The organism is Cetobacterium sp. ZOR0034 (assembly GCF_000799075.1).
Taxonomy (GTDB): domain Bacteria; phylum Fusobacteriota; class Fusobacteriia; order Fusobacteriales; family Fusobacteriaceae; genus Cetobacterium_A.
This window is the reverse complement of the sequence record NZ_JTLI01000002.1, coordinates 1-57671: the sequence shown is the minus strand read 5'-3', so window position 1 is coordinate 57671 and position 57671 is coordinate 1. Positions and strand designations below refer to the sequence as shown.

48 protein-coding genes (1 of these 48 running past the window's edge) are annotated in these 57671 nt (G+C 31.2%); 46 read left to right on the top strand and 2 right to left on the bottom strand.

Going from position 1 to position 57671, the window contains the following annotated elements; translation table 11 throughout:
* The 43 genes from L992_RS00830 to L992_RS00620 all read left to right on the top strand — a co-directional run.
* Positions 1 to 322: the 3' portion of a tRNA1(Val) (adenine(37)-N6)-methyltransferase gene (locus L992_RS00830; protein ID WP_047381201.1), read on the top strand. The gene continues 353 nt to the left of window position 1, outside the view; the window shows 322 of its 675 coding nt (coding positions 354-675); the start codon falls outside the window, past its left edge; the stop codon is at positions 320 to 322.
* A 42-nt stretch (positions 323 to 364) separates the two neighbouring features.
* The gene (uvrB, locus tag L992_RS00825) at positions 365 to 2347 is read left to right on the top strand and encodes an excinuclease ABC subunit UvrB (RefSeq protein ID WP_197053367.1); all 1983 of its coding nucleotides are present in this window, start codon (positions 365 to 367) and stop codon (positions 2345 to 2347) included.
* 9 nt (positions 2348 to 2356) lie between these two features.
* Complete coding sequence (gene xseA, locus L992_RS00820) at positions 2357 to 3556, top strand: exodeoxyribonuclease VII large subunit (protein WP_047381205.1); 1200 nt, start codon at positions 2357 to 2359, stop codon at positions 3554 to 3556.
* On the top strand, positions 3557 to 4177 hold the full coding sequence (locus L992_RS00815) for a lipopolysaccharide assembly protein LapB (protein ID WP_047393940.1): 621 nt from the start codon (positions 3557 to 3559) through the stop codon (positions 4175 to 4177).
* Positions 4178 to 4192: 15 nt separating this feature from the next.
* Positions 4193 to 5257 carry a DNA-processing protein DprA gene (dprA, locus tag L992_RS00810; protein WP_047393937.1) on the top strand — a complete coding sequence of 355 codons (1065 nt, stop codon included), beginning with the start codon at positions 4193 to 4195 and terminating at the stop codon, positions 5255 to 5257.
* Between the two features lie 63 nt (positions 5258 to 5320).
* Entirely contained in the window at positions 5321 to 7615 is a 2295-nt protein-coding gene (gene topA / locus L992_RS00805) for a type I DNA topoisomerase (protein WP_197053366.1), read from the top strand.
* Between the two features lie 52 nt (positions 7616 to 7667).
* Entirely contained in the window at positions 7668 to 8978 is a 1311-nt protein-coding gene (trmFO, locus tag L992_RS00800; protein WP_047381211.1) for a methylenetetrahydrofolate--tRNA-(uracil(54)-C(5))-methyltransferase (FADH(2)-oxidizing) TrmFO, read from the top strand.
* Positions 8979 to 8990: 12 nt separating this feature from the next.
* A complete protein-coding gene (locus tag L992_RS00795) occupies positions 8991 to 9893 on the top strand; it encodes a tyrosine-type recombinase/integrase (protein ID WP_052191646.1) in 903 nt (300 codons plus the stop codon).
* A gap of 40 nt (positions 9894 to 9933) precedes the next feature.
* Entirely contained in the window at positions 9934 to 11046 is a 1113-nt protein-coding gene (gene yqeH / locus L992_RS00790) for a ribosome biogenesis GTPase YqeH (protein ID WP_047393934.1), read from the top strand.
* 21 nt (positions 11047 to 11067) lie between these two features.
* The gene (locus L992_RS00785) at positions 11068 to 11544 is read left to right on the top strand and encodes a hypothetical protein (protein WP_052191647.1); all 477 of its coding nucleotides are present in this window, start codon (positions 11068 to 11070) and stop codon (positions 11542 to 11544) included.
* A gap of 21 nt (positions 11545 to 11565) precedes the next feature.
* Positions 11566 to 12957: an NAD(P)/FAD-dependent oxidoreductase gene (locus L992_RS00780; RefSeq protein ID WP_047381215.1), complete on the top strand. Its 1392-nt coding sequence runs from the start codon at positions 11566 to 11568 to the stop codon at positions 12955 to 12957.
* Between the two features lie 14 nt (positions 12958 to 12971).
* Complete coding sequence (ftsY, locus tag L992_RS00775) at positions 12972 to 14132, top strand: signal recognition particle-docking protein FtsY (protein ID WP_047393932.1); 1161 nt, start codon at positions 12972 to 12974, stop codon at positions 14130 to 14132.
* 134 nt (positions 14133 to 14266) lie between these two features.
* A complete protein-coding gene (pta, locus tag L992_RS00770; RefSeq protein WP_047381220.1) occupies positions 14267 to 15265 on the top strand; it encodes a phosphate acetyltransferase in 999 nt (332 codons plus the stop codon).
* 93 nt (positions 15266 to 15358) lie between these two features.
* Positions 15359 to 16564 carry an acetate/propionate family kinase gene (locus L992_RS00765; RefSeq protein WP_047381221.1) on the top strand — a complete coding sequence of 402 codons (1206 nt, stop codon included), beginning with the start codon at positions 15359 to 15361 and terminating at the stop codon, positions 16562 to 16564.
* A gap of 174 nt (positions 16565 to 16738) precedes the next feature.
* Positions 16739 to 20320: a pyruvate:ferredoxin (flavodoxin) oxidoreductase gene (gene nifJ / locus L992_RS00760; RefSeq protein ID WP_047381222.1), complete on the top strand. Its 3582-nt coding sequence runs from the start codon at positions 16739 to 16741 to the stop codon at positions 20318 to 20320.
* A gap of 124 nt (positions 20321 to 20444) precedes the next feature.
* Positions 20445 to 21233 (top strand): glycosyltransferase family 2 protein, encoded by a 789-nt coding sequence (locus L992_RS00755; RefSeq protein WP_047381223.1) that lies wholly within the window; start codon positions 20445 to 20447, stop codon positions 21231 to 21233.
* Positions 21190 to 22215 (top strand): glycosyltransferase family 9 protein, encoded by a 1026-nt coding sequence (locus L992_RS00750; RefSeq protein WP_047381226.1) that lies wholly within the window; start codon positions 21190 to 21192, stop codon positions 22213 to 22215. The genes L992_RS00755 and L992_RS00750 overlap by 44 nt, the downstream gene beginning before the upstream one ends.
* Positions 22216 to 22217: 2 nt before the next feature.
* A complete protein-coding gene (locus L992_RS00745; protein WP_047393929.1) occupies positions 22218 to 23228 on the top strand; it encodes a glycosyltransferase family 9 protein in 1011 nt (336 codons plus the stop codon).
* A 3-nt stretch (positions 23229 to 23231) separates the two neighbouring features.
* The gene (locus L992_RS00740; RefSeq protein WP_081982628.1) at positions 23232 to 23903 is read left to right on the top strand and encodes a lipopolysaccharide core heptose(II) kinase RfaY; all 672 of its coding nucleotides are present in this window, start codon (positions 23232 to 23234) and stop codon (positions 23901 to 23903) included.
* Between the two features lies 1 nt (position 23904).
* Positions 23905 to 24903: a glycosyltransferase family 9 protein gene (locus tag L992_RS00735; RefSeq protein WP_047393926.1), complete on the top strand. Its 999-nt coding sequence runs from the start codon at positions 23905 to 23907 to the stop codon at positions 24901 to 24903.
* Positions 24904 to 24908: 5 nt separating this feature from the next.
* Positions 24909 to 25982, top strand: coding sequence for a recombinase RecA (gene recA / locus L992_RS00730; RefSeq protein WP_047381230.1), 1074 nt, complete (start codon positions 24909 to 24911; stop codon positions 25980 to 25982).
* On the top strand, positions 25972 to 26514 hold the full coding sequence (locus L992_RS00725; protein WP_052191648.1) for a regulatory protein RecX: 543 nt from the start codon (positions 25972 to 25974) through the stop codon (positions 26512 to 26514). The genes recA and L992_RS00725 overlap by 11 nt, the downstream gene beginning before the upstream one ends.
* Positions 26508 to 27248, top strand: coding sequence for a 1-acyl-sn-glycerol-3-phosphate acyltransferase (locus L992_RS00720; protein ID WP_047393924.1), 741 nt, complete (start codon positions 26508 to 26510; stop codon positions 27246 to 27248). The genes L992_RS00725 and L992_RS00720 overlap by 7 nt, the downstream gene beginning before the upstream one ends.
* A gap of 171 nt (positions 27249 to 27419) precedes the next feature.
* Complete coding sequence (gene pflB / locus L992_RS00715; protein WP_047381232.1) at positions 27420 to 29660, top strand: formate C-acetyltransferase; 2241 nt, start codon at positions 27420 to 27422, stop codon at positions 29658 to 29660.
* 32 nt (positions 29661 to 29692) lie between these two features.
* Entirely contained in the window at positions 29693 to 30418 is a 726-nt protein-coding gene (gene pflA, locus L992_RS00710) for a pyruvate formate-lyase-activating protein (RefSeq protein WP_047381234.1), read from the top strand.
* 101 nt (positions 30419 to 30519) lie between these two features.
* Entirely contained in the window at positions 30520 to 31530 is a 1011-nt protein-coding gene (tsaD, locus tag L992_RS00705) for a tRNA (adenosine(37)-N6)-threonylcarbamoyltransferase complex transferase subunit TsaD (protein WP_047393923.1), read from the top strand.
* Positions 31531 to 31687: 157 nt separating this feature from the next.
* Positions 31688 to 32623: a tRNA dihydrouridine synthase DusB gene (gene dusB / locus L992_RS00700; RefSeq protein WP_047381237.1), complete on the top strand. Its 936-nt coding sequence runs from the start codon at positions 31688 to 31690 to the stop codon at positions 32621 to 32623.
* A 17-nt stretch (positions 32624 to 32640) separates the two neighbouring features.
* A complete protein-coding gene (mutS, locus tag L992_RS00695) occupies positions 32641 to 35265 on the top strand; it encodes a DNA mismatch repair protein MutS (protein WP_047393920.1) in 2625 nt (874 codons plus the stop codon).
* Between the two features lie 8 nt (positions 35266 to 35273).
* A complete protein-coding gene (gene lptC, locus L992_RS00690; RefSeq protein ID WP_047393917.1) occupies positions 35274 to 38030 on the top strand; it encodes an LPS export ABC transporter periplasmic protein LptC in 2757 nt (918 codons plus the stop codon).
* A 9-nt stretch (positions 38031 to 38039) separates the two neighbouring features.
* Positions 38040 to 38765 carry an LPS export ABC transporter ATP-binding protein gene (gene lptB, locus L992_RS00685; protein ID WP_047381244.1) on the top strand — a complete coding sequence of 242 codons (726 nt, stop codon included), beginning with the start codon at positions 38040 to 38042 and terminating at the stop codon, positions 38763 to 38765.
* Between the two features lie 38 nt (positions 38766 to 38803).
* Complete coding sequence (gene alaS, locus L992_RS00680; RefSeq protein ID WP_047393915.1) at positions 38804 to 41410, top strand: alanine--tRNA ligase; 2607 nt, start codon at positions 38804 to 38806, stop codon at positions 41408 to 41410.
* Positions 41411 to 41425: 15 nt separating this feature from the next.
* Complete coding sequence (ruvX, locus tag L992_RS00675; protein WP_047381246.1) at positions 41426 to 41845, top strand: Holliday junction resolvase RuvX; 420 nt, start codon at positions 41426 to 41428, stop codon at positions 41843 to 41845.
* A gap of 16 nt (positions 41846 to 41861) precedes the next feature.
* Complete coding sequence (gene secD / locus L992_RS00670) at positions 41862 to 43082, top strand: protein translocase subunit SecD (RefSeq protein ID WP_047381248.1); 1221 nt, start codon at positions 41862 to 41864, stop codon at positions 43080 to 43082.
* Positions 43083 to 43086: 4 nt separating this feature from the next.
* The gene (secF, locus tag L992_RS00665) at positions 43087 to 44025 is read left to right on the top strand and encodes a protein translocase subunit SecF (protein ID WP_047381249.1); all 939 of its coding nucleotides are present in this window, start codon (positions 43087 to 43089) and stop codon (positions 44023 to 44025) included.
* Positions 44026 to 44083: 58 nt separating this feature from the next.
* Positions 44084 to 45193 (top strand): alanine racemase, encoded by a 1110-nt coding sequence (gene alr / locus L992_RS00660; RefSeq protein ID WP_047381252.1) that lies wholly within the window; start codon positions 44084 to 44086, stop codon positions 45191 to 45193.
* Between the two features lie 12 nt (positions 45194 to 45205).
* On the top strand, positions 45206 to 46390 hold the full coding sequence (locus L992_RS00655; protein WP_047381256.1) for a class I SAM-dependent rRNA methyltransferase: 1185 nt from the start codon (positions 45206 to 45208) through the stop codon (positions 46388 to 46390).
* 17 nt (positions 46391 to 46407) lie between these two features.
* Positions 46408 to 46941: a CvpA family protein gene (locus tag L992_RS00650; protein ID WP_047381258.1), complete on the top strand. Its 534-nt coding sequence runs from the start codon at positions 46408 to 46410 to the stop codon at positions 46939 to 46941.
* Positions 46942 to 46950: 9 nt separating this feature from the next.
* The gene (locus L992_RS00645) at positions 46951 to 48030 is read left to right on the top strand and encodes an LptF/LptG family permease (RefSeq protein WP_047381261.1); all 1080 of its coding nucleotides are present in this window, start codon (positions 46951 to 46953) and stop codon (positions 48028 to 48030) included.
* Entirely contained in the window at positions 48027 to 49106 is a 1080-nt protein-coding gene (locus tag L992_RS00640) for an LptF/LptG family permease (protein ID WP_047393911.1), read from the top strand. Before L992_RS00645 ends, L992_RS00640 begins: the two co-directional genes overlap by 4 nt.
* An 8-nt stretch (positions 49107 to 49114) precedes the next feature.
* Positions 49115 to 50338 (top strand): pitrilysin family protein, encoded by a 1224-nt coding sequence (locus L992_RS00635; RefSeq protein WP_047381266.1) that lies wholly within the window; start codon positions 49115 to 49117, stop codon positions 50336 to 50338.
* Positions 50339 to 50347: 9 nt separating this feature from the next.
* A complete protein-coding gene (gene dut / locus L992_RS00630) occupies positions 50348 to 50788 on the top strand; it encodes a dUTP diphosphatase (RefSeq protein ID WP_047381268.1) in 441 nt (146 codons plus the stop codon).
* A gap of 9 nt (positions 50789 to 50797) precedes the next feature.
* On the top strand, positions 50798 to 51901 hold the full coding sequence (rodA, locus tag L992_RS00625; protein ID WP_047381270.1) for a rod shape-determining protein RodA: 1104 nt from the start codon (positions 50798 to 50800) through the stop codon (positions 51899 to 51901).
* A 2-nt stretch (positions 51902 to 51903) separates the two neighbouring features.
* Positions 51904 to 52767: an RluA family pseudouridine synthase gene (locus L992_RS00620; protein WP_047381272.1), complete on the top strand. Its 864-nt coding sequence runs from the start codon at positions 51904 to 51906 to the stop codon at positions 52765 to 52767.
* Positions 52768 to 52778: 11 nt separating this feature from the next.
* On the opposite strand, the gene ftsZ is transcribed toward L992_RS00620, so the two are convergent.
* Together ftsZ and L992_RS00610 are read right to left on the bottom strand one after the other, a co-directional pair.
* Positions 52779 to 53738 (bottom strand): cell division protein FtsZ, encoded by a 960-nt coding sequence (gene ftsZ, locus L992_RS00615; protein ID WP_047381295.1) that lies wholly within the window; start codon positions 53736 to 53738, stop codon positions 52779 to 52781.
* Between the two features lie 87 nt (positions 53739 to 53825).
* The gene (locus tag L992_RS00610) at positions 53826 to 54440 is read right to left on the bottom strand and encodes a histidine phosphatase family protein (protein WP_047381274.1); all 615 of its coding nucleotides are present in this window, start codon (positions 54438 to 54440) and stop codon (positions 53826 to 53828) included.
* 90 nt (positions 54441 to 54530) lie between these two features.
* Between L992_RS00610 and kdsB the strand changes: the two genes are divergently transcribed.
* The 3 genes from kdsB (at position 54531) to L992_RS00595 (ending at position 57574) form a co-directional block, all read left to right on the top strand.
* The gene (kdsB, locus tag L992_RS00605; protein ID WP_047381275.1) at positions 54531 to 55268 is read left to right on the top strand and encodes a 3-deoxy-manno-octulosonate cytidylyltransferase; all 738 of its coding nucleotides are present in this window, start codon (positions 54531 to 54533) and stop codon (positions 55266 to 55268) included.
* A 5-nt stretch (positions 55269 to 55273) separates the two neighbouring features.
* On the top strand, positions 55274 to 56842 hold the full coding sequence (locus L992_RS00600) for a SpoIID/LytB domain-containing protein (protein WP_197053365.1): 1569 nt from the start codon (positions 55274 to 55276) through the stop codon (positions 56840 to 56842).
* 96 nt (positions 56843 to 56938) lie between these two features.
* Positions 56939 to 57574 carry a TetR/AcrR family transcriptional regulator gene (locus L992_RS00595; RefSeq protein ID WP_047381278.1) on the top strand — a complete coding sequence of 212 codons (636 nt, stop codon included), beginning with the start codon at positions 56939 to 56941 and terminating at the stop codon, positions 57572 to 57574.
* Positions 57575 to 57671: the final 97 nt, after the last annotated feature.

Sequence of the window (57671 nt, the reverse complement as noted above, 5' to 3'; positions counted from 1 at the left end):
ATATATGGTTTTAGATGGCAAAGAGATTAACGAAAAAGATATAAAAAGTATAGCTAGACACGAGATAAAACTAAATTTAAAAGAGTTTGTTGAAAATGCAAAAAGGCTATTGAAGCCAAGAGGCGAACTATTTATGGTTCACAAAAGTTACAGATTTTTAGAGATATCAGAGGAACTTGGAAAATGTGGATTTTCTGTAAAAAGAGTAAAATTTGTTCACTATTCAAAAGACAAGGATTCAAGTATAGTTTTAATTGAAGCTAGTAAAGGGAGAAAAAATATATTAAAAATTGAAACTCCTATTTTTTTAAACGATAATTAAAGAGATTTTATGGGAGAGGATAATAAACCTCTCCCTATTTTAATGGAGGCGATTATGTTTAAGATAAGTTCTAAATATACTCCTACAGGAGATCAGCCAGAAGCTATCAAAAAATTAGTTAAAGGATTGAAAGATGGAATTAAAGATCAGACTCTTTTAGGGGTAACAGGATCTGGAAAAACATTTACTGTAGCAAATATAATAAAGGAAAGTGGAAGACCAGCCTTGATTTTAGCACCAAATAAAACCTTAGCAGCTCAATTGTTTTCAGAATATAGAAGTTTTTTTCCAGATAATGCAGTTGAGTATTTTGTATCATACTATGATTATTATCAACCAGAAGCTTATATAGCAACAACTGATACCTATATAGAAAAAGATTCATCTATAAATGATGAGATTGATAAATTTAGAAATGCTGCAACGGCGGCACTAATAAATAGAAAAGATGTAATAATTGTAGCTTCAGTTTCCGCGATATACGGATTAGGATCCCCAGATACATATAAGAAATTAACGATTGCAATTGATAAAAAAACAGGATATAGTAGAAAAAAATTGATATCTAAATTAATAGAGCTAAGATATGAAAGAAACGATTTAGCTTTTGAAAGAGGTAAATTTAGAGTAAAAGGGGATGTAATTGATATATATCCATCTTATATGGAGAATGGATATAGAATAGAGTTTTGGGGAGATGATATAGAAGATATTTCAGAAATAAATACTTTAACAGGTCAGAAGGTCAAAAAGAATTTAGAGAGAATAGCTATATCGCCAGCAACTCATTATGTCACAGAAGAGAGTGAGCAAGAAGCGATAGTAGAAAGAATAAAAAGTGATTTGAAAAATGAAGTTAAAGAATTTGAGAGTAAAGGAAAACTTTTAGAAGCCCAAAGATTGAAGCAAAGAACAGAGTATGATTTAGAGATGATAAGAGAAGTTGGATATTGTAAAGGGATTGAAAACTATTCACGATACTTAACAAATAAAAATCCAGGGGACAAACCAGATACTTTGATGGATTATTTTCCAAAGGATTTTGTGGTATATATAGATGAGTCTCATATTGGAGTTCCTCAAATAAGAGGGATGTACAATGGAGATAGAGCTAGAAAAACATCATTAGTTGAAAATGGATTTAGAGTAAAATCAGCTTTAGATAATAGACCTCTTACATTTGAAGAATTCAGAGAGAATTGTAAGCAAACTATATTTATATCAGCAACCCCAGGAGATTTTGAGATTGAGCATTCCAAAGGATATATAGCTGAACAGTTAGTTAGGCCTACCGGTATTTTAGATCCTGTAATTGAAGTTAAAGAGACTAAAAATCAAGTGGATGATTTATTAGAAGAGATAAGAAAAAATGTATTGAAAAAAGAGAGAGTTCTTGTAACAACGCTTACAAAAAAAATGGCAGAAGAACTTTCTGAATATTATATGACTTTGGGTGTCAAAGTGAAATATATGCATTCAGATATAGACACTCTTGAAAGGATAGAGATAATCAAAGGATTAAGAAAAGGAGAGTTCGATGTTCTTGTTGGAATAAATCTTTTGAGAGAGGGGCTAGATATACCAGAAGTTTCATTAGTTGCTATCTTAGAAGCAGATAAAGAGGGATTCTTAAGAAGCAAAAGATCTTTAGTTCAGACAATAGGAAGAGCGGCAAGGAATGTTGATGGAAGAGTAATTTTGTATGGAGATGTAATAACAGATTCTATGAAATACGCTATCGATGAAACAAATAGAAGACGAAAGAAGCAACGAGAGTACAATCTATTGAATGGAATAGAACCTAAAACAATATATAGAGAAGTATCTGAATCTCTATTTACGTGGGATAATGGAGACAAAGATGAGCAAAGCTCTAAACATTTCAGCAGTAAAGAGGATATTGAAAAAGAGATAAATATCCTGCTGAAAGAGATAAAAATATTATCAGAAGAGTTAGATTTCGAGAAAGCGATACAAAAAAGAGATGAGATGAATAAGTTAAAACTAATGCTTTTAGAGATATAGGAGATATTTATGGATGAGATAGTTTATAGTGTAACAGAGTTCAATAAAATGGTAAAAGGGTATATAGATGAAAATCCAAATTTTCAAGAATTTTTTTTGAAAGGAGAGTTATCAGGAGTAACTTACTATAAGAGTGGACATCTGTATTTTACATTAAAGGATAAAAGTAGCCAAATAAAGTGTGCTGCATTTAACTATAAATACAAAAGAATTCCTGAGGATTTGAAAGAGGGGGATTCTATAAAAATATTTGGTGATGTAGGATTTTATGAGGCTAGAGGAGATTTTCAAGTATTAGTTAGACATGTTCAAAAAGAAGATAAGCTTGGAGAGATGTTTGCAAAATTGGAAAAACTAAAAAATGATTTAGAAAAAGAGGGGTTATTTTCACCCTTATTTAAAAAAAGACTTCCTAAATATCCAAATGCAATTGGAATTGTAACAGCATATACAGGAGCAGCTTTTCATGATATAGTAAATACAACTAGAAAAAGATTTGAAAATATAGATATCTATATTTATTCGGCTAAGGTACAAGGAATTGGGGCTAAAGAGGAGATTGTAAAAGGGATCGAAACATTAAATAGAATTCCTGAAGTTGATTTGATAATAGCTGGACGTGGTGGTGGAAGTGTTGAGGATTTGTGGGCCTTTAATGAAGAAGAGGTAGCAAGAGCTTTTTATAGAAGTGAAAAACCGATAATATCAGCTGTAGGTCATGAGATTGATAATTTACTTTCAGATTTGGTTGCAGATGTAAGAGCAGCAACACCAACTCAAGCTGTAGAGATAGCCATACCTGTAAAATCGGAAATAGAAAAACAGATACTAGATAGAGAAAAGAGAGTGAGAAGCTCTATTGATAGAACTTTAAGGTTGAAAAAAGATGAGTTAGAAAAACTAAAAAACAACTATGTTTTAAAAAATTTTATTAGAACAATAGAGGAGAAAAATCAAAATTTAGTATATTTAGAAGAAAGATTAGAAAAATCGTTAAATAACATTTTTAAAGAAAAGAGACACGAGTTAGAACTAAGAACAGAAAAAATAATTGGATTAAATCCATTAGCAGTTTTAAGTAGAGGGTATTCTATAACAAAATCTAAAAATAAATCTTTGAAAAATTTATCAGAGATAAAAGTTGGAGATGAGATAGAAACAATATTAAATTTTGGAAAAATAATAAGTGAAGTAAAGGAGATAAAATAAATGAAAAAGATATTTTGTTTAATATTTATTCTTTTGAGTTTAGGAAGTTTTGCTGAAGAAAGACCGGCTCAAATTCAAAACTTAGAAGCTCAAATAGCGAGAGAGGATGATAGGGATAAAGCTGCAGTTCTTATAAAAGAATATGAAAGATATTTTAAAAGTTATTTATCATCGATAAGTAGCAACGAGAATAGTATTTTTTATTTAGGAGATCAGTATTTTAGAAATAGGAAATATGAGAGAGCTGCTCAGATTTTTAGCAGTAATATAGATAGTTCGAGAAATCTATTTGGAGCAGCAACAAGTTATAGATTTATAGGGGATTATAATAAAGCAATCGATTTTTATAGTGTGGCAATAACAATTGAACCGAGTATGAAAGAGGCTTATTTAGGGAGAGGGTTAGCGTATAGAAATTTAGGGCGATATAATAAAGCTATAGAGGATATTCAGATATATATGAACTATTCTCCAACAGTAGAAGGCTTCTTGGCGTTAGGTGATATTTATTTAGCGGAAAAAAAGATAGATAGAGCAAGAGAGATACTTCAAGAGGGAAGAAGAGTTTACCCTCAATCAAAAGAGATCAGCAATATGTTGACATCTACTTATTCTAGATAATTAGAGAGGTGAAAGATGGAGTGGTATCGATTAAAGTTAATAGGATTGAAAAGTAGTAAGATTAGAGTTTTGATGAATCGTTATAAAAGATATAAAGATATTTTTACTAATCTAAATGAACTGGAAAATATATTAAGTTTAACCTCGGAAGATACCGAACTTATTGCCAACTCACATAATTGTGAAAAATACCTGGAGGTTATGGATTATTTAGAAAGAAACAGGATAGGGTTGATAGACTTAAACGACTACAGATATCCAGAAAGCTTGAAGAATATTTCAAAACCTCCACTTTTTCTTTTTTATAAAGGAAATATAGAGCTTTTAAGTAAAAAAAGAATAATCTCTGTTATTGGGACAAGAAGAGCTACAAAATATGGAGAGCTAGGATGTCAAAAGATAATAAAGGGATTAGTAGATGGTGAAGTTGTTATTGTTAGTGGATTGGCTTTAGGAATAGACTCTTTTGCTCATAGTGAAACTTTAAAATTGAATGGTAAAACAGTAGCAGTTTTAGGGTGTGGGATAAATATAGATTATCCTCGGAGTAACATAAAACTAAGGAAAGAGATAGAGAAAAAAGGTTTAGTTATATCAGAATTTCCGTTAGGAGCAGAACCTAGTCCTGAAAAATTTCCTATTAGAAATAGAATTATAGCAGGTCTTAGTGTGGGAACAGTTGTTATTGAAAGTTCTATGAAAGGCGGAAGTTTAATAACAGCAAATTTAGCATTGGATGAAGGAAGGGATGTATTTGCAATTCCAGGAGATATAACATATCCTCTTTCTCAAGGGTGTAACGAGCTTATAAAAAACTCTCAAGCTAAATTAGTAACCCATGGAGATGATATATTAAAAGAATATGAATGGAGTAAAAAAACAGAAACTGGTGAAGAGTTAAATCGTTTAACTGGAATAAAATTAAAAATTTATAGTGTATTAAAAACGAAAATGCACTTAGAGGAAATTAAAAGAGAAGTTGAGTGTCAAACTAGTGAATTACTGAGCAATTTAATGGAGTTAGAAATAGAGGGGTATGTTCAAAGTCTTCCAGCAGGTCATTATCGAAGGCGTTTGTAAATGGGAAACTTGGTGCCCTTAGTTGATTTTTTTAGTATTTTCTAATATAATTAAGAGCGAATAATGTATATAGAGAAAAAATTAGGGGTGAAAGTAGTGGCGAAAAAAAATTTAGTAATAGTGGAATCTCCTGCAAAAGCGAAAACAATTGAAAAAATATTGGGGAATAATTTTCATGTAACAGCTTCATTTGGACATGTAAGAGATTTACCTAAGAGTAAAATTGGAGTAGATGTGGGGGACGGATTTAAACCAAGCTATTCAACAATAAGAGGAAAAGGCGATGTAATAAAAACCTTAAAAGATTTAGCTAAGAAGTCGAATAAAGTATATCTAGCATCCGATCCGGATAGAGAAGGAGAGGCTATAGCTTGGCATATAGCTCAAACATTGAAATTAGATGAGAACGAAGCTAATAGAATAGAGTTTAATGAGATTACAAACACTGCCATAAGAGAAGCTATAAAAAATCCTAGAAAAGTTGATATTAATAGAGTTAATGCTCAACAAGCAAGAAGAATTTTAGATAGATTAGTTGGATATGAGATAAGTCCTTTATTATGGAAATCAATATCTTCGAATACAAGTGCTGGAAGAGTTCAATCGGTTGCATTAAAGTTAGTTTGTGATTTAGAGGATAAAATAAAAAAGTTTATACCTGAGAAGTTTTGGGATATAAAAGGGGAGTTCAAAAATAAAATGAATCTTTCTCTTTATAAAATAGCAGGAAAAAGATTTGAAAGAGTTACAGATGAAGATGTGGTGAAAGATATACAATTAACTCTAAATTCTGAGTATGCTGTTATAAACTCAAAAGTTAGTAAAAAATCAAAAAATCCACCTTTACCATTAAAAACAAGTACATTACAGCAATTATCATCTTCGTATTTAGGGTTTTCTGCATCAAAAACAATGTCAGTAGCTCAAGGTTTATATGAAGGAATAAGTATTGAAGGAAACCAAAAAGGTTTGATAACATATATGAGAACGGATTCAACAAGAGTTTCAGAAGAGGCTAAAGGTATGGCCAAAAGCTATATATTAGAGATGTTTGGTAAAGAATACCTGGGAAAAGAAACTACAAAAAAGAAAAAAGATGAGAAGATTCAAGACGCCCATGAAGCGGTAAGACCAACGGATATATATTTAGAGCCTGATAAAATAAAGAAGGATTTAACTCCAGATCAATATAAATTATACAAACTTATTTGGGAAAGATTTATGATTTCGCAGTTAGCTCCTATGGAATATGAGCAATTTGAAATAATTTTAGAAAATGGAGATTATCAATTTAGAGGAACTCTAAATAAAATAACATTTGATGGTTATTATAAAGTTTTTAAAGATGAAGAGGAATTGCCGCTAGGAGAGTTCCCAGCGATAAATGAGGGCGATTTCTTACAGTTAAAGAAATTAAATATAAAAGAGGATTGGACAAAACCGCCAGCAAGATTGACAGAATCGTCATTAGTTAAGAAACTAGAAGCTGAAGGAATAGGAAGACCATCTACATATGCTTCGATAATTGAAACTTTAAAGAAAAGAGAGTATGTTGTATTAGAAGGAAAAAGTTTCGTACCTACAGAGCTGGGATATGAAATAAAATCAATTTTAGAGAAAAACTTCAAAGATATAATGGATGTTAAATTTACAGCTTCTTTAGAGGATGGATTAGATTTAGTTGAAGAGGGTGAAAGAGATTGGATAGGTATTTTAGAAAATTTCTACTCAAAACTTGCGAAAGATTTAGAACTTTATAAAGTTAAAGTTGAAGAAGAAACAAACAGAATTATAACATCAGATGTACCTTGTCCTTGTGGAAAAGGAAATATGATAATGAAAAATGGAAGATTTGGAAGATACCTGTGTTGTGTCGATGAAGAGTGTAAAGAGAAATACTCTCTAAAAGGGATAGATATTCCTTTAGATGACATAAAAAAAGGTGATATAAAGGTAAAGGAACTTTTAGAAGAACAACTGAGAGTCAAACAAGGAAAGTTGACAGATGTTTATTCTGAAAATGGAAGTAGATTACTTTTAAAGCTTGGAAGATTTGGAAGTTATTTAGAAAGCGAAAACTTTAAAGATGACAATGAAAGAGTTTCTTTGCCAGCTGAAGTAAAAAAACTTTTAATGAATTCATCAATAGAAGAGATTGATGGTGTTGTTCAATTGAATTGGATAATGGAGAGAATTCAGAAAGAAGAAAATGAGATTTTAAAAAATGCTGGAAATTGTGAAAAGTGTGGAAAACCATTTAAAATCGGAAGAGGAAGATGGGGAAAATTCTTAGCATGTACAGGATATCCAGAGTGTAAAAATATAAAAAAATTAGAAAAAGAAAAAAAAGATAAATAAAAGGACTCGCCTTTTTAGGCGAGACTTTTGTATGTATAAAAAAGGAGAATAGATGAGAAACAAGGAAGTTATAGTAATAGGAGCTGGACTAGCCGGTTCAGAAGCAGCATATCAATTAGCGAAAAATGGAGTAAAAGTAAAATTATATGAGATGAGACCAAAGGTTTCAACAGAAGCTCATAAGAGTGATAAATTTGCAGAGTTAGTATGTAGTAATTCATTAGGTGGAGATCATTTAGGAAATGCCTCGGGACTAATGAAAGAAGAGTTAAGAAGAATGGGTTCTTTATTGATAGAGATTGCAGATGAAACTAAAGTACCTGCGGGACAAGCTTTAGCAGTAGATAGAGAAGGGTTTTCAGAAATAGTAACAAAAAAGTTACAATCTATGGAAAATATAGAGATTGTATATGATGAATTAAAAGAGATACCAAAAGATAAAATTGTAGTTGTAGCAAGTGGACCATTAACTTCTGAGGATCTTTCTAAAAATATAGCAGAGATGTTAGAACAGGAATATCTATATTTCTACGATGCAGCAGCACCAATAGTGACATTAGAATCGATTGATAAAGATAAGGTTTACTTCCAATCAAGATATGATAAGGGAGAGGGAGAGTATATAAACTGTCCGATGGATAAAGAGCAATATCAAGCCTTCTATGATGAATTAATAGCTGCAGAAAGAGCTCCTATGAAAAAGTTTGAAGAGGAAAAACTGTTTGAAGCATGTATGCCAGTTGAGAGAATAGCTCAAAGAGGGTTTAAGACACTATTATTTGGACCATTAAAACCAAAAGGTTTAACAAATCCTAAAACAGGTAGAGAGGATTTTGCTGTAATTCAATTAAGACAAGATGACAAAGATGGTAAGCTTTATAACTTAGTTGGATTCCAAACTAATTTAAAATGGGGAGAACAAAAAAGAGTATTTTCTATGATCCCTGGATTAGAAAATGCAGAGTTTATAAGATATGGTGTAATGCATAGAAATACATTTATAAATTCAACAAAACTATTAACACCTGCACTAAATTTAAAATCGAATGAAGATATATATTTTGCTGGACAAATAACAGGTGGAGAGGGATATGTTTGTGCTATTGCAACAGGAATGATGGCAGCTACAAATATTTTAAGAAAAATGGATGGAAAACAACCTTTAATTTTAGATGATAGAAGCTCAATTGGTGCAATAATAAAATATATAACAGAAGAGAAGAAAAATTTCCAGCCGATGGGACCAAATTTTGGAGTAATAAGATCTTTAGAGGAAAGAATAAAGGATAAAAAAGAAAAATATAATAAAATTTCTAAAATAGCTTTAGATTATTTAGATGAAAAGTTAAGCCAAGATAAGTAAAAGGAGTTTGGGATGGGTACTCTTAATTTATTAAGTGATATAAAAGAATTTTTATATCACTGTGAATTTGCAAAAGGGAAAAGTTTAAATACAATTAAATCGCTTAAAATAGATTTATATAGATTCAATGAGTACATTATAAAATGTAATGACCTTGAGAAAATTTCAGATATAGATGGATTTAATTTTAGAGAGTTTTTGATAGAGCTTCAAAATGAAGATATAGGAAAAAGATCTTTGAATAGAAAAATTTCATCTTTAAAATCATTTTTTAAATATTTAAAAGATGTTGAGAAAATAAAAAGTAATCCAGCTCAGTTGATAGTGGCTCCTAGTTACGATAGAGGAGTGCCTGAAGCTTTGAGCTTAAAAGAGATAAAAGATTTAAGAAAAGCAATCGAGTTAAAAAATTATCATAGTTTAAGAGATAGACTGATAGTTGAACTTTTATATTCAAGTGGTATAACTTCTCAGGAGTTATTAGGTTTAGGAGAAGAAGTTTTTGAAACTGAAAAAAGAGAGGTTATTGTAAGCAGCTTTAAAAAATATAGAACAGTTTTTTTTAGCGAGAGAACAAGAGAGTTTTTAAAAAGATACATTCAGGCAAAAAAAGAAAAGCTAGGAGAGCGTTATAAAAAAGAGATTCTTTTTGTTAATGGGTCAGGTGGAAGACTGACAGACCGTTCTCTTAGAAGATTGATAGATAGATACGCTTTGAGAGCAGGAATAACAAAAGAGATTAGTCCCCATAGCTTTAGACACACATTTGCTGTTCATATGCTAGAGAATGGTATGACTTTAAATCAACTACAAAAATTGTTAGGGCATACAAATTTAGATTCAACAAAAATTTATATAGAAGCATTAGAGAGAAAGAAAAGAAAAGAGTTAGCTAAAGAGTTAAGTGCAGAATAGAGCATAGAAATATTAATATTATATAATTGAAGGAGTGTTTATGACGAAAAAATGTATAGGATGTGGAATTGAACTTCAAGGTGAAAATCCTAGTTCTAATGGATATTTACCTAAATCTGTTTTAGAAGGAGATAACAAAGAGTTACTTTGCCAAAGATGTTTTAAAATAAAAAATTATGGACAATATATACCTATAAAAATGACGAAAGAAGACTATAGAGCTGAAGTTAAAAAGAGTTTAGCAGAAGCGGATGTAGCTATTCCTGTGTTTGATATAATAGACTTCGAAGGTTCATTTGATGACGAGATACTTGATGTATTGAGAGAGATGGATTCAATAGTAGTTATAAATAAGTTGGACTTAATACCGGATGATAAGCATCCATCAGAAGTTGCTGATTGGGTAAAAGGAAGATTAGCAGAAGAGGGAGTTGCACCTTTAGATATCGCAATTGTGAGTTCAAAGAATGGATATGGAATAAATGGAATATTCAAAAAAATAAAGCATTTTTATCCAAATGGAGCTAAAGCATTAGTTTTAGGAGTAACAAATGTTGGAAAATCAAGTATAATCAATAAACTTATTGGAGCCAAAAGAGTAACTGTTTCTAAGTTCCCAGGAACAACTTTAAAAAGTGTAAAGACAGAGATACCTTTCTCTAAAATTACATTAATAGATACTCCAGGATTAATTCCAGAGGGAAGATTCTCAGATTTTGTTTGTCAAGAGTGTAATCAAAATATAATCCCAGCAAATGAGATTTCTAGAAAGACTTATAAAGTTCAAAAAAATAGAGTAATCTTAATTGGTGGAATGATTCAAATGAAGATATTAAATGAAGATGATTTAAAACCGATATTCTCAGTATATGCTTCAAAAGGAGTTACATTCCATGAAACTAATATTGATAAGGCTGAAGAGTTAATGAATGGAGCAGATTTCATAGCACCACCATGTGATGACTGTAGAGATGAGTTTAATTCTTTAGAAAAAGAATCGGAAATCTATACTGTAGAAACAGGAGAGGAACTAGTATTCAAAGGATTAGGATGGTTATCTGTAAAAAGAGGACCTCTTTATGTAGAAATCACATCACCAAAAGGTGGAGAGATAATAATAAGAGATGCATTTATAAAACCAAGAAGATCATAAAATAAGAGGGTTGCAAGGTATATGGAAAGAGATGGGAGAATAACTACTTTAAACTGGATTGTAAATATAGCAGTAACAATTCTATTTATCTATTTGGCTATGAGAGGAATTGATGACTTAACAGGAACATATAAAATAGATGAAACTATAAGAAATACAAAAGAACTTAGAATAGCATTAGAGAGATATTATCAGCTAACAGGTGATTATCCAGAATTAACAAAACCTGGAGTAAATTTAAATCTACATCTCTTAGACTATACAAATAGCAAGGGACAGAAGATCTCTTTTGCAGAGATTTATGGAAGAAAAACACTGGCAAAAACTTATGGAAGTAATTCTATTATTGCATCAAATGAAGTTTATGATATACAAGACTTTGAAAAGGGAAGTAAAAATGGAGGATGGAATTACAATTATTCTCAGAAAACTGGAGAGATACATCCAAACTTGCCAGAAGATATATATATAGAAAAAATAAACTGGAATAGACAGTAGTAACAAAAATGGAGGAAAGAAATGTACGATATTATATTTTTAGGTGGCGGACAAGCCGGAGTTTTTGGAGCATATGAGGCGATAAAAAAGAATAAGGATTTAAAAGTTTTAGTTTTAGATAAAGGAAGAATGTTAACTCAAAGAGTTTGTCCAAAGGAGAAGTTAGGAACATGTGTTAAGTGCCCAACTTGTGCAATAATATATGGTGTTTCAGGAGCAGGAGCTTTCTCGGATTCTAAATTCAATATGGATTATAGAGTTGGAGGAGATGTTCATGTTCTAACTGGAAAAACGATTGTAAATGAAACTATTCAGTATGTAGCTGATATATATAAGGATTTTGGATTTGATGAAAAACCATCAGGATTAGAATATAACCAAACTATGTTAGATATAAAAAAGAGATGTATTGAAAATAATGTACAATTAGTTGATACTCCAACAATGCATTTAGGAACAGATGGTTCGAGAGAGTTATATACGAAATTAGTAAATGAGCTTTTAGAAAGAGGAGTAGAGTTCATAACTGAAAGATCAGCAGAGGCTTTAATTATTGAAAATGGAACTATTAAGGGAGTAACTGTAAAAAATAAAAAAGGTGAAGATGAGAACTATTACGCAGATAACGTTGTAATAGGATTAGGAAGAAGTGGAGCTAAAAAGCTTATGGAGATGTGTGAAACATCTGGTGTAACTTATGAGACTGGAGCTGTTGATTTAGGAGTTAGAGTTGAGATTCCTGATTTGGTAATGAAAGATATCAATGAAAACTTCTATGAAGCTAAAATGATATACCACACTACAAAATATAGAGATAAGATGAGAACGTTCTGCTCGAATCCAAGTGGATTTATTGCAGCTGAGAAACATAGTGATGACGTAGTTTTAGCTAACGGTCATGCATATAAAGATAAAAAATCACAAAATACAAATTTAGCGTTATTATGTACAAAGACGTTCACACAACCGTTTAAGCAACCATTTGAGTATGCAACAGCAATAGCGAAAATGTCATCGATGTTAACTGGTGGAAAAATATTAATGCAATCTTATGGAGATTTAAAAGTTGGTAGAAGATCGACAGATGAATCAATAGCAAGATTAAATATAGTTCCTACAACGGAGGATTATGTAGCAGGAGATATCGCCTTAGCTTGTCCAAAAAGAATTTTAGACAACATTATAGAGTTCATTGAAGTACATGATAAAATAACTCCAGGATTTGCTTCGAGCGATTTATTACTTTATTTCCCAGAGATTAAATTTAGAAGTACTAGAATAACGATAGACGCTAACATGGAGACAAATGTAAAAGGATTATATGCAGCAGGGGATAGCTCAGGATATGGAAGTGGATTAAATATAGCTGCTGTAATGGGGATCTTAGCAGTAAGACACATAATTTCTAAATAATTTGGAGGAGCACAATGGGATTTTTTAATAAACTTTTCGGTAGAAAAAAAGAAGAGAAAATAGAAGAGCAAAAAGAAAAGTTAGAGCAAGAGGTTATAAAAGAAGAGATAGAGCAACCGATTTCTGATGAGTTGGTTGAAGAAAAAATAGAAGAGGAACAAAAAATTGATGAAGCTGTTGAAACAGCTTTAGAAAATGAGTCGCAAGAAGAAGAGAAGATAGAGGAAGAGATAGTTTATGTTGAGAAACCTAAAGTTGAAAAAAGAAGCTTCTTTACATCTTTAAAAGAAAAACTATTCAAATCTAGAGAGGGGCTTTTTGGAACCTTAAAAAATATTTTCACAGGAAAATCAATAGTGGATGGAGAGATGTATGAAGAGTTAGAAGATACATTAGTTCAGTCTGATATTGGAATAGAGATGACTTTGAAAATAGTTAAAGACTTAAAGGCTGAAGTAAAAGCAAGAGGAGTTAAAAATCCTGAAGATGTTTATCCGGTATTAAAAGATGTTTTAGAAAGTTATTTAATAACAGAAAATACAAACCTAGATATTCAACCGGGAAGAATGAATGTAATTCTAATAGTAGGTGTAAATGGAGTTGGAAAAACAACTACAATTGGAAAAGTAGCATCAAAATTAGTTAAAGATGGGAAAAAAGTTGTTATAGGTGCAGCAGATACATTTAGAGCGGCAGCAGTTGAGCAATTAGAAGAATGGGCTAAAAGAGCTGGAGCAGAACTTGTAAAGCATCCAGATGGAGCAGATCCTGGAGCAGTTGTTTTTGATACACTAAAAGCTGGAGAAGATAAAAATGCAGATGTTGTAATTATCGATACAGCTGGAAGACTACACAATAAAAATAACCTAATGAAAGAATTAGAAAAGATTAATAATATTATAAAAAGAAAGATAGGAGACCAACCATACGAGTCTATACTAGTTTTAGATGGAACAACTGGACAAAATGGTCTAATTCAAGCAAGAGTATTTAATGAGGTAACAGAATTAACAGGATTTGTAGTTACTAAATTAGATGGAACAGCGAAGGGTGGAATTTTATTTAGTATCTCCGAAGAACTTAAAAAACCTATAAAATATATAGGTGTAGGAGAGGGAATAGAGGATTTAAGAGAGTTTAACAGTAAAGAGTATATACAGGCAATTTTTGACTAAGATATTAAAAAAAATAGAATTTCTGTTGTAAATATATATAAAATTTGTTAATATATAGTTGAAAATTATGAGCACTATTACAGTATGATTAAAAAAGTGCGATTTTATTTAATAAAAATCAAGGAGGACTTAAAGTGAGCATTATAGTTCAAATTAAAGAAAAAGCAAAAACTTTAGGAAACAAAATAGTTCTTCCTGAGGCTACTGATGAGAGAGTAATCAGAGCAGCAGCAGGAGTAGTTGAGGAGAAGTTGGGAACTCCTGTACTAGTAGGAGATGCAGAGACAATTGAAAAATTCGCTGCAAACCTAGGAGTATCATTAGAAGGTGTAGAAATAATTGATCCAAAAACTACTGAGAAGTTATCATCTTATGTAGAGAAGCTTTGTGAATTAAGAGCGAAAAAAGGAATGACTCCAGAAGAAGCAGAAAGATTATTAACGACAGATGTTAACTTCTTTGGTGCTATGATGGTTAAAATGGGAGATGTAGCTGGAATGGTTTCAGGATCAGATTCACCTACAGCAAACGTATTAAGAGCTGGATTACAAGTTGTTGGAACTAAAGCAGGAGTAAAAACTGTATCATCAGTATTCTTAATGGAATTAAAGCATAACATAGAAACTTATGGAGAAATCTTAGTATTCGGTGATTGTGCTGTAATACCAGAACCAACTTCAGAGCAATTAGCTGATATCGCTTCAGAAGCAGCAATAACAGCATCTACAGTTGCAGGATTAGATCCAAAAGTTGCACTTATGTCATTCTCTACAAAAGGATCTGCAAAGCATGATTCAGTAGATGTTGTAAAAAGAGCAGGAGAAATCTTAAGAGAAAGAAATGCAGAGTTCGCATTTGAGGAAGAGTTACAAGCTGACGCGGCTTTAGTTGCAGCAGTAGGATTAAAGAAAGCTCCAGAATCAAAAGTTGCAGGACATGCTAACGTATTAATATTCCCTAACTTAGCAGCAGGAAATATTGGATATAAATTAGTTCAAAGATTAGCTAATGCAGAAGCTTATGGTCCTTTAATTCAAGGATTAGCAGCTCCAATCAACGATTTATCAAGAGGATGTTCAGTTAAAGATATCGTAGATTTAACTGCAATAACTTCAGTTCAAGCTGGAAAATAATCGTCTAAACAAGATTAAGGTTAAAAATCAGTGAGAGTGGCTCTCTCACTGAATAAAATATATTATAAAATAAAAATTAAGGTGGTAAATTTAATGAAAGTTTTAGTTATTAACTGTGGTAGTTCGTCTCTAAAGTACCAATTATTAAACCCTGAGTCTGGAGAGCTTTTTGCAATCGGACTTTGTGAGAGAATCGGAATCGAAGGATCAAAAATGGAATATGAAACTCCAGCAAACGACTTCGAAATCGAAATAAAAGAAGCTATGCCTACTCATAAGGAAGCTTTAGAATTAGTAATAAAAGCTATTACTAATCCAGAGTACGGAGTAATCAAATCAGTAGAAGAGATCGATGCTATCGGTCACAGAGTTGTACATGGAGGAGAAAAGTTCGCTTCATCTGTATTAGTAACTCCAGAAGTTATGGAAGCTATGGAAGAGTGTTCAGAATTAGCTCCATTACATAACCCTGCAAACCTATTAGGAATCAGAACAATGCAAGAGTTAATGCCTGGAAAACCAAACGTAGGAGTATTCGATACGTCATTCCACCAAACTATGCCTAAAGAAGCTTACATGTATGCATTACCATACGCAGATTATACAGAGTTAAAAGTTAGAAAGTACGGATTCCACGGAACATCTCATAAGTTCGTTTCAGGAGTAGCTCAAGAGTTATTAGGAAACCCTGCTGAATCAAAAATAATCGTATGTCACTTAGGAAACGGTGGATCAGTATCTGCAGTTAAAAATGGTGTATGTATTGATACAACAATGGGATTAACTCCATTACAAGGTATAATGATGGGAACTAGATGTGGAGATATCGATCCAGCAGCAGTTTTATTCATCAAGAACAAAAGAGGATTATCTGATAAAGAGATGGACGACAGAATGAACAAGCAATCTGGAATCTTAGGAGTATTCGGAGAGTCATCAGACTGTAGAGATATGGAAATGGCAGCAGCAGCAGGAAATGAAAGAGCTATATTAGCAGAAAACATGTTCGCTTACAAAATCAGAGGATATGTAGGAAACTACGCTGCACAAATGGGTGGAGTAGATGCAATTTGCTTCACTGGAGGAATCGGAGAGAATTCTGGAAAAACTAGAGAAGATGTTTTAAGAGGATTAGAGTTCTTAGGACTTGAGTTAGATAAAGAAGTTAACTCTAAGAGACAAAAAGGAAATGTTCTTTTAACTAAAGAAACTTCGAAAGTAAAAGCTTTCAAAATTCCTACAAACGAAGAGTTAGTAATAGCTAGAGATACTTACGAAATAGTAAACGCTACAAAGTAGTTTTGTGTCGAAGGTTGTTTTAAAAATAAACATATTAGTCAGTAAAAAATTATATTTGGTTGAATTAGTTTAAAAATTTCTTAAAAAAACTTAGAAGTTTAATTGACAATTTAGAGTAATATTCGTAAAATAGAGTTAACTTTAGAGTCAATTAAAAAAGGGAGGACAATTCAAATGGCTAAAAAAATGCAAACTATGGACGGAAACCAAGCTGCAGCATATGCTTCATATGCTTTTACAGAAGTAGCAGGAATCTATCCAATAACTCCATCATCGCCAATGGCTGAGTACACTGACGAGTGGGCATCAAGAGGAATGAAAAACATGTTTGGAGTTCCAGTTAAGGTTGTGGAAATGCAATCAGAAGCTGGAGCAGCAGGAACAGTTCACGGATCGTTACAAGCGGGAGCTTTAACTACTACATATACAGCATCTCAAGGATTACTATTAAAAGTTCCTAATATGTACAAAATAGCTGGAGAGTTATTACCATCAGTTATTCATGTATCTGCGAGAGCATTAGCAGCACAAGCATTATCAATCTTTGGAGATCATCAAGACGTTTATGCAGCTAGACAAACTGGATTTGCTATGTTATTTGAAAGCTCAGTACAAGAAGTAATGGATTTATCAGGAGTTGCTCACTTAGCAACAATTAAATCTAGAGTACCTTTCATGAATATATTCGATGGATTCAGAACTTCACACGAAATCCAAAAAGTTGAAGTAATGGACTTTGAAGTATTTAAAGGTTTAGTTGATATGGATGCTATAAAAGCTTTCAGAGAAAGAGCATTAAACCCTGAGCACCCAGTAACAAAAGGTACAGCTCAAAACGATGATATCTACTTCCAAACAAGAGAAGTACAAAATAAATTCTACGACGCAGTTCCTGCAATCGTAGCTGGATACATGGAAGAAATTTCAAAAGTAACTGGAAGAGATTATAAGCCATTTAATTATTATGGAGCAGCAGATGCAGAGCATATTGTTATTGCTATGGGATCTGTTTGTGAAACATTAATAGAAACTGTTGATTACTTAGTAGCAAAAGGAGAAAAAGTAGGACTTATAAATGTACACTTATATAGACCATTCTCAGCTGAGTACTTCTTCAACGTATTCCCTAAGACAGTTAAGAAAATCGCTGTATTAGATAGAACAAAAGAGCCTGGATCATTAGGAGAGCCATTATATATGGACGTAAGAGGACTATTCTACGGAATGGAAAACGCTCCAGTAATCGTAGGTGGAAGATATGGATTATCTTCTAAGGATACAACACCAGCACAAATGAAAGCTGTATTCGACAACTTAAAGCAAGATGAGCCAAAGAATGGATTCGTAGTAGGTATTAACGATGACGTTACTTTCAAATCATTAGAAGTAGGACCACACATTGAAACAGGAGCAGAAGGAGTAAGAGAGTGCTTATTCTTCGGACTTGGATCAGATGGAACAGTTGGAGCTAACAAAAACTCAATTAAGATTATCGGAGATAAAACAGATTTATATGCACAAGGATACTTTGCATATGATTCAAAAAAATCTGGAGGATCAACTAGATCTCATTTAAGATTTGGAAAAAATCCAATTAAATCAACTTACTTAGTATCAGCACCTAACTTCGTAGCTTGTTCAGTACCAGCGTACTTAACTCAATACGATATGATTGGTGGATTAAAGCAAGGTGGAACATTCCTATTAAACTGTGTGTGGGATAAAGATGAGGTTGTTGCTCACTTACCAAATTCAGTTAAGAAAACTTTAGCAGAGAAAAATGCTAAATTCTATATTATAAATGCTAATAAGTTAGCTACAGAAATTGGATTATCAGGAAGAACTAATACAATAATGCAATCAGCATTCTTTAAATTAGCTGACGTTATTCCATTTGAGGATGCACAAAGCTATATGAAGCAATATGCGGAAAAATCTTACGCTAAGAAAGGTGACGCTATTGTTAAGATGAACTACGAAGCTATCGATAAGGGAGCTGGAGAGTTAGTTGAAATAGCTGTTGATCCATCATGGGCTAACTTAACAACAGAAGTTGTAGCAGAAGAAAAAGGAGCTTGCTCTTGTACAGGATGCGGATGTGGAACGACAACTAAGTTAGAAGCATTCGTAGAAAAAATTGCTAAACCAGTAAATGCTTTACAAGGTGAAAACTTACCAGTTTCTACTTTCTTAGGATATGAGGATGGAACATTTGAGAACGGTACAACTGCTTTTGAAAAGAGAGGAGTTGCAGTAAACGTTCCTGAGTGGAAATCAGAAAACTGTATCCAATGTAACCAATGTTCTTATGTTTGTCCACATGCAGTTATTAGACCATTCTTAATGACAGCTGAGGAAAAAGCAGGAGCACCAAACGAGTTAAAAACAAAAACTCCAATTGGAAAAGGTTTAGAAGGACTAGAGTATAAGATTCAAGTATCTCCATTAGATTGTACAGGATGTGGACTATGTGCTAACGTATGTCCAGCTAAAGAGAAAGCTTTAGTAATGGTACCAATTGGACAAGAAGTTGAAAAAGGTGAGCAAGAAAATGCAGATTACCTATTCAATGAAGTAACTTATAAAGATAACTTAATGCCAAAATCATCAGTAAAAGGATCGCAATTTGCACAACCATTATTCGAGTTCCACGGAGCTTGTGGAGGATGTGGAGAAACTCCTTACATTAAGGCAATAACTCAATTATTTGGAGACAGAATGATGATAGCTAACGCTACAGGATGTTCTTCAATATATGGAGGATCAGCACCATCAACTCCATACACAACAAATAGCTGTGGAGAAGGTCCATCATGGGCTAACTCATTATTCGAGGATAACGCAGAGTTTGGATATGGAATGGCAACTGCTGTTGAAGCTATGAGAGATAGAATTGCAACAATCATGGAAGAAAACATGAACAATGTTTCTGAAGAGGTTGCAGCAATGTTCACTGAATGGCTTGCTAATAGAGCAGATGGAAACAAAACAAAAGAGATCAGAGATAGATTAGTACCAGCTTTAGAAGCTTGTGATTGTGCAGTAGCAGCAGAACTTCTAGAGTTAAAACAATACATTGTTAAAAAATCACAATGGATATTTGGAGGAGACGGATGGGCTTATGACATCGGTTATGGAGGATTAGACCACGTTTTAGCTTCTTCAGATGATGTTAACGTTTTAGTAATGGATACTGAAATCTATTCTAACACTGGAGGACAAGCATCTAAATCAACTCAAACAGGAGCGGTAGCGAAATTCGCGGCTGCAGGAAAACCTAATAAGAAGAAAGATTTAGCTGCAATTGCTATGTCTTATGGACATATATATGTTGCTCAAGTATCTATGGGAGCTAACCAAGCTCAATACTTAAAAGCAATCGCTGAAGCTGAGGCTTATCCAGGACCATCATTAATCATAGCTTATGCACCTTGTATCAGTCATGGATTAAAGAACGGAATGGGTAACAGTCAACTTGAGATGAAAAAAGCTACTGAGTGTGGATACTGGCCAATCTTCAGATACAATCCATTATTAGAAGCAGAAGGTAAAAACCCACTTCAAATTGATTGTAAAGAACCAAACTGGGATAACTACAATGACTACTTAATGGGAGAGGTTAGATATGCTACATTAGCTAAATCTCAACCAGAACATGCATCAGTACTGTTCGCTAAGAATAAGTCAGAATCTCAAAGAAGATGGAGACAATACCAAAGACTTGCATCATTAGACTTCACATCAGAAGCTAAGTAATTCTTTGAACTATAGAGATAAGGTAGAGATACCTTATCTCTTTTTTTATTACAAAACTTTTTTGTAAATTAACGTATAATTTGATATAATTAAAAGTAAGTAGTAATAAAGAGAGGGTGGAAAAATGAAGATATCTGTTGCAATGATAACCTTTAACGAAGAGAAAATTTTAAGAAAAACATTAGAATCGATTAAAGAGTTAGCAGATGAGATAGTTATTGTTGATAGTGGATCAACTGATTCAACAGAAGCGATAGCAAAAGAATTTGGAGCAAAGTTTCACACTGAATCTTGGAAAGGATATGGACCTCAAAGAAATTCGGCTATAGAAAAATGTGAAGGGACTTGGATTTTAAATATAGATGCAGATGAAGAGATTTCAGAAGAATTGAAAAGAAAAATAAAAGAGATAGTAGCAAATGAAGATGATAAAAAAGAGATATATAAAATAAATAGATTATCTGTGTGTTTTGGAAAAGAATTGAAACATGGTGGATGGGGAACTTCTTACGCTATTAGGTTATTTAAAAAAGGATCTGGAAAATTTAATGATAATATGGTCCATGAAGCTTTTGAAACAGATAAAGAGATATATAAAATAAAGGAAGATATTTTGCATCATTCCTATTTAACAATGGAAGATTATTTTAATAGATTTAATAGATATACAACAGAAGGTGCTAAAGATTACTATAAAAAAGGAAAAAAAGCAAGTGTGTTTGATATCGTAATTAATCCTCTATATAAATTTTTAAGAATGTATATATTTAGATTAGGTTTTTTAGATGGAGTTGAAGGATTTGTTATAGCATCAACAAGTTCTTTATATTCGATGGTTAAATATTTTAAATTAAGGGAGATGTATAAAAATGGCTCGTACTTACAAAAAAATAATAATAGCAAGAACGGATAAAATAGGCGACTTAATTTTATCAATCCCAAGTTTTTTTATGATCAGAAAGATGTATCCGGATGCAGAAATAACTTTATTAGTTAGAAATTATAATTATAACATAGTAAAAAATCTACCTTATATAAATAGAGTAGTTCAAATAGATAGATATAGACAAAAAGAATTATTAGAAAAAATCGAGTATTTTAATGCAGATGTTTTTATAGCTTTATATGTAGATGATTTTGTTATGCAATTAGCAAAAGCGAGTAAAGCAAAGGTTAAGATAGGACCTCTTTCAAAATTAAAATCATTTTTTACTTTCAATAAAGGTGTTCTTCAAAAAAGATCAAAATCTATAAAACATGAAGCTGAGTATAATCTAGATTTAATAAAAAAATTAGACAAGAAACTTTTCGAAGAAAGATTTGAGATAAATACAGCGATTTATTTAGATAAAAATAATATTGAGTCAGCGGAAAAATTTTTTAAAGATAATAATATAGGGAAAAAAGTGCTAGTTGTAAATCCTTTTATGGGAGGTTCAGCTAAAAATATAACAGATGAACAGTATGCTAATATTTTAACAAAAATTATAGATAGAGTAGAAAATTTAGATGTAATAATAACAGCACATATCTCAGATGAAGAGAGAGGTTTAGATCTAATAAAAAAGATAGATAGAGATAGAGTTTATTTATTTGCAAATGGTGGAGAACTTTTAAATATTGGCGCGGTGATAAACAAATCAAAAGTTTATTTTGGTGGATCGACAGGACCTACTCATATAGCTGGCTCTTTACAGAAAAGTATAGTTGCACTATACCCTAAAAAGCCAACTCAGAGTCCAACAAGATGGGGAGTATATGGAGATGAGGACGTAACTTATGTAATTCCGGATGAGAATAGTAAAGAGAACTATAAACATAAAAACTTTGATTCATATACAGATAAAGTTGAAGAAAGAATTGTTCAAGAGATAATAGATAGATTGGAGAGATAATAGTGAAGATATTGATTATACATACAGCTTTTATTGGGGATATTGTACTGTCTACACCACTGATAAAAAGAATAAAAGAGGTGTACCCTGAATCTAAGATTACATATGTAACAACTCCAGTTGGTGCAAGCATTTTGAGAAATAATGAGGATATAACAGAGATAATAGAGTATGATAAAAGAGGAACTCATTCAGGATTTAAAGGACTTATTGCATTGGGAAGAAGATTGAGATATGAGAACTTTAATTTAGTTTTGACTCCTCATAGATACTTGCGTAGTTCTATACTTTCGTGGTTAACAAGATCTCCAAAAAGAATAGGTTATGATACTGCAAGTGGAGCAATCCTCTTTACGGACAAAGTTAAGTACGATAAAGAAAAGCATGAAGTAGAAAAGTTACTTTCATTTATGGGAGAGATACCTAAAAATTCGAGAGAGGATTATCCGATAGAATTATATCCAAGTAAAAAAGACACTGAAATCATAAATAGAATTTGGGAAGAAAATGGATTAGAAAATGAAGATGTTATAGCTATAGCTCCTGGAAGTAAGTGGTTTACTAAAAAGTGGCCTTTAGAATATTTTAATAAAGTTATAGATTTGTTGATAGAAAATAATAAAAAAGTAATAGTTATCGGCGGAAAAGATGAGATGTTTTTAAATGTCCACACATCTAAGGGAGTTATTGACTTGAGAGGAAAAACAACACTTTTAGAATTAGCTGAAGTCTTAAGAAGAGTGAGAGTTGTACTGACAAATGATTCATCTCCGATTCATATAGCATCAGCTTTTAAAAATACGAGAATAATAGCTTTGTTTGGACCGACAGTAAAAGAGTTTGGATTTTTTCCTTGGAGTGAAAATAGTGAGGTTTTAGAAATTGAAGGCTTACCTTGTAGACCATGTGGAATTCATGGTGGAAATAAGTGTCCAAAGGGGCATTTTAAATGTATGTTGGAAATAAAACCAGAAAAGGTATTTGATAAAATTTTACAAGCTTTAAAGAGGTAATCTATGGAGAAAGTTGTTTGTAACAGTTCTATAAAGTTTAATTTACCAAATAGAATAAAAAATAATGAGTTTACTATTTTGAAAGTTTTAAAAGATGATAAAAGAAGCCATGTTCTTTTGATAAAAGTTGATGAGGAACAATATGTTTACAAAGTTCCTAAAGAAAAAAATAAAAGAGTTTGGCAAAGAATATTATCATTTTTTAGAGGAAGTGAAAGTAGAAGAGAGTATTCTAATTGTTTAAGAATATCAGAGTTAGGATTTAAAGGTGCGACTCCAATTATGTATTGGGAAAAAAGAGTGTTTGGAATGTGTTTTGATTCATTTTTTATAAGTTCCTATTTAGAAGGAAAAACAGCAACGATCAATGAGCTTTTTTTTGTTAAAAATGAATTAGAAAAAATTCATAAAAAAGGATACTTACATGGTGATTCACAACTTGATAATTTTATGATATTAAAAGATGAAGTCTATTTAATAGATGTGAAATTGATAAAAAATAAATATGGTAAAGCAGGAGCGGCTTATGAATTTATATATTTAGAAGAGAGTTGTCATAAGGAGATTGACATCTATGACAAAACCTCATTAAGTTATAAGTTAGCTAAATCTTTAAATATTTATCTACATTGGATTGGGAGAATGAAGAAAATTATTCGAAGAAAGGAAAGATAAATTGAGAGTTTTGATTATAAGACTAAGTTCGATAGGGGATGTCATCCTAACGACACCGGTACTGAAAGAATTGAAAAAAAAGTACCCTGATATAGTTATAGACTTTTTGGTTATGGAAAACTTTAAAGATTCTATTTCAGGGTGTCCTTATATAGATAATTTAATATTGTTTAATAAAGAGAAACATGATGGGTTAAAAAATATGATAGCCTTTGGTAAAGAATTAAAGAAAAATAATTATGATTACGTTTTTGATTTACATTCAAAAGTAAGATCAAAAATTATAAGTAGTGTTATTTCTAAAAATGTGTATACATATAAAAAAAGAGGACTTTTAAAAACAATATTAGTTAAAACAAAAGCTACAAAATATAAAGTTGATAATACGATAATTAAAAATTATTTTGGTGCTTTTAAAGTTTTGGGTTTGGAGTATCAGGGTGAGGATTTAACATTTAGTTTCGAACAAAAAGATGTGGAAAAATTAAAAACATTATGTATAGAATATGAAAATGTTCCGATGATAGCCCCAGGCGCATCAAAGGAAACTAAAAAGTGGACAAAAGAAGGGTTTGCAGAATTGTCAAAACTACTTTATAATAAATATGGGAAAAAACCTATTATAATAGGCTCTGCTGCAGAGTATGAGATGTGTGAGAAAATAAAGAATCTAAGTGGTGGAATAGCAATAAATTTAGCAGGAAAATTAAATCTTAAAGAGAGTGGAGCTTTACTATCTAAAGCTAAGTTTTTAGTAACAAATGATTCTGGACCATTTCATATTGCTAGAGGTGTTAAATGCCCAACATTTGTAATCTTTGGACCAACTAGTCCCGAGATGTTTGAATATGATGAAAATAATAAATTGATTTATTTAAATGAACCTTGTTCACCTTGCAGTTTACACGGAGACAAAAACTGTCCACAAAAACATTTTAATTGTATGAAAAAACTGAGTGCGACAAGAGTAATGGAGATAATAGAAAAAAATGGGAGGTAGTTGAAATGGCAAAAAAGTCAGTAGAAACAACAGATAAGTCAAAAGCATTAGAGACAGCGTTAAAGCAGATTAGAAAAGACTTTGGTGATGGTTCAATAATGAAACTAGGTGAAAACCAAGGAATGAACATTGAAGTAATTTCAACGGGAAGTATAAACTTGGATTTAGCTCTTGGATTAGGAGGAGTACCTAGAGGTAGAATAATTGAGGTTTATGGAGCTGAAAGTTCAGGTAAAACTACAATAGCATTACATGTTGTGGCTCAAGCTCAAAAGCTTGGAGGAGTAGCAGCATTTATAGATGCTGAGCATGCATTGGATCCAGTTTATGCAAAAGCTTTAGGTGTAGATGTAGACGAGTTATTAATCTCTCAACCAGATTTTGGAGAACAAGCGTTAGAGATTGCGGATATGTTAGTTAGATCGGGAGCTATAGATGTTATAGTAGTCGATTCAGTAGCGGCATTAGTTCCAAAAGCTGAGATAGATGGTGAGATGTCAGATCAACAAATGGGACTTCAAGCAAGATTAATGTCGAAAGCTTTAAGAAAGTTAACAGCGTCAATAAATAAATCAAAAACAACTATGATATTTATAAACCAAGTTAGAGATAAGATTGGTGGATTCAGTTTTGGACCTCAAACAACTACAACAGGTGGAAAAGCTTTAAAGTTCTACTCTTCAGTTAGAATGGAAGTAAAGAGAATTGGAAGTGTAAAACAAGGAGAAGAAATCATAGGAAATGAAACAGTTGTAAAAGTTACTAAGAATAAAGTAGCGCCTCCATTTAGAGAAGCTAAATTCCAAATTATGTATGGAAAAGGAATATCTAGAGTTGGGGAGATAATGGATATGGCTTTAGATAATGATATCGTAGCAAAATCAGGAGCATGGTTTAGTTTTGGAGATATCAGATTAGGGCAAGGTAAAGAAAATGTAAAAGCTAGATTAGAAGCTGAACCAGAATTATTAGCAGCTATTGAGGAAAAAGTAAATCAACTTTTAGAGAAGAACACTATTGTACTTCATACATCAGAAGGAGAGGGCGATATTGAAACTGAAGAGGCTATTGAAGAATAATTATCTCTTTGAAAATGGTTTAAATATTGGCTTGAATAATGAAATAGTAAATAAATATGATTTAAAAAAGAGAGAGGAGCTATCTCACGAGGAATACTTACAAGTGTTAGAGTTAGCTGCTCTCTCTACTTCATATTATTATTTAGCCAAAAGAGATTATAGTAAAAAAGAGATTTATACAAAACTTGTACAAAAATATTGGGAAAAAGCAGTAGTTTTAAAAGTAGTAGAAAGATTAGAGGAGCTAGATTATATCAACGATATAGAATTTGCTCAAAATTTTGTTAAAAATAGAAAAGGTGGAAGAAAAAAGCTTGAATATGATCTCAGATTAAAAGGTATTTCACCAGATATAATAAAAGAAAGTTTAAATATATATGAAGATGATGATGAATTAGAGGAGTTATCGAAGGCTTGGGATAAGCTTGGAAATAGAGATGATCAAAAAAAGATAGCTTCATTAATGAGAAAAGGTTATTCTTACGGAGATATAAAAAAGATTATGACTAGAAAACAGGAGGAAGAATGTTAACATTGATAAAAGTTACGTTTGTAGCGCTACTTAATTTTGCATATATAACTATATTTAAAGCTGGAAAGATAAAGAAAATGTCTAGTGAGAAAGCTCCGTTAGAAGCAAGAAAAGTTTTAAGAGAGCAACTGTGTATGAGTTTGATAAAAGCGGCAAAGATAGATTTAGAGGTTACTTATTTAGATGAAAAAGCATATAGAAAATTAAAAAGAGAAGATGGGGTTGTTGTAGTTGCAAACCATGAAAGTAACTTAGACATTCCTGTTTTAGTTGCAGCACTAGATCTTCCCTTAGGATTTGTGGCTAAAAAAGAGATGGAAAGTTGGCCATTTTATTCTATGTGGATGAAAATGAGTAAATGCATATTTTTAGATAGATCTAATCCAAGAGAAGGAATAAAAAGTATAAAGAAAGCTGTTGATATAGTTAAACAGGGATATCCAACAGTTATATTTCCAGAAGGAGAAAGAACATTAACTGGAAAAATGGGAACTTTTAAGAAAGGAAGTTTTAAATTAGCAACAGAAACTAATGGAATTATTTTACCTGTAACAATTGATGGAACTTTTTTTGTTCAAAGTAGAAAAAGTATAAAAATTAATCCAAATAAAAAGGTTCGTGTAACTGTAGGAAAACCGATAGATTTGAAGAAAATGTACTTAGAAAATGGCAAAAATCTTAGTGAGATTGTTCAAGAATTGGTAGGTAATGAGAAAATTGTAAAAAATAATTAAAAAATAACCACTAATTTAGTATAAAATTAACCGCTAAAAAGTCTGGAAAAGTTTGACACTAATTATTATTTGTGCTATAATCTCCTTGAAAATTAAGTGAAGCTTAACAGAGCTTTAACCAAAAATATAAGTGGAATATATAAAAATTATAATCCATTCAGGAGGAAAAAGATGGAAAACTTACAATCTTACTGGTCAGAATTCAAAGGAAACTTATGGAAGAAAGAAATCAACGTTAGAGATTTCATTCAAAACAACTACACACCATACACTGGTGACGAAGCTTTCTTAGCAGGAGCTACTGAAAATACAAAAGCTGTTTGGTCAAAATTAACAGAAATGTTCAAAGTAGAAATTGCAAAAGGAGTTTACGATGCAGAAACTAGAACTCCACAAGCTATCGATACTTATGGACCTGGGTACATCTCAAAAGAAAACGAATCAATCGTTGGATTACAAACAGATGCACCATTAAAGAGAGGTATTTATCCAAAAGGTGGATTAAGAATGGTTGAAAACTCTCTTAATGCTTACGGATACGAAATCGATCCAATAACAAAAGAAATATTCTCAAGATACAGAAAAACTCATAACGAAGGAGTTTTCTCAGCTTATACAGATGATATGAAAGCTGTAAGAAAATCAGGAATCGTAACTGGATTACCAGATGCTTACGGAAGAGGAAGAATAATCGGAGACTACAGAAGAGTAGCTCTATACGGAGTAGACAGATTAATCGAAGAAAGAAAATTCGAATTAAAGAAAGCTGAATCTCCAGAATTAACTGAAGAAATAATCAGAAAAAGAGAAGAAATCACTGAGCAAATCAATGCGTTAAAATTATTCGTAAAAATGTGTGCTTCTTACGGATTCGACGTTACAAAGCCAGCTACAAATGCAAAAGAAGCTGTACAATGGGTATACTTCGCATACTTAGCAGCAACTAAAGATCAAGATGGAGCTGCAATGTCAGTTGGAAGAACTGCTACATTCTTAGATATCTTCATCGAAAGAGACTTAGCTAAAGGATTAATCACTGAAACTGAAGCTCAAGACTTAATCGACCAATTTATTATAAAATTAAGAATCATTAGATTCTTAAGAACTCCAGAGTACAACGAGTTATTCTCAGGAGATCCTACTTGGGTAACAGAAGCTTTAGGAGGAGAAGGAGTAGACGGAAGAACTTTAGTTTCTAAAACTGCGTTCAGATACTTAAATACTCTTTACAACTTAGGACCAGCTCCAGAGCCAAACTTAACAGTATTATGGTCACAAAAATCTCCAGAAAACTGGAAGAACTTCTGTGCTAAAGTTTCAATAGATACATCAGCTATCCAATACGAAAACGATGATTTAATGAGACCAGACTTAGGTGACGACTACGGAATCGCATGTTGTGTTTCTCCAATGAAAATAGGAAAGCAAATGCAATTCTTCGGAGCTAGAGTAAACTTACCAAAAGCTTTATTATATGTAATCAACGGTGGAAGAGATGAGAAGTCAGGAGCACAAGTTGCACCTAAATTCGAAGGAATCACTTCTGAGTACTTAGATTTCAATGAAGTTATGGAAAAATATGACTTAATGTTAAAATGGTTAGCAGGAGTATACATCAATGCTCTTAAAGTTATCCACTACATGCACGACAAATATTCTTACGAAGCATTCGAAATGTCACTTCATGATGTAGATGTTTTAAGAACTCAAGCATCAGGAATTGCAGGATTATCAATCGTTGCTGACTCGTTAGCAGCTATCAGAGATGCAAAAGTAAGAGTAATCAGAGATGAAAGAGGAATCGCTGTTGACTTCGTAAGAGAAGGAGAATACGTAGCATTCGGAAACAACGATGACAATACAGATAAATTAGCAGTTGAAATTATGGAGAAATTCATGAACTACATCAGAACTCATGAAACTTACAGAAATTCAAAAGCAACTCAATCTATCTTAACAATTACTTCAAACGTAGTTTACGGAAAGAAAACAGGAACTACTCCTTGTGGAAGACCAGCAGGAACTCCATTCTCTCCAGGAGCTAACCCAATGAACGGAAGAGATAAGAGAGGAGCTGTAGCAGCACTTGCTTCAGTAGCTAAGTTACCATTCCACCATGCAGAAGATGGAATTTCTTACACGTTTGCTATCACTCCAGGAGCTTTAGGAAAATCTAGAGAAGAAAGAGTAGAGAACTTAGTAGGATTAATGGATGGATACTTCACAGCTGATGGAGGACAACATTTAAATGTTAACGTGTTCGATAAGGCTTTATTAGAGGATGCAATGGCTAACCCTGAGAAGTACCCTCAATTAACAATCAGAGTTTCTGGATACGCAGTTAACTTCGTAAGATTAACAAAAGAGCAACAATTAGACGTTATTTCAAGAACAATTAACGGAAATATGTAATTAATAAAGTAATATAAAGGATGTGCTAAGAAATGAAAAAGGGATTTATACACTCACACGAGAGTTTTGGAACTGTAGATGGACCAGGTATTAGATATGTAGTATTTACTCAAGGATGTCCTTTGAGATGTAAATATTGTCATAACTGTGATACTTGGAAAAAAGAGGAAGCGAAATCTCTGGAGACTCCTGAACAAACTTTCTTAGAAATCTGTAAATATAAAAACTTTATAAAAAAGGGAGGAGTTACGGTTACCGGTGGAGATCCGTTAACTCAACCCGAATATGTAAAAGAACTATTGAAACTTTGTAAGAAAGAGGGAATACACACAGCGATCGATACTTCTGGATATTTATTTAACGATAAAGTTAAAGAAGCTTTAGAATATGCAGATCTTGTATTACTAGATATAAAATCAATAGATCCTATACAATATAAAGAGTTAACTGGTGTTGACTTAGAACCTACTTTAAAATTTGCACAGTATTTAAAAGAGATTGGAAAACCGATGTGGGTAAGACACGTTGTTGTTCCAGGGATCACTGATAATGATGAATTATTAGGAAAATTAGCTGATTACTTAAAAGATTTTGATAATCTTGAAAAAGTAGAAGTTTTACCATATCACTCTTTAGGAGAGTATAAATGGCAAAAGATTGGTCTAGAGTACCCTTTAAAAGGAGTAGAGCAACTTTCAGCTGAAAGATTTGAAAATGCTAAAAACATATTCAAAAGTAGAGGTTTATCAGTTAAATAATAAAGTTTTGACTACCTTAGAGCTAATTTGTTCTAAGGTAGTTTTTTATATACTTTGGTAAAAAATATGATATAATTAAGTAAAAAAAGAAGGAGAATCCAATGATAATATTAGGAATAGAAACATCTTGTGATGAAACGTCGATAGCTGTTTTAAAAGATGGTAAAGAGGTTTTATCTAATAATATCTCTTCTCAAATAGATATACATAAAGAGTATGGTGGAGTTGTTCCAGAAATAGCTTCAAGACATCATATAAAAAATATAGCTACAATATTAGAAGAGAGTTTAGAAGAAGCTAAAATAACTATGGATGATGTAGATTATATAGCTGTAACATATGCTCCAGGACTGATTGGGGCTTTACTGGTAGGAATATCTTTTGCAAAAGGATTAGCATATGGAAATGATATACCATTAATCCCAGTTCATCATATAAAAGCACATATATATGGAAACTTTATAGAACACAACATAGAGTTACCGTGTATCGCTTTAGTTGTATCTGGTGGTCATACTAATATAGTTTATATAGATGAAAATCATAATTTTATAAATTTAGGTGCAACACTAGACGATGCGGTAGGTGAAAGCTATGATAAGGTAGCTAGAGTAATGGGAATAGGATATCCTGGTGGACCTATTGTAGACAAACTTTATTATAAAGGAAATAAGGATGCTTTGAAAATACCTGAACCGAAAGTAGATGGATATGATTTTAGTTTCTCAGGAATAAAAACTTCAGTTATAAATGCTGTAAACAAAGCAAGAATGAAGGGAGAAGATTTTAAACCTGAAGACTTATCTGCGTCATTCCAAGAGAAAGTCGTAGATATTCTTTGTAAAAAAACTTTAAAAGCAGTTCAAGATAAAGGCGTTAAACAGATTGTAATAGCTGGAGGAGTTGCAGCTAACTCATTATTAAGAACAGAGCTGGCAAAAAGAGCAGAAAAAATAGGAGTGAAAGTTAACTATCCATCGATGTCATATTGTACAGATAATGCTGCAATGATAGCAGCAGCAGCTTATTACAAATTAAATTATGGAAAAGGCGAAATTTTTGCAGATTTAACTTTAAATGGAAAAGCTACATTAGATATAATGAAAGATTAAAAAATACCCCAAATCTTTGGGGTATTTTAATTTTTATGGTATAATTTTTATATATAAAAAGAGTTAGGGAGAGTAATTCTAGAACCTATTTAACATTGAAAAACTCTTGAAAATATGGTAAAATTTTTGGATAACAATGTGTTATTTTGGAGGTAAAATGAAGATATATATTGCTCCACTAGCGGGAGTTACAGATTATACATTTAGAGGAATTTTAGAAGAATATAAACCTGATCTTATGTTTACGGAGATGGTAAGTATAAATGCCTTAGAGATGGAAAATGAAAAGACATTGAATCAAATATTAAGAATAAGAGAGGGAGAGGCTGTTCAAATATTTGGAAGAGATGTTGATAAAATGGTTCATAGTGCAAAATATATAACTGAGAAGTTAGGTGTAAAACATATAGATGTGAATGCAGGTTGTCCAGTAAATAAGATAATAAAAAATGGATATGGAGCCGCTCTTTTAGAAGATCCAGATCATATAAAAAAAATCCTGTGTGAGATAAGAGCTAATATAGCTGATGATGTTGATTTATCATTAAAAACAAGAGTAGGTTATAAAGGATTAAAACAGCATAAATTGGTAGGACAAATAGCTGAAGAAGCGGGATGTAAACATATTACTATACACGGAAGAACAAGAGAACAGATGTATAGTGGAACTGCAGATTGGGAACTGATTAAAGAGGTTAAAGAAAGTGTAAATATAGAGGTTATAGGAAATGGAGATATATTTACTGCAGATGATGCCTATGAAAAAGTAAAATATTCAGGTGTGGATGGAATAATGTTGGCAAGAGGAATATGTGGAAATCCTTGGTTAATTAAGCAAATAAAAGAAAAATTTGAAACTGGAGATGTTCAAACTGTTTTAACTCCAGAGATGAGATTAGATATGGCTATCAAACATACTCTTCAAGCCAAGTTAGATAATCCTGATAAAAAATTTCTATTTGAACTAAGAAAACATCTGTGTTGGTACTTAAAAGGGATAAGAAATGGAGCTGTATTGAAAGGGGCTATAAATCAGATAGATAATTATGATGAGTTAGTAGCTCTATTAGAGAAAGCTAAGGAAAATTTATAATAAGGAGAAGTGATTTTTTGTCAGCAGATACGCCATTAATGGCTCAATATAAAGAGATAAAAGAACAGAATCAAGATAGCATTTTATTTTTTAGATTAGGTGATTTCTATGAAATGTTCTTCAATGATGCAGTAATAGTGTCAAAGGAATTAGGATTAACGTTAACAAGTAGAAACAAAGAGAAAGGTATAGAGGTTCCCTTAGCGGGAATCCCATACCATTCATCGGCAGGGTATATAGGAAAGCTTGTAGCCAAAGGATATAAGGTAGCTATCTGTGAGCAAGTAGAAGACCCAAAAGCAACTAAGGGATTAGTAAAAAGAGAAGTGGTTAGAGTAATAACTCCAGGAACAATAATTGATACAGAATATTTAGATGAAAAAAGTAATAATTATTTAATGGGAATCGTCTTGAAAAAAGATGGTATAGGATTAACATATATAGATATAACTACGGGAGAATTTATAGCGACAGAAAAACCTAGAACCGAAGACTACATATATAAAATATTGGGCGAAATAAATAAGGTTTCTCCAAGAGAGGTTTTAATTGATGAAGTTTCATATCCTGAACTAGAAAAAGAGTTGAAGCAATTTGCTCAATTAAATAAAATAAATATTAGTCCATGTTTAAAAATAAAAAAGAGTGAAGAATATTTAAAAGAGTACTTTAAAGTGATTTCTTTAGATAGTTTTGACTTGAATGGAAAAATTATAGCTGTTGAAGCAGCTGCGATGGTGCTAGATTATGTTTTGGAGTTACAAAAAGGAAATGATATTCCAGTAGATAAAATAGTATATACTGGTAGTGAAGATATAATGGAACTGAATTTAACAACTCAAAGAAATTTAGATATTGTAGCTTCTACTAGAGAAAATGGTGTTTTAGGTACTTTACAATGGGTTTTAGATGGATGCAAGAGTTCAATGGGAAGTAGACTGTTAAAACATTTTTTGAAAAATCCATCGATTTCTGAAGAGATAATATTAGAAAGACAAAATGATATTGATTTTTTCTATGAAAATGTTCTTTTGAGAGAGGAAGTTAGAGATAGACTTAAAGATATATATGATATAGAAAGAATAATAGGTAAGTTAGTTTTAGGAAATGAAAATGCAAGAGATTTAGTGGCTTTGAAAAAATCTATTATAAATAGTTTAGATATATACAAGGTATTGAAAGGCGCTCCGATTTTTGAAATAGCTTTAGATGAATTAGTAAAAATATATAACTTGATTGAAAGATCGATAAAAGATGAGGTTCCGTTCTCTGTTAGAGAGGGAGGAATGATTAGAGAAGGTTATAATTCAGATTTAGATGAACTACATAATATTTCTAATAATGGAAAAGATACGATTTTAGAGATTGAAAATAGAGAAAGAGATAGAACGGGTATTAAAGGATTAAAAATAAAATATAATAAAGTTTTTGGTTACTTCATAGAGATTACAAAAGCTAATATTCATTTAGTACCTGATGATTATATAAGAAAGCAGACGTTAGCAAATGCAGAAAGATATATTGTAGAAGATTTGAAAGTTTATGAAGAGAAAGTGTTAAATGCGAAAGATAAGATTGAAAACTTAGAGTATTTATTATTTAAAGAGATTTCGGAAGAGATAAAAGTATTCAGAAAAATTCTTCACGAGTTAGCGTATAAGATTGCATATTTAGATGTTATTTCAAACTTTGCTCATATTGCAACTAAGAATGGATATGTTAAGCCGGAAATAACTAAAGATGGAGAGTTAGAAATTATAGGTGGAAGACATCCGATTGTTGAGCAATTAGTTGGAAGAGAAAACTTTATAAAGAACAGTATTGTTTTAAATGATGATAAGAATCTAATAATTTTAACAGGACCAAATATGTCTGGAAAATCGACATATATGAAGCAAGTAGCACTAATTTTAATTATGGCACATATGGGGTGTTATGTTCCTGCAGAATATGCTAGAATAGGGATAGTGGATAAAATATTTACAAGAATTGGAGCTAGCGACGATTTAGTAACTGGTCAATCGACGTTTATGTTAGAGATGAGTGAGGTTGCGAATATTGTAAATAGTTCAACAAAAAATTCATTTATAATTTTAGATGAGATAGGAAGAGGGACATCAACATTTGATGGAATTTCTATAGCTACGGCTATAACAGAGTATATCCACGATAATATAGAAGCAAAAACTATATTTGCAACGCATTATCATGAATTGACTCAGCTAGAATCAAAGTTAAATAAATCAGCAAACTTTAGAATCGAAGTAAAAGAGGATGAAAAAGAGATTACCTTTTTAAGAGAGATTGTAAAAGGTGGAGCAGATAAATCTTATGGAATCGAAGTTGCAAGATTAGCAGGACTTCCAAAAGAGATTTTGGATAGAGCAAAAGAGATGCTAAAAGTTTTAGAAAATAGAAAAATGATTATAGAGAAAAAAGTAAAAAAAGAGCAATTGATATTATTTGGAGATTTTGAAGCGGAAGTAAAAGAGGAACCTGTAAAAAAAGTGGAAGAAAATATTGTACAATTAGAAAATGAGGAAAAAATAGTTTTACGTCTTTTAAAAGAGGTTGAATTAGATAAAATGACACCTTTAGACGCCTTTTTAAAGTTAAATGAATTAAAACGTATCTTAAACTAGGAGGCAGTATGGATAAGAAGAAGTTGACTTATAGAATTGTTATAGCAGCAGCATTGGTTTTGGGATATTTCAATTATTTTGGTGATGAGAAAAAAATAGAGAAAAAAGAGGAAATTGTTGAAACGACAGGAGCAATATATGATACAGAGGGATATCATATAGAAGCTGATAAACAAAAAGACTTTATAGGGAAAAATGAAACAACATTTGAAAAAGCAAAAGCAGTTTTAGATGGAATGGTTTTAACAGGAGATAATGCGATTTTAGATGCCGGAAAAAACCTTTTATTAAAATCTAATATTTTAGGAAAAAGTTTAAATGGTTGGGAATTTGAAACTCAAGAAGCAAAATATACAAAAGCAAATGGAGAGATTGAGTCAACAATAGGTGTAACTGCAATCAATAAAGAGGAAGGGATAGAGGTTTCAGGTCAAAATTTTAAAAGTGATTTAAAAATGGAGAATGTGACTTTATCAGGGGATGTAAGTTTTAAAACAAAAAATATAACATTGTCAGCCCAGCAAGCAAAGTATAATGATAAAGATAAAATAATGAATATAGAGGGACAAGCATTTTTGTCAGGAAGTAATCTAGGAGATGGGTCAGGTATTTTAAGTGGTAATTTTAAAGGATTAAAATATGACACGAAAACAAATCTATTGACTAGCTCAAATCCTTTCGAATTAGATTATAATGGAATAAAGCTATATGGAGAAGATTTAACTTTAAACGATAAAACAGAATCCTTTAAAATTAGCAAAAATGTTTATATATTAGCAGATGGATATAAAATTGATATGGAAAGCATAACATCGGATGGAGGAGATAATATTAACTTTAATGGAAAAATTAAAGGAAGTAATGGAGTATACTCTTTTATAGGTGATGATGGTATCTACAATAAAATAACTAAAAAGTTAATAGTGAAGGGAAATGTAAACGGGACAGATAAAGATGGTGGTAAATTAAAGGCTGATATGGCGATATACTCAACTGATACAAAAGATCTTGAACTAATAGCCGATAAAAATATAGAATATACAAGTCCAACGAATAATATTTTAACAAAAAACTTAAAATATCAAACAGTTACAGGCGAGCTTTATTTAAAAGATGGATACACATATTTTAGTGAACAATATGACAGTAAGGGAGAAAGTTTCTTTTATAATAAATTAACAGGAAAAGGATATGTAGTAAAGGGGACAATAAGAGATATAGTAGAAAATCAATCTGCCTCAGGAGATAGAGTTGATTTCGATAGAAATGAGGATAGCTATTTAGTTGATGGTGATGCCTATTTTGAAGATAAAAGATATATTTTTGAAAGTTCAAAAGTTGATTATTTAGGAAAAAAAGGGTTTGTATACCTTCCTGAGAAATATCTTTTAAAAAGAAAAGCGGAAAAAGATAGTTTTGAAGGCCTGAAAGGTGAGTATAATTTAACTACAGAAGTATTCAAATCATTTGGTGCATTTAAATATGTTAGCACAAATAACAGTGTTCAAGGAACTAATCTAGAATTTAATCAAAAAACAGGAATCGGTGTAGTTGAAAAAGACTTAGTAGCTTTTGATAAAAAAGGTGATACTAAGGTTATTTCAACAACAGGAGAGTTTAAGGAAAATGAGTTTGTAAAAATAAAAGATAAATTGATTTTGACGAGTGGAGATGTTGTAGCGAATGCAAATTCGGCAGATTATCAAATAAAAGATCAAAAGATTTATATACCTGGAGAGATTGTATTTGAAGATAAAATAAAGAAAAGTAATGGGAAAATGTATAACGGTATCTATGAAACTGAGAAAAAATTGTTCACTGGAGAAAATTTTAGTGGAAAAGATGTGAAGAATGCTTCAAAAAGTGATATAATAAAGTACTTTGTTTCTCAAGGAGAGTTTATACTTGAAGGGAATGCAGAGATTAAAGATGACATATCTACTTTAAAAGGACAGCGTTTACAATATAATCAAAATACAGAGATTGCTAAATCAAATCTTCCTGTAAATATACAATATATGGATTATAATATAACTATGAGTAGTGGAGAGTTGAATAAAAAAAGCAGTCACTTAAGTGGAAATAATGTAGTTATAAAATCTAAAATAAATGAAGAATTCAAAGGGGATAAGGTTGAAGGGACTTTGGACAATATGAATTTAGATTTTATTGGGAATGTTTCTGGTGTAATTTATCAAGATGGTATCCCAGTTAACTTCAAAGGAGACTTTGTAAGAGCTTATTTTAAAAAGAATGCTCAAGGTAAAAATGAGATTCAAAGAGTTGAAATTAGAAAGAATGCTGTTATTGTAAAAGAGGGAACAACTCTGTATTCAGATTATTTAGAGATACAACCAGAAAAAAAATTGGTATTTGGAAAAGATAATACAAAAGCTGTCATGAAAGATCAAAATGGAGTTGTAACAACTGTAACTTCAAATATGATGACAGGGAATTTAAATACTGAAGTAATTGATCTAGTTGGAAAAGTTGTTATCGTTAGAAAAGATAAGGATAAAACTTTAAATGCTACATCGATAAAAGCTAAGTTAAAAAATAAGGAAAACTTAGCTGAGTTAAGAGGTGATGTATTTGTAGATGATGGTGATTCAATAATAACTGCAGACGAAGTAGACTATGACATGAAAACAAACAAGGCTAAAGCTAGAGGAAATGTATTTGTTGATTACAAAGCAAACGAGAGTAAAAGCATCACTAATAAAAATCAAATAAATTCAGGATATAACAAAATTATGAAAAAATAAGGAGAATCTATGAGAAGTATAGTTGCTCAAGGATTATGTAAAAGTTATAAAAAGAGAAAAGTTGTTAATGAAGTGAGTTTAGAAGTAAAAAAAGGTGAAATTGTAGGACTTCTAGGACCAAACGGAGCTGGAAAAACAACAACATTTTACATGATAACCGGTATTGTAAAACCTGAAAAGGGTGAAGTTTTTATAAATGAAGTGGATATAACAGATTATCCGATGTATAAAAGAGCTGATATGGGAATTGGATACTTAGCCCAAGAACCGTCAATTTTTAGAAATCTATCAGTTGAAGATAATATATTAGCTATATTAGAGATGAAAGGTTTACCTAAAGCTGAACAGATGAAAAAAATGACAGAACTTTTAGAGGAGTTCAAACTTACTCATGTAGCAAAATCAATGGGATATTCTCTTTCTGGAGGAGAGAGAAGAAGGGTTGAAATAGCTAGAACAATAGCAAACGACCCAGATTTTATTCTATTGGATGAACCATTTGCAGGGGTAGACCCAATAGCTGTTGAGGACATTCAACAAATCATTAGGTATTTAAAGCAAAGAGGATTGGGAATATTGATAACGGATCACTCGGTTAGAGAGACGTTGTCTATTACAGAAAAAGCTTATATAATGGCTAATGGAAAAGTTTTAATAAGTGGAACTCCAGAAGAGATAGCTAATAATGAAATGGCTAAAAAGGTATATTTAGGAGAAAACTTTAAATTAGATTAAATAAAAATTTTTAAAAATATAGCGGAGGAAACAAAAACATGTTAACAGGTAATCAAATTAGAAGTAAATTTATAAAGTTTTTTGAAGAAAAAGCTCATAAGCACTTTGAAAGTGCATCACTTATTCCTGATGATCCAACTCTTTTATTAACAGTTGCAGGGATGGTACCGTTTAAACCTTATTTCTTAGGACAAAAAGAAGCCCCAACTCCAAGAGTAACAACTTATCAAAAATGTATCAGAACTAATGACTTAGAAAATGTTGGAAGAACAGCTAGACACCATACATTCTTCGAAATGTTAGGAAACTTCTCATTTGGAGATTACTTTAGAGAGGAAGCTATAATTTGGTCTTGGGAGTTTATAACTGAAGTGCTAAAATTAGAGAAGGATAAATTATGGGTTTCAGTTTTCACAACAGATGATGAAGCTGAGCAAATTTGGATTGAAAAATGTAATTTCCCTAAAGAAAGAATAGTAAGAATGGGAGAGTCAGAGAACTGGTGGGCAGCAGGACCTACAGGTTCTTGTGGACCATGTTCAGAAATACATGTTGACTTAGGATCAGCTTATGGAGGAGATGAAAACTCTAAACTAGGTGATGAAGGAACAGATAACAGATTTATTGAAATATGGAACTTAGTATTCACAGAGTGGAATAGAATGGAAGATGGTTCATTACAACCATTACCAAAAAAGAATATAGATACTGGTGCAGGATTAGAAAGAGTAGCTGCAATGGTTCAAGGTAAATCTAATAACTTTGAAACAGATTTATTATTCCCAATTGTTGAAGAAGCAGGAAGATTAACTAATACACAATATGGTGTAGCACCTGAAAAAGATTTCTCACTAAAGGTAATAACAGATCATTCAAGAGCTGTAACATTTTTAGTAAATGACGGAGTAATTCCATCTAACGAAGGAAGAGGATATGTTTTAAGAAGAATCTTAAGAAGAGCCGTAAGACATGGAAGACTTTTAGGAAGAAAAGAGTTATTTATGTATGAGATGGTAGATAAAGTTGTTGAAATAATGGAAGAAGCATACCCAGAGTTAAGAAAAAATATTGAACACATCAAAAAAGTTGTAAAAATAGAAGAGGAAAAATTCTCTAATACTCTGGATCAAGGAATGCAATTAGTAACAAATGAAATAAATTCAGTAAAAGCTAAAGGTGAAACAAAACTTTCTGGAGATATCACATTTAAACTTTATGATACTTATGGATTCCCATATGAACTGACAGAAGAGATTTGTGAGGAAAATGGTATAGAGGTTTCAAATGAAGAGTTCGTAGAAAAGATGGAGGAGCAAAGAGAAAAAGCTAGATCATCTAGAACTGTTGTAATGGAAAAAGGGCAAGATAGCTTTATAGAGGAGTTCTACGACAAGCACGGTAAAACAGAGTTTACTGGATATTGTGATTTAATGACTGCTGCAACTCTTTTAAGCGTAAGAGCTTTAGAGGATAATAGATATGCTTTAATATTCGATCAAACTCCGTTCTATGCTGAGTCGGGAGGACAAGAAGCTGACCACGGAATCGTAGAAGGAGAAAACTTAGTAGCTAAAGTTTTAGATGTTCAAAAGCAAAAAGAGATATATACTCATATTGTTGAAATTGAAAGTGGAATGGAAGAGTTAGTAGAGGGAACTTTACTAAACTTAACTGTAGATCCAGTAAGAAGAGAGGAAGTAGCTAAAAATCATACTGCAACTCACTTATTACATCAAGCTTTAAAAGATGTATTAGGAACTCATGTTCAACAAGCTGGATCATCTTGTGGAGCAGATAGATTAAGATTTGACTTCAATCACTATGAAGGATTAACAGTTGAAGAGTTAGAAAAAGTAGAGAAAGCTGTAAACGAAAGAATCTTTATGGCAACAGCTGTAAATGCAGATGTAATGTCTATGGATGATGCTAAAGCTAAAGGAGCGACAGCTTTATTCGGAGATAAATATGGAGATGAAGTTAGAGTTGTAACTATTGGAGACTATTCGATGGAACTTTGTGGTGGAACACATATAAATAATATCAGTAAAATTGGTATATTTAAAATAGTTTCAGAAGCTGGAGTAGCTGCTGGAGTAAGAAGAATAGAAGCTCAAACAAGTTATAAAGCTTACTTAGCTATTTTAGAGATGGAAAAAACAATGAAAAGAGTAGCTAAAAATTTAAAAACGGATGTAAACAAAGTTGAAGAGAGATCTGAAAAAGTTGTTGAAGAAGTAAGAGATTTAGCGAAAGAAGTTGAAACTTTAAAAGCTAAAGTGGCAACATTTGAAGCAAACTCTCTATTTGATCAAGTTGAAGAGATAAACGGAGTTAAAGTTTTAGTACAAGACTTCACAGATAAAGAAGCTGATTCATTAAGAGAAATCGTTGATAAAGCAAAAGATAAATTAGGAAGTTGTGTAATTGCTTTAGGATCAAATAATGATAAAGCTATATTCGCAATTGGAGTAACAAAAGATTTAATTGGAAAAGTAAAAGCTGGAGATTTAGTAAGAGAAGCTGCTAAGATAGCTGAAGGAAATGGTGGAGGAAGACCTGACTTCGCACAAGCTGGAGGAAAAAATGGAGCAAAAGTTAAAGAAGCTTTAGCTGCAATTAAGGAGATTTTAGCAAGTTCATTATAATTGGAGGAAGATTATATGTATAAAAGATATCTTTCTTTAGATGTAGGAGATGTAAGAATTGGAGTGGCGAAATCAGATCTAATGGGGATGGTAGCCACTCCCCTAGAAGTTATAGATAGAAGAAAGACAAAAGCAGTAAAAAGAATCGCTGAACTTTGTAGAGAGGAAAATACTAAATCCATAGTAATTGGAATCCCTAAAAGTTTAGATGGAACAGAGAAGCGTCAAGCCGAAAAAGTAAGAGAATTTATGGAGAAACTAAATAAATCTATCGAAGGATTAGAGTTCTTCGAAGTAGATGAAAGACTTTCCACTGTTTCAGCAGATAGAATGTTAAACGAAACAAATTTAAGGGGAGCCAAAGAGAAAAGGAAAGTAGTTGATAAGGTAGCAGCAGCAATCATATTACAAACCTTTTTAGACATGAAAAAATAACTAAGTGGAGGCGAACATGAATTTTAAGGGGATGACAAAACTATTTTTTGTATTAGTTATACTAGTTTGTTCTTGGTGGTTAGCAGTGATGAGACCGACTAAGTTAGGATTGGATTTAAAAGGTGGAGTTTATGTAGTATTACAAGCTCAGCCTGAGTCTGGAGCACAATTGGATGATGATGCAATGAATAGATTAATAGAGGTTTTAGATAGAAGAATAAACGGTCTTGGAGTGGCAGAATCAGTTGTTCAAAGAGCAGGTATGGATAGAGTTATAATAGAGTTACCTGGAATTACAAATTCAGAAGAAGCGGTTAATATGATAGGTAAGACAGCTTTAATGGAGTTTAAAATAATGAATGATGACGGTTCATTAGGACCAACACTGCTAACAGGTGGAGCTCTAAAAAAAGCAGAAGTATCTTATGATAACTTAGGTAGACCTCAGATTCAATTTGAAATGAGTATAGAGGGCGCTAAGGAGTTTGCAAGAATAACAAGAGAAAATATAGGAAGAAGATTAGCTATAACTTTAGATGGTGAAGTTCAAACCGCTCCATCAATCAATAGTGAAATTCCAAGTGGAAATGGAGTGATAACAGGAAACTATACTCCAGATGAAGCTAAGAAAACAGCGACACTTTTAAATGCAGGAGCACTGCCAGTTAAGGCTGAAATAATTGAAACAAGAATAGTTGGAGCATCTTTAGGAGATGAATCAATTGCTCAGAGTAAAACAGCAGCTATGGTTGCTGTTGGACTAATTGGAGTTTTCATGTTGTTCATGTATAGACTTCCAGGATTCGTTGCAGATTTAGCTCTATTAAGCTTTGGACTTGTAATGTTCGCAATGTTAAACTTTATAGATGCAACTTTAACATTACCTGGTATAGCAGGTATGATTCTTTCGGCAGGTATGGCAGTAGATGCGAATGTTATTATATTTGAAAGAATAAAAGATGAATTGAAATTAGGAAATACTATAGCAGGAGCAATAAAACTTGGATTCAGTAAGGGGATAGCTTCAATAATCGATGCTAACGTTACAACGTTATTAACAGCTCTTGTGTTATTTATGTTTGGTACTGGAACTGTAAAAGGGTTTGCAGTAACTTTAACGATAGGAACAGTAGCTTCAATGCTTACAGCTATTTTTATAACAAAAGTTCTGTTAACAACTATTGTAGATCTATTCAAAATAAAAAGAACAGAGTTCTTCGGTGTGAAAAGGGGGTAAGTAGATGTATATTGAGGTAATAAAGCATAGTAAAAAATGGGTAATGTTATCAACAATATCTTTTATGGTATTCCTAGGAATGTTCTTTGCTAAAGGATTAAATTATGGAATAGATTTTACTGGTGGAAGTTTAATTCAATTAAACTATACAAATAATATAACTTTAGCTGAAGTTAATAAAGAACTAGATGGATTAGCTGTAGAAATCCCGCAACTAGCATCAACAGCAAGAAAAGTTCAAGTTTCTCAAGCTGATAATAATGTAATAATAAGAACAGCTGAGATGAGCGAAGCTCAAACTCAAGAGTTACTAACGAAACTTAAAGATATAGGTGATTATAAGTTAGAAAGAGCCGAAAAAGTTGGAGCAACAATAGGTCAAGAGTTAAAAACTTCAGCTATCTATGCTTTGGTAATTGGAGGATTATTAATAGTTCTATATATAACTATGAGATATGAATTTAAATTTGCAATAGCTGGAATATTAACACTATTACATGATGTAACGGCAGCTTTAGGAGTAATCGCACTATTGGGTTATGAAGTAGATACTCCATTTATAGCGGCGATATTAACAATATTAGGATATTCTATTAATGATACAATCATTATTTATGATAGAATTAGAGAGAGTTTAAGAAAAAAATCGGATATGACTTTTGGAGAAGTACTAAACAGAAGTTTAAACCAAGTTTTAGTAAGATCAATTAATACTTCAGTTACAACGTTATTAGCTTTAGTAGCAATTTTAGTTTTCGGTGGAGATAGCTTAAGAACATTCACAACAACTCTATTAGTAGGGATAGGTGTTGGAACATATTCTTCGCTTTATATTTCAGCTCCGTTAGTATATCTTTTTGAGAAAAAAAGAGATGAAAAATACGAACCTAAAAAAGATGATGACGATGATAATTCAGATCCTGAAGAAAAGATTGTAGTATAATAAAAAAAGCCACCTGAAAAAGGTGGCTTAATCTACTTAATAAGAGTTGGAGGAAGCAATGAGAACGTGGGCAGAGATAGATCTAGATAACTTAGAATATAATATAAAAAAAATAAAAGAACTATCTCATGACAGAGACATAATGGCAATTATAAAAGCAGATGCCTATGGAATGGGAGCAGTTACAGTAGCGAAAGAACTATCAAATATGGGAGTAGAAATATTTGGTGTTTCATCTTTAGAAGAGGGGATCGAACTAAGGAACAGCGGTTTTAAAAAAGAAGTTTTAATTTTAGCTGGAACTTTTAACGAAGAGTTGAAAAATGCCCAAGAGAAAGATATTCAAGTAACTTTAACTGATTTCACTCAAATAGAGTATATTTATGAGAACAATCTTTCATTGAAAGTCCATATAAAAGTAGATACAGGGATGGGAAGAGTAGGATTTACAGTAGATGAAGCTAAAAAAGCTATTGAAATATGTAAGGCGAAAAATATTGATGTAGTTGGTGTGTATTCTCATCTATCGGTTTCAGATGAGTCAGATGACGAATCGGTAAACTATACAAAAATACAGTTAGAAAAATTTAAATATTTTGAAAAGTTGAAAGAGATAAAATATATCCATATTCTTAATAGTGGTGGAATATTAAAGTTTTCTAAAATTCCTCAAAGTAACTTAGTTAGAGCTGGAATAATAATGTATGGTGTTTATGGAGAGGGAGTAATAGAAGGTTTAAAAAGAGTATTTACTTTAAAAAGTAGAATTCTTTTCATTAAAGAACTAAAAGAGGATATAGATATATCTTATGGAAGAGTAGGAAAAGGGCATAAGGGTGACTTAATAGCAACGATAACTGTAGGATATGCAGATGGCTTTAGAAGAGAGCTGTCAAATAAGGGAACAGTTGAAATTCATGGGGTAGAGTGCAGTATAGTTGGAAGAGTATGCATGGATATGTTGATGGTAAGAATACCAAAGGAGTTAAAAGATAAGGTAAAAGCAGGAGATGAAGTGGTTGTTATGGGAGAAGATATTTTTGAAAAATCAAAAATAGTAGGCTCATCAATCTATGAGCTTTTTACAGGCTTAAGTAGAAGAGTTAGCAGAGTTTACTTAAGAGATGGAAAACCTTATTTAGTTAATAGTTTAATAGGAAAAGTTTAAAGGAGAAAATAAATGGCAAAAGTAATATTAGAATCAGGAAAAGAGAAAAAAATTAGGAATTTTTATCCGAATGTTTTTAAAGATGAAATAGCAGATACATTTGGAAAAATTGAAAATGGAGATATAGTTGAAGTTTGTACAACGGATGGAGAGATTGTTGGAAAAGGATATGTTGCAGAATCAACAAATGCTTATGTAAGAATGTTAACAACAAAAGATGTAGCTGTAGACAAAACTCTTATTTTAGAAAAAATAAAAAGAGCTTATGAAAAGAGAAAACATATCTTAGCAGAAACTAACTGTGTAAGAGCGTTTTATTCAGAGGCAGATGGAATTCCAGGATTAATTATTGATAAGTTTGATAAATATGTATCTGTTCAATTTAGAAATTCAGGATTAGAAGTAGCTTTTAGACAAGAGATAATAAATGCAATTAAGAAAGTTATGAAACCAAAGGGAATATATGAGAGAAGTGATGTTGAAAATAGAACTCACGAGGGAGTAGAGCAACAAACAGGAATTATATATGGAGAAATTCCAGATAGAATAGTTATGGAAGATAATGGATTAAAATATTTAGTAGATATAGTTGATGGACAAAAAACAGGATTCTTCTTGGATCAAAGAGATTCTAGAAAATTTATTAGACCATTTTTAAATGAGAATACAAGATTCCTTGATGTTTTCTCAAGTAGTGGTGGGTTCTCAGTTGCTGCATTAAAGGAAGGATGTAAAAAAGTTGTTGCGATTGATAAAGAACCACATGCGTTAGAGTTATGTAAGGAGAACTATGAGTTAAACGAATTCACTAATGAATTTGAAACAGCAGAGGGTGATGCGTTCTTAATGCTAAAAATATTAGCAAATAGAGGAGAAAAATTCGATGTAATAACATTAGACCCACCATCTTTAATAAAGAAAAGAATAGATGTTCCAAGAGGAAGAGATATGTTCTTTAGTCTTTGTGATGAGAGTTTTAAATTAATAGAAGATGGAGGAATTGTAGGAGTTATAACATGTGCATACCATATGAGTCTTCAAGATTTAATAGAAGTTACGAGAATGGCAGCTTCAAAAAATGGAAAGCTATTACAAGTAATCGGAATTAACTATCAACCAGAAGATCATCCATGGATATTACATGTTCCAGAAACTTTATATTTAAAAGCTTTATGGGTAAGAGTAGTAAATAATTAATTTAAGGGGGAATAATTATGTACTTAGATATTTTAATAGCAATAATACTTATATTTGCAGTAATTGAAGGATTGAAAGATGGATTTTTATTACAATTTTTTTCAATATTTGGAATCTTTATAGATTTTATAATAGCTCAAAAATTTACACCAATTGTTATGAACAAGTTATCAATAAGTCATAATGAAAACAATTTTTTACTAACATATATAGGAGTTTTTATAGCTTCTTATTTTGCAATAGCTATTTTGATGTTCTTCATAGGGGTTATTTTAAAAAATCAAAATAAAGGTTTTTTATCAAGAGGACTTGGAGGAATATTTGGTTTAGTAAAAGGGCTAGTAGTTGCAGTAATTGTACTGTTTATTTTTAATTATTCAGCTCAGAAGTATACTGCTTTAAAAAAATATGGGATTGAAAGCAAAACGAATGAAGTTTTCTTAGAAAAATCTCATTATATAGAAGAGTATCTGCCAAAGGAACTTAAATCAGAGTTGAATTACATTAAAGGAAAAGAACTGGTAGAAAAGTATTTTAATAAAATGTTTTAGGAGAAAAAAATGAAAATAATAGAGAAATATATATTGGAAGATGTAAAAATGCCAATAATATTTGGAGTTTCACTATTTACGTTTATTTTTTTAATAGAGATAATAGTTTCTCTTATGGAAAATATAATAGTAAAAGGGATATCTATGATAGATGTATTAAGAATATTATCATTTTACCTTCCTCCAATTTTATCTCAAACAATACCCATGGGTGTATTTTTAGGAGTTATGATAACTTTTTCTAAATTTACTAGAACAAGTGAAGCTACAGCAATGAGTTCAATAGGAATGTCGTTAAAAGATATATTGAAGCCAATAGTATTATTGGCTTCAATAATAACAATATTTATTTTCTTTTTACAGGAAAGTATTATTCCAAGATCATTTACAAAGCTAGAAGAGATAACTATGAAAATAGCGTATGAAAATCCTGTTTTTCAATTAAAAGAAAAGATATTGATAGATGAAGTAGATGAATATAGCTTGTATATTGATAGAATAGAAAGAAAAACTAATGAAGCTCAAAATGTTCTTATCTTTCAAAAAGATGACAAGAGTACATATCCAACAATATTATTAGGTGATAAAGCATATTGGAAAAATGTAAATATGGTATTAGAGGATTCGAAGTTCTATACTTTTAATCCAGATGGTACGCTAAAGTTAGAAGGTGAATTTAAACAAAAGAAAATTCCTTTAAGTTCATACTTCCAAGAGATAAGTATTGAAGTGAAAGATATAGAAGCGATGTCGATAAAAGATCTATTTAAAGGACTAAAAGATAAAAATAAAATTGAAAAAATACCATATTTGGTAGAGATTAACAGAAAAATAGCGATTCCACTTTCAACAGTTGTTTTAGCAGTACTTGGTGTTCTACTTTCAATAGGGCATCATAGAAGTGGTAAAGGTGCAAGTTTTGGAATTAGTTTAGCAGTTATATTTACTTATATTGTATTTTTGAATGTTGGAATGGTAATGGCAAATAAGGCGATAGTGTCACCTTATGTAGGAGTTTGGCTACCAAATCTATTATTAGTTGGTGGAACATTATTACTATATAAAAGAAAAGCAGGTGGTGCTAGATGAAGAAGTTAGATATATATATAAGTAAAAATTTTTTAAAATCATTTTTTCTAAGTTTGATTGCATTTATTAATATATTTATATTGAGTCAATTGTTTAAAATAATAAGATATATAACAGCAGGAAGAATGAGTATATCAGAATCAATAACGTACATATTATATCTATTACCTAAAATATTTATAGAGGTTACACCTTTGGCAATACTTTTAGGATCGTTGATGTGTATAAATAGAATGGCATCTAATTTAGAGATAATTTCATTGAAAACATCAGGAATAAGTTTTAGAAGAATTGTAAGATTTCCTATAATATTATCATTTTTAATATCTTTAGTTGTTTTTCAGGTAATGAATAGAGTTCATCCTTTTGCATTGAGCAAAAGTCGAGCGTTAAGAGCAGGAAGAGATATTTCAACAAGAGTTTTACCAACAACAAAAAACAATGCTTTTTTAAGAACTGAAAAAAATATAGTTTATTATATTAAAATAGTTAATAGAGTTAAAAATGTGGGGAGCTCTTTAGAGATTATAAAATTAGATGAGGAGTTTCAAAATATTAAAGAGATAATAACTGCGAAGAGTGGAGTTTTTGATAATGATAAAAATACTTGGATTTTAAAAGATGTAGTTATTAATAATTTTGAAAATAAAGCTCAGAAAATTGAAAAAAGTTATATTGATTTAGAACTAGATAAGGCTCCAGGAGATTTTATAACTATACAAGGAGATCCTGATGAGTTGACAAATGCTGAGATAACCAAAACAATTAGAGATATTCGTATAACAGGTGGAGATACAAAAGAATCACTTGCAGTTTTAGGAAAGAGATATTCATTTCCTTTTGCTAGTTTTATAGTTTCGTTTTTAGGATTATCTTTAGGAAGTAGATATGTAAGAGGAGCTTCGGCAATAAGTATTGCATTAAGTGTAGGATTGGGATATTCATATTATATAGTTCAAGCATCATTTGAGGCTTTAAGTGTAAATGGGATATTGAACCCGTTTATAAGTGGATGGATTCCAAATATTATATTTTTATGTTTGGGGATATACTTCATGAGGAAAGCTGAATATTAAGGAGGAAAATGAGTATAAAAGTTGAGAAGTTAGATAATGGAATAACATTGCTAACAGAGGATATAAAAAGTATAAATACTGCAAGCTTAGGTTTTTTTGTAAGAGCTGGAGTAAAAAATGAATTGCCTGGTGAAGAGGGAATCTCTCATTTTATAGAGCATTTATTATTTAAAGGGACAACAAATAGAACAGCTAAAGAGATTTCAGAAGAGATTGATGATCAAGGTGGAATGATAAATGCATATACAAGTGTTGAAAAAACAGCTTATTATATTCAAATGACATCAAATACCCTACATAAAGGAATTGATATTCTAAATGATATGTTTCTAAACTCAACGTTTACGGATGAAAACATTGAAAAGGAAAGAAATGTAATCATAGAAGAGATTAGAATGTATGAGGATATTCCAGAAGAGGTTGTACATGAGGAGAATTTGGCTTTCGCAATAACAGGTGTTCAAAGTAAGAAAATAGCCGGTTCAATTGAGAGTTTAAAAAAGATAGATAGAAAAGCCATTTTAAAATATTTTAATGATATGTATAAACCTGAGAATTTAATAGTTGCAGTTGCAGGAAATATAGATCATGATAATGTATTTAAACAGCTGAATAATGGGATAGGGCAATTGAAAGATAATAGTACTCCTAGAGCGTATGATGGTGGTATGCTTATAAATTCAGGTGAAAAAGTAATCTCTCAAGAAACAAATCAAGTACATCTATGTTTAAATACTCCTGGAGTTTCAAATGTTGATGAAGATAGGATTGCAATGTCAGTTATATCAAATGTTTTAGGTGGAAACATGAGCTCGAGATTATTCCAGAAAATAAGAGAAGAAAGAGGATTGGCTTATTCTGTTTATTCATATACTTCTAATTTTGACGAAGGTGGACTATTCACTGTATATGCAGGAACTACACATGAGGATTATAAAGAGGTTATATCTATAATCGAAAGTGAATTAAAAGAACTGAAAGAAAATGGAATAACAGAAAAAGAATTAAATAGAGCAAAGAATCAATTCTTAAGTATGGTTACATTTGGACTTGAAAGTAGTAAGGGGAAAATGACTAGAATGGCAGGATCATATTTAGTTCATGGTTATGTGAAAGATATTGATTCAGTAATCAAAGAGATTGAAGACGTAACACTTGAAGATATAAAGAGAGTTGCAAAAAAAATATTTATAGAAGATAAACTATCTAAAACTATTTTAGGTAATATATAAGGGGATAAAATGGAAAAAGTTATTGTGAAATTAGTGTTAGAAAATGGAGTAGAAGCGCCAAAGTATATGACAGAAGGTGCAGCTGGAATGGATGTAAAAGCAAATATAACAGAACCAGTAACACTAAAAACATTGGAAAGAAAATTAATTCCAACAGGAATAAAAATGGAGATTCCTTTTGGATATGAAGTTCAGGTAAGACCTAGAAGCGGATTGGCATTGAAGCATGGAATCACTTTAGTTAATACACCTGGAACAATTGATTCTGATTACAGAGGAGAAGTTGGAGTTATATTAATTAATTTAAGTAATGATGAATTCATAGTAAACCCTGGAGAGAGAATTGGACAATTAGTTCTTCAAAAGGTTTATAAAATGGAATTTGAGGAAGTAGAAGAGTTATCTACAACTGTTAGAGCTGAAGGTGGATTTGGTCATACAGGGAAATAGGAGAAATTGATGGGAAAAAATCATGATTTAGTAGTAACAGTTAAAAGAATAAAAAAAATGAAAAATATGATTTTATATATGGCACTTTGCATAGTCGTGATAAGTTTACTGACAGTTTACAGTGCGACTATTCATAAAGGAACATCATTTTTTTATAAAGAGATTGTTTGGATAGGATTAGGTATAGTTACATATTTTACCTTTGCTTTTATAGATTATAGAGTCTATGGAAAATATTATAAAATTATTTATCTGATAAATGTGATCTTCCTGTTATTAGTTTTTATTATTGGAGATAAAAGATTAGGAGCTCAAAGATGGATTGACTTAGGGTTTATAACAATACAGCCATCTGAGTTTTCAAAGTTATTTATAGTACTAACATTTTCCGAAGTTTTAGCTACTAAATTTAATAGTAAATTTTCAGGATTAAAAAATATTGTGGCAACAAGTTTTCATATTATTCCAATATTTTTACTTATAGCTGCTCAACCAGATTTAGGAACATCTTTAGTTATAGTTTTCTTATATTTAGTTTTAGTTTTTATAAACGGAATAGATTGGAAAACTATAATTTTATTAGGAATAGCAGGAATATCAATGGCACCAATAGGATACTTTTTTCTATTAAAAGATTACCAAAAAGAAAGAGTATTAACATTTTTAAACCCAGAAGCAGATTTATTAGGCAGTGGATGGAATGTAACTCAATCAATGATAGCGGTAGGATCAGGTGGAGTTTTCGGGAAAGGATTCTTGCAAGGAACTCAAAGTAAATTGAGATTTTTACCAGAATCACATACAGATTTTATAGCGGCAGTGTTTTTAGAAGAGAGAGGTTTAGTAGGTGGATGTGTTCTACTAGTTCTTTATGTGTTACTTCTATGGGGAATTTTAAGAATAGGAGATAAATCTGAAGGATTTGGAAAATTAATTTGCTATGGAATTTCTGCAATATTCTTTTTCCACATCGTAATAAATGTTGGAATGGTAACAGGTATAATGCCAGTTACAGGGCTTCCTCTTCTTCTTATGAGTTATGGAGGAACATCATTTTTGTTTGCATTTGCTATGCTAGGAATCGTTCAAAGTATAAATGTTTATAGGGAGTAGTTATGGAATATGTAATAGACTCTAGTTTTCATGAAGTTAGATTAGATAGATTTTTAAGAAAAAAATATGAAAATACTCCATTGACTGAAATTTTTAAAGGGATTAGAACTGGAAAAATAAAAGTTAATGGGAAAAAATCTAAAGAAAACTATAGATTAAAAGAGGGCGATATAGTCAAGGTTTTACTATCTGGTGGAGAAACAGAGATAAAATCATTTATGAAGATATCAGCTAAAGATATGGAAAGTTTAAAAAAAGGTATTGTTTATGAGGATGAAAAAGTAGTTATATTTAACAAAGAGGCAGATATGGTTATGCACAAAGGAAGTGGTCATGAATACGGTCTTTCAGAGTTATTTAAGAGCTACTATAAAACTGATGAATTTAATTTTGTAAATAGAATTGATAAATCTACATCTGGGTTAGTAATAGGTGCGAAGAATCTAACTGTAACAAGAGAATTAGCTGAAGAGGTTAGAGAGGGAAATACCGAGAAAAAATACTATATTCTTGTAGATGGTTTGGTTTTAAAAGATAGTTTCACTCTTAAAACATATCTAAAAAAAGAGGAAACAAAGGTTGTTGAACTTGATTCTTATGAAGATGGAGCGAAAGAGAGCATATCTTATTTCAAAATCTTAAAAAGAGGAAAGAAGAAAACTATTTTAGAAGGAAGATTAGAAACAGGAAGAACACATCAATTGAGAGTTCAACTTTCAAACCTAGGTCATCCTATAGTTGGAGATGGGAAATATGGAAAAGCTGGAAAAAATATGTTCTTATTCTCTTATTATTGTGAAATACCAAAATATGGTTTAAAAATAGAGTTACCTCTACCAAAAGAATACCTAGATAAATTAGATTAAAAAAAGGACTTTTAAAGTCCTTTTTTTATATTTGAAAATGAATTAGCTACTAAAATAACTTTTAAAGTATCTAAAGAGTTATCATCAATGGAAACTCCAAATAGAACGTCATCTATGTCAGCGGCACACTCTTGCTTCATAGTGTCAACAATTATACTAGATTCAATTAAATTTAAATCTTTAGGGCCAACAATATTAACTAGAAGTTTTGTTGCTCCTGTCATTGTCCTTTCAAAAAGAGAAGAGTCAACGGCAGCCATAGCAGCTTTATACGCTCTATTTTCTCCAGAGCCTTCACCAAAACCTAAGATAGCTTCTCCAGAATTTAAAAGAAGAGATTTTATGTCAGCAAAATCTAGGTTGATAAGTCCTTTTGCTAGCATTAAATCCGTCATTCCTTTTACTGCAGTGAGAAGAACATGGTTACTTTTTTTAAAGGCTTCTTGAACTGTTATATTTGGTTTTGAGTTATCTAAAAGTTTATCATTGGGAATAACAATAAGTGAATCAACAAATGGAGTAAGATTTTTTATCCCTATTTCTGCAATTTTCATTCGCCTTTTTCCTTCAAAAGAAAAAGGTTTAGTGACAATAGCAACAGTTAGAATATTCATCTCTTTAGCAATTTTAGCAATTAGAGATGTTGCTGCACTTCCAGTTCCACCACCCATTGTAGATGTTAAAAATAAGAAGTCTGTTCCTCGAAGAATATTTTTTATAAATGAGAGGCTTTCTTTTGTTGCTTTTTCACCTAGTTCCAAATTTCCTCCACAACCTAGACCTTTTGTTGTCGTTGGTCCAAGTTGAATTTTATGAGGAGTTTTGGAGCTATTTAAATCTTGAAGATCGGTATTAAGTGCAAAAAAAGTAACTTCATCAATATCAGAATTTACAATCTCATCAAGAGCATTTATACCACCGCCACCAATGCCCATTACTTTTATATTGACATTAAATTTGCTATTTCCCAAAAAATTCACCCCCTGATTAAAATAGATAACAATATACAGTTTAGTACTTTAATACTACATAAATTCCTTTGTGTCAATATCAAAAAATTATTTTAAATGATCTGTATCTGAAAACTTAACAATTTTAAATCCAGTTGTATCATATTCAACAATAGTTGTGCTTGTATTTTCAGGAACAGCTTGTTTTGAAAACTCATCAATTCCTTTTTCATTAATAATATTGAAAATAGCTTTTAGCGTAACTCCATGACTTATAACTAGAATATTTCCAGAAGAATTTTCATTTATAAGTTTATTTAATCCAATTTGAACTCTTTCAAGAATCTCTTGATAGCTTTCACCTTCGTATGCGCTTGGATTATAATCTATAGCATTATTCCAGAAATTGTGATATTCAATAGGATAATTCTTTTCAAAATCTTCCCTTGGAATACCTTCAACTTTTCCCATATTAATCTCTTGAAACTCATCAATTGAAACGATATCAATATTTCTATCTCCTAAGATAAGTTTAGTTGTTTGCATAGCTCTCTCTTGAGGTGAAGAATAAACTTTATTAAACTCTATATCCTTTAAAAAAACAGAAAGTTTCTTCGCCTGCTCAATTCCTAACTCAGTTAAAGGTGAGTTAGATCTTCCTTGAAATATTTTAAGTGTATTCCAAATTGTTTCACCGTGTCTTACAAAATAAATACGTAACATAAATTTCTCCTTTTTAAGTATAAAAACTCTTTTTTTTAAAATGATATTCTTGTATAATCTTATTATACATTGAATTTTGGAGGTTGTAAAATGAAGTTTTTAGGAGTAATTCCAGCAAGATATGAGTCAACAAGATTACCAAGAAAGCCATTAAAGGATATTTGTGGTCATACAATGATAGAATGGGTTTATAAAAGAGCTATGAAATCAAATTTGGATAGAGTTGTTGTAGCAACAGATTCTCAAGAAGTTTTTGATGTAGTAAAAAATTTTGGTGGGGATGTAATTATGACAGATACTAACCACTTAAATGGAACTAGTAGAATAGCAGAGGTTTGTGATAAGATAACAGATTATGATGTAGTAATAAATATTCAAGGTGATGAACCATTGATTGAAGCAGATATGATAAACTCTTTAATAGAGGTTTTTAAACAGGAAAATGATTTGAAAATGGCAACATTAAAACATAAATTAAATAAAAAAGAGGATATAGAAAATCCGAATTTTGTTAAAGTTATTACTGATAAAAAAGATTATGCAATTTATTTTTCTAGAAGTGTAATTCCATATCCTAGAAATGAAAATTTAGACATATATTTTAAACATGTAGGAATATATGGATATAAAAGAGAATTTGTACTAGAGTATTCGAAGTTAGAAAGTACACCTTTAGAAAATTCAGAATCTTTAGAGCAGTTGAGAGTTTTAGAAAATGGTTATAGAATAAAAGTTTTAGAAACACCTTATGAGATCATAGGAGTTGATACAGCTGAAGAGTTAGAAAGAGTTAGAAAATATATTTTAGAAAAGGGAATTAAAATATAATGAAAATGACTAAAATGAAAACAATAATAAGTACAAGTTTTATCTTATTAGCTCTTGCGGGATGTAGTAGTACTTCGAAGCAGGATTATTATAAACGAGTTGAAAGTGGAAAAGCATCAAGTAAAGGAAGCAATTTAAAAGGAGATAGAGTAGATTTATACGGAATTCACAAGAAAGATAATCTCCCAATAGCGAATTCGATACCATATTTAAAATATGTAAATGATATGGAATCTCCAAAGACTCCTTTTAAAGTATATTCAGAAGCTGAATTTTTAGCATTTTATAAAAATACTAAAGCAAGAGGAAATGGTGATGCTTCTAGTTATTGGAGATGGAAATTAAGCTTAAGTAAAAAAGAGATGAGCAATATTTTAAATAAGAACTTAGTATCATTAGCAAATAGAAGACCAAAAGAGGTACTTACTCACTCTAATGGTCAGTGGATATCAAAACCATTACCATTAAATCCAATTGGTGAAGTTACAGATATAAGAGTACTTCAAAGAGGAAAATCTGGATTAGTTATAAAATTGATGATAAAAGGGACTAGAGGTCAATATATTGTAGCAAAAGAAGGGAATGTGAGAAGTGTCTTAGGGGTTAGCAAAAGTAGTACGACATCTCAAATAAATATATATGGTGCTAAAGGTGGAAGTTTATCTTATTTAGATAAACCGATTTCGAGAAATCCATCTCTTCTTCCATCTGCATTCTTATCTATTGAAAGATCTAGTAATGGAGCATATAATATATATGGTGGTGGATTTGGACATGGAGCTGGGGTTCCACAGTGGTCTGCAATGGATTTAACTAAGAATAAAGGTTATTCTTATAAAAAGGTTTTAGATAGATATTATGCTGATACTAAATTAAAAAGCATAAGATCAGTGAGTGGAATTAATGAAAAATTAAGAGTAGGAATAATGACAACAGGATTTTCTACGATAGATCATACAAAGATATCAATGTATTCTCTAGGGTCGATAAAAATTAGAAGTAAAGATGGAAATGTAAATCTAAATCCAAGAACAGCTGTAGATTTTATAACTAAAGATGGATTTACTCATGTAATAGTTGCTGGGAAATTAAGGTTGAAAACTAAAAACTATATATCTATCTCATCTAATAGAATGGTATCTTTAACAAATATAAAAAGAAATGTAAAAAATTATACTCATCCAACTTATAGAGGTAATTTTGAAATAAGATTAGCTAAGGGTGGAACAAGATTAAATCTAATAAATGAAATAGATATTGAAGATTACTTATTACAAGTTGTACCAAGTGAAATGCCAAAAAGCTTTGGGATGGAAGCTTTAAAAGTTCAAGCTGTTGCAGCAAGAACCTATGCCGCAAAAGATATTTTAAGAAATAGATACGGTAAATCAGGCTTTCATATTTTAGATAGTACACAAAGTCAGGTTTATAATAATCTTGATGAAAATGATTTAGCGACTGGAGCAGTTAAATCAACTAAAGGTTTGATATTAGTACACGAAAACAAACCAATAGATGCGAAGTATTACTCGACATCATCTGGATTTAATTCAAATGCACACAATGTGTGGTAAAAAAAAGAAAAAAACCATTGACTAAATAGTCATTTTAGATTAGAATGTGCTGTATGACTATTTAGTCATTTTATATTAGAAAAAAAGGGGGGCTTAATGTTAAACCAAAAAAAAGAGCAAATTTTAGAAGCTGCCAAAGGGGTATTATTAAAAAAAGGTATTTTTAAAACAAGAGTTGAGGATATTACTAACGATTTAGGAATAGCTAAAGGAAGTTTTTATACATACTTTAAATCTAAGGATATATTGTTAGAAGAGATTATAGAAAGAGTTTATAAAATAAGAGAAGAAGAGTTAAAAGTATTGTTAAAGCAACCATTAGATTATAAAGAGCAATTAAAACTATTTATAATAAAAAGATTTACAATATCTTCAGAGAATTTACAATCTCACTTAATTTTAATAAATTTAACAAGAAATTTAGAACATCTAACACCTGTTTTGAGAGAAAAATTGTTAAAAATAGAATTTTTAAATAGAAAATTTTTAAAAGAGATAATAAAAAATATTCAAAATAAAAATTTCTCAGATGAAGAGATTGATATAATGGTTATATTTATTATGGGTGGAATAAAATCTTATAGATTAGAAAGACTTTTCTTTAAAAATGCAGATGATTATTTTATAAGTGATATTGATGAATTTAAAGATAGAATAAAAGCAATTAATTTAGAGGAAGAAGTAGAATTAGTTGTAAATAGTATTTTAAAATTACTAACAGGAGGAAATTAATGAAAAAGTTATTAGGATTACTGGTATTACTTTCGACAGCAGCCTTTTCTAGAGAGTTAACGTTAGAGAGTGCAATCGATTTAGCTTTAGAGAATGG

Bases quoted from the DNA above. Each gene is read 5' to 3' on its own strand.
- yqeH (WP_047393934.1), top strand. From the start codon at position 9,934: ATGACGAAAAAATGTATAGGATGTGGAATTGAACTTCAAGGTGAAAAT.
- lptC (WP_047393917.1), top strand. From the start codon at position 35,274: ATGGATAAGAAGAAGTTGACTTATAGAATTGTTATAGCAGCAGCATTG.
- dut (WP_047381268.1), top strand. From the start codon at position 50,348: ATGGAAAAAGTTATTGTGAAATTAGTGTTAGAAAATGGAGTAGAAGCG.
- pflB (WP_047381232.1), top strand. From the start codon at position 27,420: ATGGAAAACTTACAATCTTACTGGTCAGAATTCAAAGGAAACTTATGG.
- ruvX (WP_047381246.1), top strand. From the start codon at position 41,426: ATGTATAAAAGATATCTTTCTTTAGATGTAGGAGATGTAAGAATTGGA.
- secD (WP_047381248.1), top strand. From the start codon at position 41,862: ATGAATTTTAAGGGGATGACAAAACTATTTTTTGTATTAGTTATACTA.
- L992_RS00645 (WP_047381261.1), top strand. From the start codon at position 46,951: ATGAAAATAATAGAGAAATATATATTGGAAGATGTAAAAATGCCAATA.
- xseA (WP_047381205.1), top strand. From the start codon at position 2,357: ATGGATGAGATAGTTTATAGTGTAACAGAGTTCAATAAAATGGTAAAA.
- L992_RS00795 (WP_052191646.1), top strand. From the start codon at position 8,991: ATGGGTACTCTTAATTTATTAAGTGATATAAAAGAATTTTTATATCAC.
- pflA (WP_047381234.1), top strand. From the start codon at position 29,693: ATGAAAAAGGGATTTATACACTCACACGAGAGTTTTGGAACTGTAGAT.
- kdsB (WP_047381275.1), top strand. From the start codon at position 54,531: ATGAAGTTTTTAGGAGTAATTCCAGCAAGATATGAGTCAACAAGATTA.
- dprA (WP_047393937.1), top strand. From the start codon at position 4,193: ATGGAGTGGTATCGATTAAAGTTAATAGGATTGAAAAGTAGTAAGATT.
- lptB (WP_047381244.1), top strand. From the start codon at position 38,040: ATGAGAAGTATAGTTGCTCAAGGATTATGTAAAAGTTATAAAAAGAGA.
- tsaD (WP_047393923.1), top strand. From the start codon at position 30,520: ATGATAATATTAGGAATAGAAACATCTTGTGATGAAACGTCGATAGCT.
- recA (WP_047381230.1), top strand. From the start codon at position 24,909: ATGGCAAAAAAGTCAGTAGAAACAACAGATAAGTCAAAAGCATTAGAG.
- alr (WP_047381252.1), top strand. From the start codon at position 44,084: ATGAGAACGTGGGCAGAGATAGATCTAGATAACTTAGAATATAATATA.
- L992_RS00600 (WP_197053365.1), top strand. From the start codon at position 55,274: ATGACTAAAATGAAAACAATAATAAGTACAAGTTTTATCTTATTAGCT.
- uvrB (WP_197053367.1), top strand. From the start codon at position 365: ATGGAGGCGATTATGTTTAAGATAAGTTCTAAATATACTCCTACAGGA.
- ftsY (WP_047393932.1), top strand. From the start codon at position 12,972: ATGGGATTTTTTAATAAACTTTTCGGTAGAAAAAAAGAAGAGAAAATA.
- L992_RS00610 (WP_047381274.1), bottom strand. From the start codon at position 54,440: ATGTTACGTATTTATTTTGTAAGACACGGTGAAACAATTTGGAATACA.
- L992_RS00765 (WP_047381221.1), top strand. From the start codon at position 15,359: ATGAAAGTTTTAGTTATTAACTGTGGTAGTTCGTCTCTAAAGTACCAA.
- L992_RS00785 (WP_052191647.1), top strand. From the start codon at position 11,068: ATGGAAAGAGATGGGAGAATAACTACTTTAAACTGGATTGTAAATATA.
- L992_RS00640 (WP_047393911.1), top strand. From the start codon at position 48,027: ATGAAGAAGTTAGATATATATATAAGTAAAAATTTTTTAAAATCATTT.
- L992_RS00650 (WP_047381258.1), top strand. From the start codon at position 46,408: ATGTACTTAGATATTTTAATAGCAATAATACTTATATTTGCAGTAATT.
- L992_RS00635 (WP_047381266.1), top strand. From the start codon at position 49,115: ATGAGTATAAAAGTTGAGAAGTTAGATAATGGAATAACATTGCTAACA.
- alaS (WP_047393915.1), top strand. From the start codon at position 38,804: ATGTTAACAGGTAATCAAATTAGAAGTAAATTTATAAAGTTTTTTGAA.
- trmFO (WP_047381211.1), top strand. From the start codon at position 7,668: ATGAGAAACAAGGAAGTTATAGTAATAGGAGCTGGACTAGCCGGTTCA.
- L992_RS00720 (WP_047393924.1), top strand. From the start codon at position 26,508: ATGTTAACATTGATAAAAGTTACGTTTGTAGCGCTACTTAATTTTGCA.
- L992_RS00620 (WP_047381272.1), top strand. From the start codon at position 51,904: ATGGAATATGTAATAGACTCTAGTTTTCATGAAGTTAGATTAGATAGA.
- rodA (WP_047381270.1), top strand. From the start codon at position 50,798: ATGGGAAAAAATCATGATTTAGTAGTAACAGTTAAAAGAATAAAAAAA.
- L992_RS00595 (WP_047381278.1), top strand. From the start codon at position 56,939: ATGTTAAACCAAAAAAAAGAGCAAATTTTAGAAGCTGCCAAAGGGGTA.
- secF (WP_047381249.1), top strand. From the start codon at position 43,087: ATGTATATTGAGGTAATAAAGCATAGTAAAAAATGGGTAATGTTATCA.
- nifJ (WP_047381222.1), top strand. From the start codon at position 16,739: ATGGCTAAAAAAATGCAAACTATGGACGGAAACCAAGCTGCAGCATAT.
- L992_RS00755 (WP_047381223.1), top strand. From the start codon at position 20,445: ATGAAGATATCTGTTGCAATGATAACCTTTAACGAAGAGAAAATTTTA.
- L992_RS00750 (WP_047381226.1), top strand. From the start codon at position 21,190: ATGGCTCGTACTTACAAAAAAATAATAATAGCAAGAACGGATAAAATA.
- dusB (WP_047381237.1), top strand. From the start codon at position 31,688: ATGAAGATATATATTGCTCCACTAGCGGGAGTTACAGATTATACATTT.
- L992_RS00655 (WP_047381256.1), top strand. From the start codon at position 45,206: ATGGCAAAAGTAATATTAGAATCAGGAAAAGAGAAAAAAATTAGGAAT.
- L992_RS00815 (WP_047393940.1), top strand. From the start codon at position 3,557: ATGAAAAAGATATTTTGTTTAATATTTATTCTTTTGAGTTTAGGAAGT.
- topA (WP_197053366.1), top strand. From the start codon at position 5,321: ATGTATATAGAGAAAAAATTAGGGGTGAAAGTAGTGGCGAAAAAAAAT.
- L992_RS00780 (WP_047381215.1), top strand. From the start codon at position 11,566: ATGTACGATATTATATTTTTAGGTGGCGGACAAGCCGGAGTTTTTGGA.
- L992_RS00740 (WP_081982628.1), top strand. From the start codon at position 23,232: ATGGAGAAAGTTGTTTGTAACAGTTCTATAAAGTTTAATTTACCAAAT.